Genomic DNA, 52,962 nt, shown 5'->3' with positions numbered 1-52,962 from the left:
CAGGCCTGTGATGGGGCTGCCGTCGTGGGAATACGTGATACCGACTTCGTCACGAGTGACACCGTGGCGGAGGTGCTGGACGCCGTCGAGGAGGAACCAGCCGCCGACGAGCGCCCCCGGGACGACAGCCCACGTCGGGCCGGCGGCCGCAACCATGTACACCACGAAGCCGAACACGAGGAGTCCGAACACCACGTGGTCGGCGTAGTCGCCGACAGCGGCCTGGGCGGCGTCGGCGACGAGCCAGACACAGAAGGCGAGCGTCGCCGCGACCGCGGCGTACCGTACCGAGCCATCGAGGACGTACAGCGTCGCGCCGACGGCAACAGCACTCGTGAATCGCTCTCGGAGGGCCGTCTCGTGCCGTATCCGGGTATGGAGGGACTCAGCCATCACTCGGACCTGACGACAGGAGAATAAATTAGCATTGCGTCGGGCGGCAAAACGCCGCGCTCTCTCGATGGTCGAGCGCAGACGCTGTCAGCGACTCTCGACTGTGTTACCGCTCGGTGTCGACGCCTTCCTCCTCGTCCTCGGGGAGCCGTCGGAACGCGTCCACGATGGCCTGCTTCGCAACAGCCCCTTGCGTGGTCCAGTGGTGGGCGTAGTCCATCATGTCGTCGTAGATATCGGGCTTACAGCCCGCGGCTTTCGGGTGGCCGCCGCCGTTGACCTGCTGGGCGACCTCGTGGGCGCGCTCGAAGCTGTCCGTCCCGCGAATGGAGGCCGAGCCGGCGGGTTTGACGATGACGGCGGCGTCTGCGCCCTGCTCGCGCAGCGCCTCGGCGACCTCGTTCTGCGAACAGCGGCCGTAGGTGACGCCGACAGTCCACTCGCCGACCTCGCGGAGTTCGGCCCGCTCGACGGCCTTCTCGATGAGCGCCTCCTTCTCGACGCGCTTCTCGTCGAGGAACTCGTGGAACTCTGGCGAGAGGTCGGGGCCGTGGTCGCGGACCGCTTCGATGTACTCCTCGGGTTCGCTCCAGTAGGACAGGTCCGCGAGGTCGTCGCTGCGGGGGTCGTCGCGGATCCAGAGGTCGTGGTCGCGGGTAACGGCGGCGAGGTCGGCCCACTGCTCGTCGAAGTCGTAGTCGAGTTCCGACAGCGCCACGTCGGCGGTACACACTTCCTCACTGTCCCCAACGGTGCGCTCGACGCCGGCCGCGTCCACGTCGGCGGCGAGGTCCTCGGGCCACTGGTGGTGGTCGAACCAGACGACGCGTTCGACGGCTTCGATCAGCGCGTCGAGGGGGGCGATGTCCGACTCACGGTCGGGACAGAGGTCACAGATGAAGACGGTCGCGTCGGGGTCGGCGTACTCGGCGGTCCATTCGAGCGCCTCCGTGAGTTCGTGCGGGCCGGCGGGCAACAGTGCGCCCTCGCCGCGGGCCTCCCGAATCAGTGCAGTACAGGCCAGGCCGTCGGCGTCGGGGTCGGCGATAACCACGACACCGGCGTCTGCAAGCGTTTCGGCGGCTTCGGCTTCGGCTTGCTCTTCCTCGTAAGAATCCGGAATAAAGAACCCCTCACCGGGGAGTACGGATTTGCGGCCGATAGAGAGGCGGTCATCGTCGATGAGCCAATCGTCCATGCGCCAGCAAGCAGGGCCGCGGACAAGAAGCCGTCGGGTTCCGTTACACGTCCTCGCGCTCGGGGTTGGGGTCGCCTTCGAGCTGGCGGACTGTCAGCACCGGCATCGAGGCCTGCCGGATGAGGTCCTCGGCGACGCTGCCCAGCAGGAAGCCGTGTTCGCCGTGGCGGCCGCGGGTCCCGCTGGCGATGACATCGGCGTCGTGTTCCTCGGCGTACTTGCAGATCTCGTCGGCTGGATCGCCCTCCCGGACGGCGGTAACGAGTTCCTCGTCGGCCTCGGCGTCGGCGGCCTCCCGGATGAACGAGAGGGCCCGGCCGCCAGTGGTTGCCAGCGCGCGCTCCAGCGCTTCGCGGACCTCTTCGGGGGTCGCCTCGACCTCACCGGTGTCGACGACGTACAGCCCGTGGACAGTGGCGTCGAAGCGCGCGGCCAGGTCCAGCGCTGCTTCGACGGCCCGCTCCGCGCTCCCGGAGCCGTCCGTGGCGATGACCACCGTATCGAACATACATCACGCATCGAAGCCGCGACTAAATACACTGTTGGTCATGGGCGAGGGCTCGGTGCATGGCACCGCCGACTCGGACCTCGGTGGATTTTTGCCGGACGGGATCACAGATGCGAGTGATGGATATCGATCTCGTACTCGTGCCGGTCGACGGTAGCGACCAGTCGGAACGAGCGGCCGAGTACGCAATCGCCGTTGCAGAGCGGTACGACGCCGATCTCCACCTGCTGTTCGTTATCGACGAACGGCTCCACCGTGACATCGACAGCGGCGAGGTGAGCGCAGACGCTATCGCTGACGAACACCAGGCCTTCACCGAGAGTATCCGAGAGCAGTTCGTGGCCGTCCACGACGGGACGTTCGAAACGTCGTCCGCGACCGCCTTCTCCGAAACGCGGTTGATGCAGACGCCGGGCAGCGTGGTCCTCGACGTGGCGGAAGATATCGATACGGATTTCATCGTCGTCCCGCGCGAGGAAGGCGAGGAGGCCGTCGGGCGTGCGGCGATTTACGTCATCGAATACGCCAGCCAGCCGGTACTCACCGTTTAGAGTCGAATCGCCATCTCGACCTCGAAGCTCTCGGCGCTGCTCGTCTCGAACCCGACTTTCTCGTACAGCGCTATCGCCGGCTCGTTCCAGCGCTCGACCGTGAGCCAGACGTGGTCGATGCCCTCAGCCTGGCCGTAGCCCAGCAGCGTCTCGACCAGCGCCGTCCCGATACCGGCGCCCTGGTAGGCCTGTAACACGAAGATAGCGAGTTCGTGCTCGCCCTCGTTGTCCGGGACCAGCGTCGCGTGGCCGGCGACGGTGTCGTCGTGCTTGGCGACGACGTTGACACAATCGTCGTCGAGTATCGTGTCGAGCCACTCGCGGATCGGCTCCTCTTTGACCGGGGGGATACCCTGCGCTCGGTCCGCGGGGTCGAAGTCGAGGTACATCTCGACGAGGCTCTCCGTGTCAGCGTCGTCGGCGGAGATCACGTCGATAGGACGGTCCTCGCGGTCAGTGATCGTCCGTGGCGGCCGCGGGAACTCTCCTGCCGGTTCGTCTGGATAGGTGCGCGTCATCGGATGAGGGTCACCGGGGTCTGTGCGTTCAGCAGGACGAACTCGACAATGGGGCCGAGCTGTATCTTCCCGAGCGGGGAGCGGCCGCCACCGCCGAGGACGATCCTATCGAACCCCTCGCTCTCGGCGATGTTCACCAGTTCGCTCCCCGGCGACGCATCCTCGATGAGCCTGGTCGGCGGCGCAAGCCCACTTTCGTCAATGTGGTCCTGCACCCGCTGTTGGACCGTGCCGAAGTCGGCGTCGATGTCCTCGTTTTCGAAGATAACGACGGTTAGCTCGTCGCCCGTTTCCGACACTCGTTCGAGTGTTTCGGTCAGTGCCAGATAGGACAGTTCGCTGCCCCCGACACCGAGCAGTAGTTTCATAGTCGGGCCATGCATGGCAGCAGTGAAAAAGCCACCTGGCGGACGTGTCAACAGTGCACAAGGACGGCAGGACAGCGGCGATACCCTTTTTCACCGCGAGCGCGCATGCTCCTCTATGACAGAGGGCGCACCGCCGGACGAGACAGATGTCGAGGCGACAGACGAGGAGTCGACCGGACACCAGCCGGACGAACCGGCGGCCGCGGAAAACGGGACCGACGACAATGACAGCGCTGCGGGGAGCGACCCCGGCGACTCGGCCACCGAAACAGCACAACCCGAGTCAGGTAGCAGCGAGGCGGCCGCCACCGCCAGCGACGAGGCAACCAGTCCAGTCAGCGACGTACCGGCCGACGTACAGAAGTACGACCGCTTCAAGAAAATCGAGGGTGGGACCTACGACCGCGCGAACGACTTCCTGCGGGACCGGACGTACATCACCGCCCGCGAGTGGGCCATCGCCCGCCTTTGTGCCGACTTCCGGACCGAAACGGGCGTCGAGATGACGAAAATCGGGGAGAACCTCCCCGAACTCGTCCCGTTCATGACGGACACGTACACGCCACAGGCCGTCAATCAGGCCCGCTCGGCCTTCGAAGACAAGGTCCGGAAGGCCGGCGCGACCTTCCTCTATGGCGCGATGTGTGACTTCTTCACCGCCGAGGACCTCGACGACGTGATGTACGAGGCCACGGAGGTCGCGAAGTTCCTCCTCGAAGTCGAGGGCGTCGACCTCGCCGTCGAGGACGAGATGGAGGCCGAAGACCGGATTTCCTCGGTGATGCGAGAAGTCCGCGAGCAGTCGGCGGCGCTGCGACACGACGAGGTGTGCTGTCCGGAGTGTGGCAATGAGTTCCAGGTCGACGAGTAAGCCGGGCGGGAGATGAGCGACATCGACCCGGACGCCGAGCCATCGATGTCGACTCGTGAGGCGACACAGAAGGTTCTGCGAACCGATCTCGCCGTCGGCATCGGCGGGGCGGTGTTGGGGTACGCAGAGGCCGGAAGCGCCCTGTTCGACGTGTTGCCGGTGGTCGTTGGGGTCACGCTGCTAACCGCCGTCGCGGTCGCCGTCATCGAACACGATGCGGTGCCGGGCGTGTACCCGGAAGTCGCGGCGCTGGCGTCGTTTCTCGTGCTGGCGGGCGCTGTCGCCGGTCTCGTGACGCTTTCGGCGGCTCCGATGACGGTCAATCTCGCGGGCGCACTCTCGGGGTTCGGGGTCGGTGTGCTCGGCAATCGGATTCTCTACGGCGTCGTCTTCGAAGTGCCGTCGTATCGGCTGACGCGAGTTCGCGGGCGGTCGTAGTCGGGCGGTTGGTGATCGCTCACGGATCAGGTGTCAGTCGGGGAAGAACGGCTCGGGGTCGTCGTGGGCGACGGTGACCACCTCGTCGTCAGAGAGGGGGCGAATATGTGAGTAGAGGCCGTGGTCCGCAGCGACCCGTTCCAGGGCCTCCCGGTCGCTGCGGTCGTAGTACAGCGGGACGAACGCGGCGAGGTCGTCGCCACATTCCAGCGCAACGAGCAGGAACACCATCCCGTCGCCGGTCGCCCGGAAGACCTCGTACCGGTCAACGGCGCGTTCTTCCAGCGCGTCGGCGAGCCGCCGGAACTCGTCGCCGGGGACCACCACGTCGAACCCGAGTCGTCGAGTGTCGGGTTCGTACTCGCCGGTCTGTTCGGCCAGCGTTTTCGGCTCGCCGGTCAGGACCGTCACGTCGCCGGGGTGGAGTTCGATGGTTTCGCGGCCGGCGTCGCGGTACTGCGCTGCCGTCGCCGTCATGTCGTCGATGACCTGCTCCCAGTGACCGACGACGCGGTCGAAGGGGTTCGATTCCGGGTCGGCGGGCTCGTCCATACGTCGAGTGAGGCGGCCCCAGGCATAAACTGTTGGCGAGGTTTCAGCACAACACTTTTGGAAGTATTTCGAGAACAACAGATAGATGCGTGACTTGTTGACACTATCCAGTCTCCGGACCCAGTTCGAGACGGACCGGGGAACGGTCAAAGCCGTCGACGGCATCGACCTCACCGTTCGAGAGGGCGAGACCGTCGGGCTGGTCGGCGAGTCGGGGTCAGGGAAGTCGGTGACCGCGCTGTCGGCGATGGGAATTGTCGACGATCCCGGACACATTGCCGGCGGAAAGGTCCGCTTTGGCTCGCTGGAGACGGTCACGCGGCTGGCACGGCAGTATCCGAAGGCGGTTGCGACCGATGCCGACGGCTCCGGGTTCATCCACCTGGACGCGGCGACCGTCGACCGGGGCGAACTCCCGGAGTCGCTGGACGGGACTGCCGACGACACCGCGCTGGCCCGGCAGTTCATTCGAAGCAATCCGAGGGACGCACTGCCGAAAGAGGGGGACGGTCCCGTAACCATCGCAGACGGCTACGTCGACCTGACGGCCGCGCCGGAGCGGGCGATGCGTGACATCCGCGGCGGCGACATGGGGATGATATTCCAGGACCCGATGACCTCGCTGAACCCCGCCATCACCGTCGGCGAGCAGGTCGCCGAAAGCCTGCGCCTCCACCGGTACGGCCGCAAGCGCAACGACTCGTGGTTCAACGCCCTCCGGGAGATAACCCCGTCGCTTGGCCGGGGCGGCAAGATGAGCGAGGAAGTCCGATCCGACGTGATAGCCCTGCTTGAGGAAGTCGGGATTCCGGAGCCGACCGACCGCGTCGACGAGTACCCCCACGAGTTCTCCGGCGGGATGCGCCAGCGCGTACTCATCGCCATCGCTCTGGCCTGCCGGCCGAAGCTGCTGGTCGCCGACGAGCCGACGACGGCGCTCGACGTGACCATCCAGGCCCAGATTCTGGACCTCATCGACGGCCTCCAAGACGAACTGGGGATGGCGGTCCTGTTCATCACGCACGACCTCGGCGTCGTCGCGGAGACCTGTGACCGCGTGGCCGTGATGTATGCCGGCGAAATCGTCGAGGAGGGGCCGGTCGAGGAAATCTTCGGGAACCCCTCGCATCCGTACACGTACACGCTGCTGGAATCGATACCCAGCGAGGAGACCGAGCGGCTGACCCCCATCGAGGGCAACGTGCCGAGCCTCATCGACATGCCCGAGGGATGCCACTTCGCCGACCGCTGTCCGTGGGCACAGCCGGAGTGCCGCGAGGGGGAGATACCGTTTCTCCAGCACGGTCCGGACGACGTGTCCCACCGCTCGAAATGTATCCTCGATTCCTTCGATACGAGCGAGTACGGCACCGGCGACGCCGGCGTGGCCGCCCACGAGACGACGCGAACGGACAGACAGCTCATGCAAGTCGACGGGCTGAAAAAGCACTTCTCGCGGGCCGACGACCTACTCGATAAGTACATCGGACGCGAGCCCGAGTCGGTCAAAGCCGTCGACGGCGTCTCGATGGACATCTACGAGGGCGAGACGCTCGGCCTCGTCGGGGAGTCGGGCTGTGGGAAGTCGACGACCGGCCGGACCATTCTCCGCCTGCTGGAGCCGACCGACGGGACTGTGGTCTTCGCCGGCCAGGACCTCGCGGACCTGGACAAGGACGACCTCCGGGCGGTCCGCCGGGACCTGCAGATGATATTCCAGGACCCGATGTCAAGCCTCGACCCACGGATGACCGTCGGCCAGACCATCATGGAGCCGCTGAAGATTCACGACCTGCCCGAGGACACCGGCGACGGTTCCCGCCGCGAGCAGCGGGTCGACCGGGTCGCGGAGCTGATGGAGGCGGTAGGGCTGGACCCCGACCAGTACGACCGGTATCCACATGAGCTGTCCGGCGGGCAGCGCCAGCGTGTCGGCATCGCCCGGGCGCTAGCCGTCGACCCCGACTTCATCGTCTGCGACGAGCCCGTCTCGGCACTTGACGTGAGCGTCCAGGCCCAGATAATCAACCTCCTTGAGGACCTCCAGGGGGAATTCGGCCTCACCTACCTGTTCATCGCGCATGACCTCTCCGTGGTGCGGCACATCTGTGACCGCGTCGCTGTGATGTATCTCGGTGAAGTCGTCGAAGTCGCCGACACCCCGGACCTGTTCGCCGACCCGAAACACCCCTACACGCGAGCGCTGCTGTCGGCGATTCCCGAACCGGACCCCACCGTCGAAGCCGACCGAATCCTGCTGAAGGGCGACGTGCCGTCACCAATTGATCCGCCGTCGGGCTGTCGGTTCCGGACCCGCTGTCCCGAGATAATCCCGCCGGACATCGACATCGAACAGGAGACCTACAGAGAGGTGATGGACTACCGACAGCGGGTGGAAGACGAGGCGATTTCTCTCGATGCGATTCAGGCGCAACTCCAGTCGGACGACGCTACAGCAGCGACCGACGGCGGGGCGGACCTCACCGAACCGAACGGGGAGTCGGTGGCGGTTTCGGCCTTCGTCGAGGCGATGTTCGACCGGTTCTTCGAGACCGAACCGACCGGCGAGAACAGACGTGTCATCGAGGAGTCGTTCGAACGCCTCGCAGCAGCCGATTGGGAGGGTGCAGCCGAACTCCTCCGTGACCGGTTCGAAAGCGTCTGTGAGCGACGCCATCCCGAACTGCAGTCGAGTCCGCATCCGGCGGCGTGTCACCTGTACGAGCAGCCACGCAGCGACCGCGAGTAGGGAGTATTACTCGGCCGCACACCGCCCTTATTTATTATAATGTATATTTATCTACCTGTCCAGTACTGTTATATTCGACCTGGTTGAATGGTACCGTATGTCATCCGACGGTCAGATCGACAGGCGGAGCTTCCTCACGGCGGCGGGCGGTGCCGCGGCGGCCGCAACACTCGCGGGTTGTTCCGGTGACGGTGGCGATGGCGATGGGACTGCAGGTGACGGCGAGAGCGGCGACGGGGACGGCACTGCTAGCGACGGCGACAGCGGCGGCGGTGACGGGGCAAGTGACCAGACGCTCGTGTACGCCCGCGGGGACCACCCCGAGAACTACGACCCGCAACAGACGACAAGCGGCGAGGTCGCCAAAGTCACGAACCAGATATTCGACACGCTCATCCAGTTCGCCCCGGGAAGCGGCGGCCAACTGGAGGACGCGCTGGCGACCGACTACTCGCTCGACGGGACGACGGCGACGCTGACGCTCCGAGAGAACGTGACCTTCCACAACGGGGAGGAGTTCACGTCCTCGGACTTCGAGGCGACCTGGCGGCGGTTCACCCAGAGCGACTATCAGTACTACCTCGGCGACGAGACGCGGTCGGGGTACGGCCCGTTCACGCTGGGCGACTGGATAGAGAGCGTCGACGCGAGCCAGGACTACGAACTGACCATCGAACTCACACAGCGGTACGCCCCGTTCCTGCGGAACCTCGCGATGTTCGCCGCGGCCGTCCTCTCGGAGGCCCAGATCGAGGCGATGGGCGACAACCAGGCGGACCTGGGGACCGAACCCGTGGGGACCGGTCCCTTCCAGTTCGACACGCTCGACAACCCGAACGAGCGCATCCGGCTGACGGCCAACACCGAGTTCTGGGGCGACGGTCCACAGGTCGGGACGGTCATCTTCAAGACAATCACCGAGAACAGCACCCGAGTACAGGACGTTATCAACGGGGCCTCACACATCACGGACAACCTCGACTCCTCCGGGTTCCAGCGCGCCGAGGAGAGCGGGACAGCGACGCTGCTGCGGAAGAACGGCATCAACCACGGCTACATGGCGATGAACATGGCCCGGTTCGAGCCGTTCCGGAACCGGACGGTCCGGCGGGCCATCGCCCACGCCGTCAACACCGAGGCCATCGTCAACCAGATCTACCAAGGTTTTGCCACGCAGGCCTCACAGCCGCTCCCACCGGACGTGCTCGGACACAACGACGACCTCGACCCGTATCCGACGGACAAGGAGCAGGCCCAGTCGATGCTCGAAGAGGCGGGCTACGGCGACGGCTTCGAGTTCGAACTCGCGACGTTCTCGAACCCCCGCGGATACAACCCCAGCCCGGTTCAGACCGCAAATCAGGTCAAATCTGACCTGGAGGACATCGGGCTGACGGTCAACATCAACCAGTTCTCCAACTTCGGCCCGTATCTGGACTACACGTCCGCCGGGCGACACGACGCCTGTTTCCTCGGCTGGTACACCGACAACGCCGACCCGGACAACTTCATGTACGTCCTGCTGGACCCGAAAGTGTCGATGGACGCCGTCCCCGACGGCCAGGACTGGGTGAGTTTCGACACGGAGGGGTATTCCACGCTGAACGTCTCCGGGTGGGCCAACACCGAGTACATGGAACTCGTCCGGGAAGCCCAGCGGACCTACACCGAGGGGGACCGCGAGACGATGTACCAGGAAGCCGCACAGCTGGCCTACGACGAGTCACCCTGGGTGTTCATCGACTACGCCGAGACACTCCGGGCGGTCAACGAGGCCGTCGTCGCGGACTCCTACACGGTGAGCTCCGTCGGCGGCCCCTACCTCAACACGGTCGAACTACAGTAGCTTCCCACCCGTCCCCGCATGAACTGGACACAGTCTCTCTTCCGGCTGGTCGAACCGGTGGTTCCGCCCCGGTTCGTCGTCAAGCGGCTGCTGTTGCTTGTGCCGGTGCTGTTCGGCGTGGCGTCGGTCGTGTTCGCGATTCTCCACCTGGCTCCGGGGGACCCCGCCATCGTCATCGCCGGCCAGCGGGCCTCGACCGAACAGCTCGAACAGATACGCCAGGAACTCGGCCTGCGACGGCCGCTGTGGGAGCAGTACCTGAGCTTCCTGTGGGACGCGGCACGGTTCGACTTCGGCCAGTCCTACAGCATCAGCCGCGGGAACAGCGTCCGGTCGGTCATCGCCGACCGGCTCCCTATCACGCTCGAACTCGCTATCTACGGCCAGGCGGCGGGCATCCTGCTCGGCATTCCGCTGGGTATCATCTCCGCGGTCAAACAGGACTCGCTGACCGACCACGTCACCAGAATCGGGGCGCTGACGGGTATCTCGGTCCCGATATTCTGGTCCGGGCCGTTGCTCATCCTGCTTTTCTCGACGTATCTCGACGTGTTCCCGACCAGCGGCCGCATCGACTCGACGCTGTTCCTGCCCGACACCTGGACGCTGTTCGGTCGGGAGCTTCCACTGACCGGGATGATAACCGTCGATACCGTCCTGCTCGGAAACACCGAAGCGTTCCTCTCGGCGGCCCATCACCTGTTTCTGCCGGCGCTGGTCATCGGCGTCTACTCGACGGCGCTCATCTCGCGGATGATGCGCTCCTCGATGCTTGAGGTCATCCGGCAGGACTACATCCGGACCGCGCGGGCGAAGGGCCAGGGCGCGAAGATAACGCTGATGAAACACGGGTTCAGGAACGCGTTGATTCCCGTCGTCACCGTCATCGGCATCCAGTTCGGTACGCTGCTCGGCGGGGCGGTCCTGACCGAGACCGTGTTCGGCATCAACGGGATGGGGCTGACCATCGTCACCGCCATCGGCGTCTCCGACTACCCGGTCGTCCAGGGGACGGTACTCACCTTCGCGCTGCTGTTTACCCTCGTCAACCTCGTCGTCGATGTCACCTACAGCTACCTCGACCCACGGATTCAACAATGAGTACGGACACCGAAACGCGGGGCGCGCTGGGACGCCTGCGGGCGTCCCCGTTCCTCGCCGACCTGCTGACGAACCGACTGGCCGTCGTCGGGCTGACGATAATCCTCGGCATGGCTGCTATCGCCGTCTACGCCCGCGTGACCTACGACCTCGGCGCGCTCGCCAGCTCACAGCTCGGGACCGAGGTCACCGACCGTGCGCCGCCCGGCTGGCTCGGCCCCGCGCCCGCGACCCAACAGCTGTTCGGCACGGATGCAGCGGCCCGGGACATCTACAAGCGGTGTCTGTACGGCGCGTGGTTGGCCCTGAAGTTCGGGACGATTACGGTCGGGACTTCCACCACCGTGGGCGTCGGGATGGGGATTATTGCGGCGTACTACGGCGACGTGACCGACAATGTCATTATGCGGACGATGGACGTGTTGCTGGCGTTCCCACCACTGTTGCTCGCGCTCGCGCTGGTCGCCATCTTCCCGCGGGACCTTGGCCTCTGGCGGGCCGTGGTGGCGCTCGTGCTCGTGTACACGCCGCGGTTCGCTCGGGTCGTCCGCGGGGCCGCACTCAAAGTGCTCGAAGACGAGTACGTCGACGCCACGGTCGCACTGGGCGCGACCGACCCTCGGATTCTGGTCCGGCACATCCTGCCGAATACGCTCGCGCCGATCACCGTCCAGTCGACGCTGAACTTCGGGCTGGCCATCATCGACCTCGCGGCGCTGTCGTTCCTCGGGTTCGGCGCGCAGGCCGGGACGCCGTCGTGGGGGCTGATGCTCTCTCGCGGCGTCGAGAACGGCCTCCTCACCGGTCAGTGGTGGCTCTCCTTCTTCCCGGGGCTGTTCCTCGCCATCACCGTGTTGGGGTTCAATCTGCTCGGCGACGGGATGCGCGACGCGCTGGACCCGCGGATGCGGGAAGCAGTCGACTGATGGCCGCTCCCGGCGACCCACCCCGGCTTCGAAGCTACGTGGCGTCTAGGGTCCGGTTGTTCGGGAGCGGGCTGCTCGTCGGCCTGTTGCTTGGCGGCCTCGGCATGGCGGGCTGGACACTCTACACCGGGGATGCCCGAGCCAGTGAGGCGACAGTGTTCGCGCTGGGTGCGCTGGTGTTCGGCTTCGGCCTGCTGGGCTGGTCCGGATCGATACTCGCCGGCAACGGCATCGAGGCCATGCAAGAGCACATGGGCACACGAAGCGACTGGACAGAGAAAGACTCCCGTCGGGCGATGGCCCGGCTCTGTGGCGGCGGCGGCGGAATAATGGTCGGCACGTCCGTCGTCGCGGCGCTACTCTAACCGTTCGCTGTCCGTGCCACGGACGTTCTCGCCCTGGTGGTCGTAGAACACGTCCTCCTGGGGCGTCGTGTCGTCGCTCTCCAGCGCGTCGCCGCGCTCGTAGACGACAGTCCCCCGGACCATCGTCCATTCGGGGAACACCGCTTCGCGGCCCTCGAACGGGGTCCAATCGCACTTGGAGTGCAGCCGCTCACCGTTGATCTCGCTCGTCTCAGTCGTGTCGACGAGCACGAGATCAGCGTCGTTGCCGGACTCAATTCCACCTTTCTGTGGCAGGCCGAACACGTCGGCGGGGTTGCGTGCGGTGAGGTCCCGAACACGCTCGTACGTGAGTCCGCTGTCCGAATCCCGAGCCTCCGCAAGCAGGAGCGGCAGGACGGTTTCGACGCCGGGAACGCCCGACGGCGCATCCCAGATACTGGCGTCTTTTTCCTCGCGGGTGTGTGGCGCGTGGTCGGTTGCGATCATGTCGACGGTGCCGTCCACCACACGCTCGTAGAGCTTCTGGCGGCGCTTCTCGCGGCGCAGCGGCGGGTTCATCCGGCCGTAGGTGCCCAGTTCGGAGAGGTCGCGTCGAGAGAGCAGCAGATGATGTGGCGTCACCTCGGTCGTCATTCCGGCCTCGCTCGCGATGTCGACGCCCTCCGGCGTCGAGGTGTGGGCGATGTGTATCGTGGTGTCGTGCTCCTGAGCGACGGCACAGGCCCGCTCGACGGCCTTCGCTTCCGCCTTGGCGGTCCGGAAGGCGCTCCAGGCGTCGGCGTCGTCGCGGGCCTTGGCGTCGTCGTTGAAGTAGTCCGCGTCCTCAGCGTGGACGGTGACTGGCACGTCATTGTCGTCGGCCGCCTCCAGCGCGTCGGCGAACAGGTCGGCCTCGATGCCCATATCGCCCGTCGAGTCAGCGAGGAACACCTCGCCGAGCGCGAACAGGCGACGGCGCAGAAGGACGTTCGGAATCCAGTCAGCCGTGACGCCGCCGTTGATGCCCCAGTCGACGACAGAGTCGGCGGCGAAGTCGGCCTTCTGGTCGAACGCCTCGCCGTCGATGGTCGGCGGGTCGGTGTTGGGCTGGTCGACGACAGTGGTGACGCCGCCGGCCGCCGCGGCCCGGGAGCCGGTCTCCCACGTCTCCTTGTGGGGGTAGCCGGGCTGGCGGAAGTGGACGTGCGCGTCAACCATCCCCGGAAAGAGTCGTTTGCCGGTCGCTTCGATGACGTGCTGGTCGGTCGCGTCGAGGTCGCGGCCGACCTCGGCGATGGACTCACCACGCACCCGGACATCGCGCTGGCGGCCGTCCGGGAGCGTCGCGTTACGGATGAGCATACGCCCAGTCGACCGGGCGCGCCCCTAAGTCCCTCGGATGGCCGTCACCGACACGTCGCGGTCGTCGGCCAGCGCCCGTTCCAGCGCCGCGATGACCTGGTCGGCATCGTCAGTCCCCCCGGCGTTGGCGACGCTGCCGACGCTCTGTGGGTCGAACGGGACATCGAGCGCCTCGTAGATGGGAGCCAGCACCTCGGCGATGGCCTCGTGGTCCCGAACGACGACGATACCACCGACCACGGCTACAGACTGGCGGACGCGCTGGGCAAGCCCCGCGATTTTTCCGCCGGCCTGAAGCGAGTGGCTCCCCGGACAGAAGGAGGCGTCCGGTTCGCCGGTTCGAACGGTGACGCCGCAGTCGTCGAGTGCGCGCTTCAGGGCGGCTTTCGCCCATTCGTAGCGGTCGTCGATGGTCTCCCGCGGGTCCTCGGTGGGCTCAGCTAGGGCAAACGAGACGGTCGACCCGGTGTAGGCAACGGCGCGACCCCCCACGGCGCGCTCGATGACGGTGTACCCCCGGTTGCGGGCGGTCCGGCGCGCTCGGTCGTAGCCGTCGCTGTTCGCGTCACGGCGGCCGAACGCCACCTGTCTGTGCGGTCGCCAGACACGCAGGGCCGGCTCGCGGTCCTCGGCGACGCGGTCCGCCATCCGGCGTGTCCGATCGAAGTCGGTTTCGGGGTCGGCGGCGCGGCCCCGTAGCAGACGCATAGCCGAACAGTAGGGACTCGCAGGGCTAAAACGGTCCGCCGGTCACGCGTCCGGCCGTCCCTCAGCGGCGGATAGCGAACAGGCGACACACGGCTGTCGCGACGGGACGTGTCGCGCTCCCGCTGCCCCCGCCGCGGTCGTCGTCAGCGCACACGAAGCGGTGGTCCCGGCATAGGTCTTGAACCTACTGTCGACAGAGCCATATCGACACACGCCTAATCGCCGCCGATGGCCGTCACGATACCGCGCGACGTGCTGTTCCAGTACTACCGGTTCTCCCTGTACAACTCGCCGTTCGACGCCCACGACGAGGGGTGTGCCATCGACCTCTACCCCGACGGCGAGCGCGCGCCGTCGCCGGTTGCTGGCGAGGTGCTAGACACGAAGACGGTCCAAGCGCCGCCGAAGCCCTACGCCGCCGAGCACGACCATCTCATCCTTGTCGACACCGGCGATGTCGTGGCACGACTGCTGCACGTCGACCCGGCCGTCGAACCGGGCGATACGGTCGCTGTCGGCGATGACCTCGGGAAACTGGTTCGGGCGGGCTTTTTCGCGCCGTGGGTCCCGAACCACATCCATCTCGGATTCCGCGCTCCCGGCGCGAACCACTACCGTGCGTCGGGGTCACTGCCGGTCGACGCGGCAGTGGATGTGACCCCGGTGACCTGGGACGGAACCGGAACGGTCGCCGAAGCCGGCGAGACTTGGGTTCGACTTGACGAGCCTGCACATCCAGCGCCGGGGGAATCCTTTGTCGGTATCGCCAACGATGTCGACGGCGACGGTTCGGGCGTTCTCGACGGCGGCCTGCCCCACTACTCCGGCGGTGGGTTACTGGGCGGTGACGGGGTCGAAGAAGCGGCTATTGCCGGACAGCGGGTCGGGACGACCGACCGCACGGTCGCATGGAACGACCTGACCGTATTGGCAAACGACGAGCCGATAACCGGTATCGCGCTGTTCTGTGGCCGCGAGCGTTTCGGCGCAAAGCTCGTTGGTGAGAGTATTGACTTTGCCGTCGGCGACGAGGTGCGCGTGACCATCGAACGGGGTGTGGCCGGCGACGAACCATCGGGATAGTACGGTTCTCACAGGGCTCGGGGTGCTTGCGGAAATTCAGATCGTATTCGGGGCCGTCTTCAACCACAGTTACGTCGCTGCGAACGGGGGCGGCACCTATCAGGCGAACGCGAGTTCCTCGCGCTCAGTCACCTCGCCGAACAGCCAGTCCGCGTGCTCCAGTGCGTACTCGCGGTGGTCGTCCTCGATATAGCCGACAGCATCTTCGATGAGAACCGGTCGGTAGTCCCGAAGACCGGCGCTAGAGGCGGTGTGGAGCACACAGACGTTCGCAAGCGTGCCACAGATGGCGAGGTCTTTGATTCCGTGGGCGTCGAGCCACCCCGCCAGTTCAGTCTGGTAGAAGGCGTCGTAGGTGTGCTTGACGACGACCAAGTCTGTCTCTTGGGGTTCCAGCCCATCGACGAGTTCGGCCTCCCAGGACCCCTCAAGGACGTGTTCGCCCCAGCGGTCGAACTCGTCGTAGTAGTGGTTCCCGTCGAACTGCTCGGGCGGGTGCACATCGCGGGTGAACACCACGCTGGCACCGGCCTCGCGGGCACGGTCGACCAGCTGGGCACAGGGCTCGACGGCCGCTTCACTGTCCGGTGCGTAGAGGCTCCCGTCGGGGTGACAGAAGCCGTTCTGCATGTCGATGACGACCAGGGCGGTCTGTGACGGGTCGAGTTCCATGCGCGGGCGTTGGGTCGGGTCGACTACGAAAGTTACCCCGTGTGACTTTTCACTGTGGTGCCCTTCCTTCTGGTAGATGCGCCGCCCGTTTGCTCTCACCGTTCTCTGTGTCGCCGTGCTGTTGCTGGCAGGCTGTCAAGCGCCCGGTTCGCCGACCGATCAGACGGATCCCAGCGGCGACGATCTGACGCCCGACAGTTCCGCGGTTGACTACGGGAACGACGGCTCCGCTCCGGCGGCACCCGACGAAGATCGACTGGGCTACGAGAACGGCTACTGGTACAACGAGTCGCTGTCCGTAACGACCGATGACGGACTGAACGAGACGGAGCGGGACGCCGTTGTCGCCCGGACGATGGCCCGCGTCGAGCGGATCCGCGGCCTGGAGTTCCAAGAGACGGTCCCCGTCTCCGTCATCTCCCGGGCGGAGTACCGCAACAACACGGCCGGCGGCGAAGCCGGCGAGTCGCTACGCCGGTTCGACAACGCGAAATTCGAGGCGCTGTTTTTTATTGGCGAGGACCGCGACTCCATCGCCGTCCAGAACAGCAATCGCGGCGAGAGCGTCTTGGGCTATTACAGCAGCCGACGCGGTGAAATCGTTATCGTCAGCGACTCCGAGACGCCGACGATAAGCCGGGGAACACTGGCCCACGAACTCGTCCACGCGCTACAGGACCAGCAGTTCGGATTGGCGAGCGACGCGCGAACGCGAGACGAAGTGCAGGGCCGGAACGGGCTCGTCGAGGGCGATGCCGTCGCGGTCACGCAGGCGTACACCGGCCGCTGCGGCGAGGAGTGGGACTGCATCGACAGGCCCGACACGTCGAGCGGTGGCGGCGGCGACCGCCACTTCGGCATCAACTTCATGCAGTATTTCCCCTACAGCGACGGTCCCGGGCTGATTTCGGATCTCCGGGAGCGTGAGGACTGGAGCGCCGTCAACGGTGCCTACGACGACTACCCCGACGGGGCCGTCGAGGTGACCTACCCCGAGCGCTACCCCGGGTGGGAACCCGAATCGGTTTCGCTTGCGGACCGGTCCAGCGACGACTGGGAGCGGGTCAGACCCTCGACCGACCGGAACCGACCCGACTACGCCGTCGTCGGTCCGTCGGCTATCGCCAGTTCGATGGCATACACCATCGCCGACGACTACAACGAGTCCGCCGTCGTTGGGACCCGCGATGTCATCAACTACGAGGACGGCTCGCTGGACAGCGACGACCCGTACAACTACGATCTGCCGGCGACCGACGGCTGGGAAGGCGGCCGGATGCACGTCTACGACAACGGTTCGGAGACGGCCTACGTCTGGAAGACGACCTGGACCAGCGAGGCCGACGCCCGCGAGTTCGCCGACGCCTGGGCGGCGGTGATCGCTCACTGGGGCGGCACCAGAACCGCAGCGGGCCAGTGGGTCATCGAGGAAGGCAGTCCCTACACCGACGCCATCGCCGTCAGGATTGACGGGGACACGGTCACCATCGTGAACGCGCCGACGACCGACGAACTCGACGAGGTCCACGATGCGTAAGGAACTGCTCGTCGCGCTGGCGGTCGTCTTCGCGGGCTGTACGGTCCCGTCTTTCGGCGGCAGCGACCACCCCGAGACGCCGGCCGGCGAGGACGCCATCGGCTACGAGAACGGCTACTGGTACGACGACTCGGTGTCTGTGACGACCGACGACGGACTGAACGAGACTGAGCGAGAGGCTGTCGTTGCCCGGACGATGGCCCGCGTCGAGCAGGTCCGCGGCCTGGAGTTCAAAGAGACAGTGCCGGTGTCAGTCATCTCTCGGGCCGAGTACCAGAACCGCTCGGGGGGCAGCAGCGGCGGCAGCGCCGGGCCGGAAAACCCCTGGAACGACCAGGTGTGGGAAGCGCTCCTCATCATTGGCGAAGATTCGGGCAGCAGCGAGTCGATTGACGACACGCTCTCGACGACGGTCCAGGGCTACTACTCGCCGAGCAACGACGAGATCGTCATCGTCAGCCCGACCGAGACGCCACAGATCGACCGGCGGACGCTGTCCCACGAACTGGTCCACGCCCTGCAGGACCAGCACTTCGGGCTGAACGGCTCCGCGAAGACCCAGGATACCCAGCTCTCCCGGCAGGGCGTCACCGAGGGGGAGGCCAACTACGTCCGCGTCCTCTACGAGCGACGCTGTGGTGACGGCTGGGGCTGTATCGCGCTCCCGGACCGGACCAGCGACGGCGAAAGTAGCGACGGCGGGGACACCAGCCAGGAGTCGAGCTACAACGAGGGGCTGTTCACCGTCCTCTATCAGCCCTACGTCACCGGCCCGCGGTTCGTCGACCAGATCCGCTCGGATGGCGGCTGGGACGCCGTCGACGCACTGCACGACGACTTCCCCGACAGCACCGAGCAGGTGCTCCACCCCGAGAAATATCCCGACGAGAAGCCCGTGAACGTCAGCGTCGCGGACCGCTCCAGTAGTGACTGGAGTCGCTTCGACCACGACCCGGTCGGCGACACGGTCGGTGAGACCTCGATTTACGCGATGATGTACCACAACGGCCAGACCGAGGGCGACCGCTACAGCTACGAGAGTGAGGTCTCGGCGGGCTGGGGCGGTGACCTCGTCGTGCCCTACCGCAACGGCTCCGGCGGCTACGGCTACGTCTGGGAGACCCGCTGGGACACCGAAGAAGACGCCAGAGAGTTCGAACGGGCGTATCGGGCGGCACTGACAGAGGAACACGACGCCGTCCAGCCGCGCAACAACATCTACGTCGTCCCCGACGAATCGCAGTTCAACGACGCCTTCCGGGTGGTCCGGTCGGGCAAGACCGTCCGCATTGTCAACGGGCCGAAAAGCGGCGACCTGGACGATATTCACCGAGTCGAGGAGTGAGCGGCTCTCAGATGACGCGGCGGTAGGTGAAGCGGCCGGCCCCGAGGACAATGACGATTGCCGTCACATACGCGATCAGGTCGTGAGGCGGCCGTGAGACGGCGAGGTAGGCGGCGACCGTCCCGAGCGCGGCGAGACCGCAGAGCGACCACAGGACGACGGCCCAGCGGCCACTGACCGGCGCAGCACCGTCTTCAGGACCGTCGTTCTCGGGTGACTCCTGGTCGAGAATCCGCGTCGGATCGTCCGGGACGCCGTCGTCGGCGTCGGATTGTTCGAGCGGACTCCGCTCGCTCCGATTCAGCGGAATTTTCGACAGGACAAAGCGGAGCCACCGCGTCCGCGGCGTGAGCGCGTCGCCGAGCAGCAGAAGACCGAACGCGACCAGAACGCCGGCAGGGAAGAAGTCGAAGCGCTTGACGAGGTAGGCGTCACCGGGGCTGTCCGGGTCGTAGTAGACCGTGACCGGCTCCGCTTCAGCGTAGTGCTGCAGCACCCGCGCGGCGCGGTCCCGCTGGTTCGTGTCCACGTCTGACCCGAACGCGATGTCGCTCCCCGTGTAGGTCCTACCGTCGACGCGGTAGGTGTAGGTGACGTTCGGCTGGTAGTACCGGTTCCCGCCGAGGGTCGGCCGTCCGATCTCGGCGTAACTATCCATCTCGACGGTCTCGACCGTGCCCGTCGTCGTCTCGTAGCCGGTCGCGGCCAGGTACTGTGAAACGGCGAGACCGGTCCCGGTGGTGAGTAATGCGAGCGCTAACAGGAGGGCGACGGAACGGCGGGGACTGAGCACACTCGGCCGTATCGACGGGCGCGTAGAAAGCGTTACCACTCCGGCGAAACGGCAGTGAGCGTCTCCACCTCGTGACCGCCGACCGGACCGCTTTTTCCCCCTCCCGGACGAACTACGGGGCATGACTGAGGAGTTCGATGTCGTTTCACCCGAAGCGATTCGGGACGGCCGGGCGACCGACGCCTACTTCGACCGGACGATGGAGGCGCTGGAACACGCAGGAAAGAACCCGGACGTGGTCGCCGAGGTGACAGCGAACCAGTTCGCGACGGGGCGCTGGAAACTGCTGGCGGGGCTGAAAGACGCCGCCCGGCTACTGGAGGGCCGAAGCGTCGACGCCGACGCGCTTCCGGAGGGTCAACTGTTCGACGGCGGTCCAGTGATGCGAATCGAAGGCCCCTACCGGGAGTTCTGCCGGCTCGAAACGGCGCTGCTTGGCTTTCTCTCGCATCCGACCGGGATTGCGACGCGGGCGCTGGAAGCCCGCTACGCCGCGCCGGAGTCGACGGTGCTCTCGTTTGGTTCGCGCCACGTCCACCCCTCAATCGGCGCGATGGTCGAGCGGTCGGCGCTGCTGGGCGGCCTCGACGGCATCTCGAACGTCGCCGCCGGTGAACTCATCGGCCACGAGGCCGGGGGAACGATGCCCCACGCGCTGATGATCTGCTTCGGCCGCGGCAACCAGGAGGCAGCGTGGCAGGCCTTCGACGCCGCCGTCCCCGAGGACACGCCCCGCATCGCCCTGACGGATACCTACAGCGACGAGACCGACGAAGCGCTCCGTGCAGCCGAGGCCATCGACGACCTCACGGGGGTCCGACTGGACACCACTGGGTCCCGCCGTGGGGACTTTCGCCACATCGTCCGAGAGGTGCGCTGGACGCTAGACGCCTACGGCCACGAGGACGTGGACCTGTTCCTCTCGGGCGGTCTGACCCCGACGACGCTCCGGGAACTGCGGGACGTGGCCGACGGCTTCGGCGTCGGGAGCTACGTCGCCAACGCCGACCCGCTGGATTTCGCGCTGGATATCGTCGAACTGGACGGCGAACCGGCGGCCAAGCGGGGGAAGCTCACCGGCACGAAGTCGGTGTACCGCACCGCCGACGGCGGCCACCACATCGGCCTGGCCGACCGCGACGGGCCAGAGAACGCCGAGTCGCTGCTGGAGCCACTGATTCGTGACGGGGAAATCGTCAGGGCGTTCGACCTCGACGCCGCCATCGACCGCGCGGCGGCGGACGCCGAGCGAGTCGGCTACGAGGGAGTCACCGCTGACGAGTAACCGGCGTTAAGTCGCCGGCCCACAAAACTGCGGTATGGTCGACCGCATCATGAAGGTCAACGCGTACACGACCTTCGACCTGCTCGACGGTGAGGTAGAGGGCCACGGCTTCGAGGAGGAGGCCCTGGCCGTGCTGAACGTGACCGCGCCGCGCAAGAACCCGGATCACGTCGAACTCCAACTGGAGATGGACAACACTGACCTCGACGCGGTAAAGCCACACGCGGACTCAGTCACCCTGTCGGCGGCCCAGGCCCGCGAATTAGCCGCCGAACTGGAGGAGTACGCCGGAAAAGTCGAGGACGCCCAGTCGGAGTAGTCCGTAACTTTTGTTGACATTAATTCGTCGCTAACATTCGATAATTCTATGGTGTGCAGATGCATACCACGAAGTATGTCGACCGAGACGCCCGGTAATCCAGCCGCACGGGAACTGGGTTATTGCCCGTGCTGTGGTTACCAGACGCTCCCGGAGGGCCGGCCGGGGTCATACGAGATGTGTCCGGTGTGTCACTGGCTCGACGACCCCGTCCAGTTCGGCGACGCGGAGTTCGTCAGCGATACCAACCACGTGTCGCTGACGGAGGCAAGAGAGAACTTCCGCGAGTACGGGGCCTGTGCCCCCGACGAAGTCGACGACTGCGAGGAGCCAACGGACATCAACCGTGACCCGAACTGGCCCTACGAGGAGTGACAGCCACGGCGAGGGGACTCACGCCGCGAGTGCGATATCCAGATACAGCATGACGATGACGCCGGCCATCAGCCCGAGCGTCGCGATGCGCTCGTAGCCGCGCTGGTGCGTCTCGGGGATTATCTCGTCAGAGATCACGAACAGCATCGCGCCCGCCGCAAAGCCCATCGCGTAGGGCAAGAGTGGTTCGACGGTCACGACGGCGACAGCGCCAAGCACCGCAAGGGGGATTTCCACGACACCGGAGCGAATCCCGGAGAAGACAGCATAGAGTCGCCGGTCCAGACCGGCGTTTATCGCCGCGACGGAGACGGCCAGCCCTTCGGGGATGTTCTGGATGCCGATAGCGAGCATCAGCGAGAGCGCGCCACCTATTTGGGCCGGGTCGCCGGCGGCCGCGCCGAAGCCGACGCCGACGGCAAGCCCCTCTGGGACGTTGTGTAGCGTAATCGCGAGGATGAACAGGATGACGCCCGCCAGTTTCGATTCGTCCACCGAGAGGTCCTGGCCGGGGTTGGCCGCGTCCGTCCGCCGACTCCCGGTCAGCAGGTAGTGGGCGTGGGGAACGAGGCCGTCCGCCCGGTCGAGAAAGAGCGCACCGAGGGCAACGCCGACGAGCGTCGGTATCGGGTTGCCGCCGGAGTACTCCTCGATGCCGGGGATGATGAGGCTCGTGAACGCGGCGGCCAGCATCACGCCCGCGGCGAACCCAAGCGCCGTGTCGAGCGCCCGCTCGGAGGGGTCGCGCCAGACCAGCACGAGCGACGCGCCAAAGAGGTTCATCGTCGCGATGATAACCCCGCCGACGAGGCCGTTGATGAGCGGATCAGTGCCGACCAGGTCGACGAACAGTTCGACGAGCCCGGATTGCATTGTCCTGTACTGTACGTCGCCCCCTCTTGGATGTACCGACAGTCAGGCGATGCCGTGTCTGGACTGGTGAACGTCTCCGAGCGGGTACCCGCTGTTTCAGAACGGTTCCGGCGACCCGACCAGCCGACGCATCTCCATCGCGCTGGCGAAGTCTTCCCGGGAGACCATGCGGGTCCCCTCGGGACCGTCGACGAACGCGGCGGTGGCTCTGGCGGTGTCCAGTTCGACGAGCGCATCGAAGGCGGCCATGTCTGAGACGAACCGCGGGAGATCGGTCTCCATCAGGTCGGCGACGGTGTCGGCCTCGCGTTCGGCTTTCGAGAGTTCCCTGAAATCGCCGACCGTGACGACGCCGACAACGTCACCGTGGCGCGTGACGGCGAACTCCGTCCGGCGGTCGGCGAACATCCGGTCAACCAGGTCTTCGACGCTGGCGTCGGCCTCGATAGTGGCTTCGAGGGGGCTGGCAACATCGTCGACGGTCAGCCCCTCAAGCAGGGCGGCCAGCGCGACCGAGCGGGACTCGCCCGACGCGGCCCCGTAGACGAACAGCGCCAGCAACAGCAGCATCGGACTGAACGAGAGGACGCCGACGACGGCGAACACCACGGCGAAGCCGGTGCCGATTCTGGCAGCGATACGTGTCGCCTGGGCGTAGGGCCGCTTTCGCGCCAGCAACGCCCGGAGGACGCGGCCGCCGTCCATCGGGAACGCCGGCAGCATGTTGAACACGGCGAGAAAGAGGTTCGTGACGGCCAGCCAGCCGACGACGAACAGCGTCACCTGCGCGCTCGCGGGCAAGGCAAACAGCGCGGCGTAGCAGACGACCCCGGTCAGTACGCTCACAGCGGGGCCGGCCAGCGCGATGACGAGCTCTCGGTTCCACTCCTTCGGCATGGATTCGAGGCTGGCGAGGCCGCCGAGAATCCAGAGCGTGATCGACTCGACGCCGAGCCCGTAGCGCATCGCCGCCCCAGCGTGGCCGAGCTCGTGGAGGGCGACGCTGACGAACAGACCGACGGCCGCGGCGGTACCGATGACCCACGGCGTCTGGCCCGCAGTCAGTATCGTGAGATTGAGCGACGTACCGGAGAGCGCGCTCACGATGCCCGCGTACAGCTCAATCTGGGTCCCGCTGCCGATAATCCAGGCCAGTACCGGCAGGAAAACGAGCAACGAGATGTTGACCCGTATCGGAATCCCCCAGACCGTCGTGATGTGGAAGTTTCGCACGGGCAGGCAAACGGACAGGGGTCGTGTATATCTTCTGACTGGGGACGACGCCGGCGAGTAGCGGCCTTATTCAGGGGGTAGCGCGTATGGGTGCGTAATGACCATTCGACACGACGGGCTGACCGTCGACTGGCTGGGGTACGCCACGCTCCGATTCGCCGGCGACGACACGGTGGTGTACGTCGATCCGGGCCGGTACGGCGTGCTCACCGGCGAGTGGGAGCCCCACACAGATGGTATCGGCCATCCACCAAGTAGCGACTACCGCGAAGAAGACGGGGACATCGTCTGTGTGACCCACGTCCACCACTACGACCCGGACGGTATCGAACGCGTCGCGAGCGAGGACGCGACAATCGTCGCCTACGAAGGCATCGACGAGCGCGTCGGCGACCGGGACCTCCCGCCGCTGTCCTCGCTGCCCTACGACGTGGTTGAGGTCGGTATGAAATCGCAAACGACGATCAAGGACGTTCCGATCTGGTCGACGCCGGCATACAACGAGCCGGACGGCCCGCACACGCTCGACGACGGCACGCCCTATCACCCGGAGGGCTTTGGCTGTGGCTTCATGGTCGCTGTCGAGGGAACCCGGGCGTTCTATCCGGGCGATTCAGATGTGCTACCGGGCCATCGGACGCTTGAGGTGTCGCTACTGTGTCCGCCCATCGGCCCGCGGGCGACGATGGACCGCCACGAGGCCGCCAGTCTCGCCGCGACTATCGACCCGGACCTCGTGTTGCCGGTCCACTACAACACCTTCTCGAATCTCGAAGCCGACTCCCGCGAGTTCGCCGCCGACGTGGCCGAAGCCGGCGTGCCGGTCGTGTTAGACGAGCAGTGAGCGCCTGAATATCGTCCATTAGCCACCGTCAGCCCACCCGGCCCGCTCCCGGTGTGCGTCAGCTATCTCCCTGATTTCGTCGGTCCCTAGCACACCGCGTTCGGTGACGACCGTCACCGCCGACGCGGGCGTCAGGTCGAAGGTGGGATTCTCGACGGCCAGGTCGGCGTCACCGTCGTACACCTCCCGAGAGTTCCGTTCCTCTCGGTCCCACTCGGCATGTGGCGCGATTTTGTCTGTGGCACACACCGCGTAGGAGTCCACGTCCGCGGCGGCCGCCGATAGCGCTGCCGAGCGGGTACCGACTTTGTTGACTACGCGACCGTCCGGCAGAACGCGGTCGGCCCCGACGACCAGCGTGTCGGCGCTCCATGCGTCCAGTTCGTGGCCGAAGGCTGTGTCGGTCGTCAGCGTCACCGCCGCGCTGTCGGCAACGGTCTCGGCGACGCTGACCCCTTCACCGCCGGGTCTCGACTCGGCGACGAGGACGGCCTCGGGCGCGGCGGCCTCAACCACCACACGGACCGTCCCAGAGCGCGATAGCGTTGCGAGTCGGTCGCCGACATGTTCGGCGGCGACGGCGGCAGCGACCCGGTCGGCGGTCACCGCGTGGTTCAGCGCCTCAGTCGCGGCCCGCTCGACGGCCGCCGGCGATTCGTCAGTGACGGCGGCCATCGCTCGGTTGATGCGGTTGGCGACGACGACCATCGAGGGACGTGCCTCGCGGAGTGTGGCGGCGAGGGCTGCGAGCGCGTCCCAGTCGTCGCCGTCCCGCTCGGCCGGCTCCAGTTCGTCGGTCCGTCCAGCCTCCGCGAGGGCGGCCTCGTCGCGCAACACCTCAAGTGCCCGCAGCGATAGCCACGCCGAGCCGTGGGTCCGGTCCTCGCGGACGGTCGCTACCCGCGGCCGGACGCGGTCCCAGGCGGTCCACAGCCGCGGGACTGTCTCACGAGTCAGTATCTCGGGCGGGTGGACCCACACAGCCTCGGTCGCCTCCTCGTTGGTCTCGACTGTGCGCGCCTCACTGTCGAACAGGAACGGATGGACGACCCACCTGACGCCCTGATCGGCGTCGTCGACCTGGAACGGGTCACCCTGCCGGACCAGCGTGACCGCGTCGGCCAGCCCGGTCTCCTCGTCGATTTCGGCCCGCGCGGCCGTCTCCGGGTCCCGGTCCCGTCCGGCGTCGTCGGCGACGTGTCCCGCGACCCCGCCCCACTGACCCTGATACGACCCGACCGCGTTGCTCCGGCGCAACAGCAACACTTCGCCCTCACTGCGCAGGAAGCACGTCACGATGGGGCGTGTCTCCATGCGAGGAGAGACGACCGGGCGGGGCAAGAAAGTCCGGGCGCGAAGGGTGGAAGCCGAGATGCAGTAGCGCCGCCAGGGCCTAGAGCGCGTCGAGCAGGCGGTCGATGTCGTCGGCGGTGTTGAACGCGTGGACCGATGCTCGGACCGCCTCGGGGTGGGGGAGGGACCTGATGACGATTCCCTCCGCCGCGAGTCGCTCGACGGTCGCCTCGGGGTCATCCGCGGTAAACGTCACCAGTCCCGACTCGTATTCACGGGGACTCAACAATCGGTCGCCGAGGCCGTCCTTGAGCCGGTCGGTGAGCCGTTCGACGCGGGCCTGAATCGTATCGAGCCCGACAGCTTCGACCGTCTCGATGGCCTCCGCAAGCGCGACGTAGGGAACCGGCGAGGTGGTGCCGACCTCGAAGCGGCGTGCGCCAGCGTAGTACTCGTACCCGTCTGCACTGGGGTCCTCGACGCTCCGGTAGCCAATCCGGGTCTGGCGCAGTCGGTCGTAGGCGTCCGGGTCGACGTAGAGGAACCCGCCGCCCCAGATACCCAGCAGCCACTTGTGGCCCGCCGCGGCCACGAAATCCGCGTCCCACTCGGTCACGTCGACGGGGTGTTGCCCGACAGACTGAACGGCATCGACAAGCACCTGCGCGCCGGCGTCGTGCGCTATGTCGACGACATCAGCGACCGGGAGTCTGGTCCCGTGGGTCCAGGTGAGTGAACTCAGCGCCACCAGTCTGGCGTCGGCCACGGCATCTTTCACGTCCGCCATGTCGAGCCGACCGCCGTCGGTCTCCAGCACGCGGACCTCGATATCGTGGGTGTCGGCCAACCGGTCCCACGGGAGCGTCCCGGCGGGGTGTTCGAGATCGGTCCGGACGACCACGTCGCCGGGCTGCCAGTCGATGGCTCCGGCGACCATGTTGACCCCGTCGGCGGTGCTACGGGTGAACGCGACGTTGCCAGCATCGGTCCCGAGGTGGCCGGCGACGACTTCTCGGGCTGCCGTGATGGCATCCCACGCGACCGCGTAAGGACCGTCGCCGGCCGGTGCGTCGAAGGCGTGGCGTTCGAGAAACGACGTTGCAGCGTCGACAACAGGGCGAGGTGTCGGCCCGCTCGCACCCGTGTTGAAATACGTACACCGTTCGAGCGCCGGAATCGACGCCCGCAGTTCGGCTGGGTTCATATCCCTGTCCACGAGCGCTGGACGCTTCAGCCCTGTGTGACGCTTCGAACGGGGAGGGTGGCGGTTTCGGGGGCGGCTGCGTATTCCTGCCATCGTACCGGTCTCGAATCGTTTAAGCTATATTTTGTTGCGTTTCACAACCGTATTCGATTGTTTCAACTCACGATATTGTTGCAGGCGCTTTCGTTACAGTCGAAGCCAAAGCAACCAGCTCATAGTGATTATTGTCGATTATTTTCGGATAGCGCCGTCTCTGGGGTCGGCGCGTCCCAGTAAATCGCTCCAATAATCACTATCAGTCCTGCTGGCACTCACAACCGCCCTGTTCGAAGAACTCCGCGACGGCGTACTGGCTGCCACAGGACTGGCACAGCACCTGCGCGTCAAGGAAGACTTCGAAGTCCTCGATGTCGATACGGCCCGTGTCACGCAGTTTCTCGATGCGCTGGTCGGTGACTGACAGCGTCCGCGTCAGTAGGCGCTGAATGCTTTCGAGGTCCTTCTCGATTTTCTCGTCGTCGGATAACCCCTGGTATTCCGCGCCGCGCCACTCCTTCAGATACGACCGGATCGCCTGGTACGTGACGAAATCGGTTTCGAGGCTATCCACGTCGATACCGTTGCGTTCGAGTCGGTTGACGGTGTCCGTCCGAACACCGGTACTGATGTCGTCGCCGGTGAGGTTCTCGTAGGTCGATTCCACGTCGCTTTCGAGCGCGCTCAGGCCGGCATCGACCAGCGCGCGTTCCAGCAAGCGTTTGTTGAAAAACTCCGCGAGGTCCCGGAGGCTCATGCGCTCTTCGCCGTCACCGGTCCAGCGAGCCTCCATCTCCGCACCGAGTCCATCGAGTTCGTACTCGTCGATGAGTCGAGCGACCTTGCTCGACGGCCGACCGTCTGTCGTATTCGCCATCTGTTGTCCCCACGTACGGTAACCGGGAGTAAAAGACTACTGGGGTTAGATCGAGGTGATGCGGTTGAAGTCCTCGTCGAGGGCCTGGGCGTCCTCCGGCAGAAGGGCGACGACCAGATGCTCGGCGTAGTCGGCGAAGTACTCGACGAGTTCGGCGATCCGCGCCGAGTCGATGGCCTCCAGGGAGTCAAGCAGCATGAACGGAACGCTCTCGTGGAGGTCATGCACCAGATAGCCCGCAAGCGCGAAGATGAGCCCCGTCACTTCGCGTTCGCTTTCGCTCAAGTGCTCGATGGTGTCCTCGTAGGCCGCGCCGTTCTCGGTGGTCCGGACGATGTGGAGTTCGAACACCGTTCGGTCAACCTTCTGGCGGCCCTCCCGGACGGTCTGTTCGACGCGCTCGATCCAGATGCGTTCGAGGTTCTCGTACTCCAAGATACCGAGGATGGCGTCCATGTGTTCGTTGAACTGGTCGACGGCATTGGCCTCGATCTGGTCGATCTTCGTCCGCTTGTCGGTGAGTTCATCGACCAGTGCGTCGCGCTCCTCGCGGAGGTCGTCGGCCTGCTCGACCAGCTCCTCGATCTCCTCGATTTCCTCGCTCACATCGTCGAGGTCCGACTCCAGGCTGTCGATCTCGAACTCCAGCTGGTTGGCCTCCCGGTGCAGCGAGAGGATCTCGTCGAAGTCCTCGGATTCGAGGTTGTCGACCTCGTCTTCCAGTGACTCGACATCCTCGGTCAGCTCCTCACGTCGCTCCTTCAGGGAGGTGATCTGCTCCTCGCGGCGATCGATCTCCGTTTCGGTCTCCTGGATCTTCCGTTCGACGTTTTCGCGGCGGCGCTGCTTTTTCTCGGCCTCGCGCTGGTCGGCTTTGAGATCGTCGAGTTCCGATTTGATGTCGTTGAGGTCCTCGACCTTCTGCCGGCGGAGGTCCTGCAAGCGGTCGACGGTGTCTTCGATCTGCTCGCGGTTGACTGTCGAGCCACACGTCCAGCAGACGACGGATTCGCCGTCCTCGCCTTCGAGGAGTTGCTCCGTGACATCGCCATCGGAGCCCTCCGGCGCGTCTTCGAGCGACTGGATGACATCGTAGTCCTCCTCTTCGAGGCGCTCCTCGTTGTACTGGATGAGGCTCTGCAGGTCGGATATCTCGCTGTTCAGTTGCTGACGCTGGTCGCGCAGGGTGGCGATCTCGTCTTCGAGGTGCTGCTGGTCGCCCATCGGCGTCTCCGGCAGTTCGTCCAGTTCGTCCTTGAGATCGGATCGCTCGCGTTTCAGCGAGGAGATGCTCTCCTCCTGGGCCTCGATGTCCCGACGGACGGATTCGAGGTCCGACCGCGTCGAGCGGAGTTCGTCGAGTTTCTCTTCGAGAACGTCCTGTTCCTGGCGGCTTTCCTCGATATCCCGGCTGCTGTTGTCGATCTCCTCTTCGCGCTCGGCCAGTTCATCGCGTTTCTCCTCGATTTGCTCGCGGAGTTCGGTCCGGCGCTGTTCGAGGTCGGGGAGGTCGCGCTGGCGGGACTCGATAGTGGCGAGTTCATCGTTGATGTCGCCTTTCTCGGCTTCTAGCTGTTCTACCTCCGAGCGGATGGCGTCGATGTCGACCGGGCGCATGATGATCTCACGGAGGTCGTCGCCCCGTGCCACGGAGCGGCGCGCCTCGTTGGTTTCGAGCAGGAACGCGAACAGGTCGGCGACTTCAGGGTCGTCGAGATAGCCCTCACCGTTGAACTGGACGGCATCCCCCGCTCGCGTGAGCGTCCGTTCGTATATTTCATCCCCGTACGTGAGGGTAACGCTCCCCTCGTCGGCATCACCTTTCAGCGTCGCCTGCGTGCTCCCCATCGCCGCCATAATAGACTGCAGAAACGATGTCCGGTTCGTCGCGTTCTTGCCTGTCAGGACCGTCACGCCCGGCGGAATATCGACGGATGTCTCGTCGATCCCACCGATATTGGTCACTTCGAAGTGGGCGACACTAGATTCTTGCTTTGATTCTGCCATTGCGCTGTTGTTGTTGGAGACGATATAAAAATAATTTCATTGCCGAAAGAACCACTCATCGCATCGAACGGCGGTCGAAACCGGACTCACCAGCAGTATCGGCCGACGGCCAGCGGATAAACCGTCAGTCGGCAAAGAAATAACACCTGTACCAATATTATTCCGCCACAGGGACGCCGACAATCGGATCAGCTGTACTTCGTGCTGATATTGTTATTTTGTTGTGTTTCGTAATATCTATCGCTTGTTAGCTATTTCAAAATACCAATCTATAAGTCACAGTGCTCGGAACCACACGATATGACCAGGTACGAAACGCTGCTGGAGGTCGAACTGGACGAGTGGGACAGTGGGTACGGCGTCTTGCAGATCGTCGATCCGGACGACAGCGACACTGCCGAGCTACGGTTCTGTTACTTCAATGAGAACGGGAAATTCACGAACCGGCCGCTGACGCTGCGCCCCGACGAGGAGACGCTGGACCGCACGACGCGGATGGTCGAGAACCTCGGCTACGTGGCCCGGACGTTCGACCCGGCAGAAATCCGTGAACTGGTCGAGACGCTTGGCGAAGAGCGGGTCATCGAACTCGCACAACTCGTCGACACGCTCGGCGAGGCGCGGCTTGCGGAGATACTCGGAGAGTGACCGATGAAAGAGACGCACCCGCTCGCATCGGTCGAAACTATTGTCCTCGTGGGTCTCGGGGGCTTCGCCGGCTCGAACCTCCGGTACTTTGTCGGTCTCTTTTTCCCAGGGCTACAGGGGACGCTGCTGGTCAACGTCCTCGGCAGTTTCGCGCTCGGCGTGTTGGTGTACGAGGGGCTGCAGGTCGGCACGTTGGCGAGCGAGACGAAACTGGCCGCCTCGACCGGCTTTATCTCATCGTTTACCACCTACAGCACGTTCGCGGTGGAGACGGTGCTGACACCCAAGTGGGCCGTCGCAAATATCGTCGGCAGTTACGCCTTGGGCTTTGCCGGCGTCCTTGCGGGACGGACGGTCGTTCGTCTGTTGACGGGGGGTGAGGGCTAATGGTCGCCATCGAGCCGGCGCATCTGGTCGGAACCGGCGGCGCTATCGGCGCACTCTGTCGGCACTATCTGGCACAGGCAGTTCAGCGGGAGACGTTCCCGTTCGGGACACTCACGGTGAACGCGGTCGGGAGTTTCGTCCTCGGACTGGTGACGTTCGCTGGCGTCGCCGGGAACGCGGCGCTGCTGGTCGGCGTGGGTGCATGCGGGTCGTTCACGACGTTTTCCTCGTTTTCCGTCGAAACGGTTCGGCTGTGGGAAGACGGCTACGTGGCACTGGCCACTCTCAACGCCGTCGCCAACCTCGTCTGTGCGCTAGCTGCAATCGGGCTGGCCTGGGGCGTCGTACAGGTCATTTAGTTCCTGTCGCGTCACCAGATTGCAGCGCTCCCGAACGTGCTTCGTGGTTGCTGTCTGCCACGAGGTCGCTGGCTCGCGGCGTCTCGCCGCCATGGGGCGTCTGCCGCTCGCGGACCGTCACGTGATGGACGGATTCGGTCCCGTCGTCGACGACGAGTGCGTCACCGGTCGCCTCGGGCAGCCGGGCCGCGAAATCGCCGTCGAGATACGTCGGCTGGGCCGCCTGCAGCGCGTCGATATCAGCGGTGCTCGTCAGTCGGTGGGCGACGAGCAGGTCCGTCTGGGAGACGGTCGTTGCCGGAACGGCGCTGGGTCGCTGTGTCGCCAGCACGCAACTCACGCCAGGCTGGCGGCCCCGAGTGACGAGCCGGCGGAGCGGACGCTGGGCGACCCCGTCAGTGAACGCGTGGGCTTCGTCGACCAGCAGCCACGGCAGCCGAGTCGTCTGTTCGGCGACCCGAGCGTCGTACAGCGCGGTTGCGACAGCGGCGAGAACCGCCCCGGCCGGCCGCGAAGCGAGTTCCGACATATCGAGGACGGTCAGGCCACCGTTGCACAGCGTTCCCGCCTCGATACCCGCAGGATCGAAGATGTCCCAAGACGCGGCGAGCGAGAGATGGTTCGCCGCCGCTCGGACGGAACTCGCTGCCGCATCCGAATCAGCCATCCACGAGCGCATCCCATCGAGGGTCGGACACTCGCTTGCCGCTCGCCACACAAGCGCGCCAGCGCCCTGTTCCGGGTCGAGTCCGAGGACTGTACACCACTGGCGCGGGTCGAGCGCGTCTGCGCGAACGCTGGGGTCGACCACCGTCGCCGACACGTCCGCAGTATCCAGCGGTGTGAACGCCCCCATCGGGTCGACGACGACCGGTGCGACCCCTTCGGCGGACAGTAGTCCCTCGACGAGGACGCCGAGCGTGTACGTCTTCCCCGAGCCGCGTTTACCAACGATTAGGCCCACGTGTGGCCGGTCGACATCGAGGTCGATCACAGCGCCGCGGCTCCCGTCACGGGCCCGGTAGTGACCCAGTCGGGCTGTCTCCCCCGTCGGTTCCTCGCGTCCGATAACGACCATGCCGGCGGTTGGCCCGTTCCAGTACTTGAACGCTCGCCCGAGGATTCAAATACGAACCCGGGACCACCCCTGTCTATGTCAGATTCGCTGTGGCGTGACGAACGTGCTATCGAGGGACTCCCGATTCGACTGGTCATCGCGCTGGTGGTCGGTGTCGCCTGCCTCTCCGTGATGATGAGCACAATCTCCGGAATCGAGACGCTACAAGTGACGGAAGTCGATATCGAGCCACATCCCGAAGTGACCGACCCGGGGACACAGGACGTGGTCGTCACCGTCGTCGATTCGAAGGGGTCGCCCGTCTCCGGAGCGACAGTCGTCGCGAAAAGCGGCACGGCAACGCTCTCGTCAGTCACGACGGGCGAGACAGACGGCGCAGGGAACGTAACCCTCTCGCTATCGCCGTCGCTCGGACCGAATCAACAGGACGGCACCGTCACGTTCGAGGTGAAGCCACCAGCGGGTAGTAACTACGAGGACGCCCGCTCGAACACCGACCTGCTCGTCGTTGAGTCGCCCTAGTCCCAGTCGATCCAGTCCTGCTCCCAGCCAGCGCGGGACTGGGCTGCCCGCCGGGCGCGCTCGCGGTCCTCGCGGTGGGTCCGGTTGCGTTCGACGGTGTCGGCCTGCTCGCCTTCAACGAGCATCGGCTGGAACGCGACAGTGCCGTGTCGCTGGACCGAGCCGTCGGGCTCGACGACGGCCAGCGACTGCTCGCCGGTGCCGAGCGGCATCACCAGCCGCCCCTCCTCGGTCAGTTGCTGGAGGAGCGCCCGGGGCGGATCGATTGCGGCGGCTTCCAAGAGGATTCGGTCGTAGGGCGCGTACTCGGGGAGTCCGTCAGCGCCGTCGCGGCGATCCACGAGCACAGCGTCGTAGCCCGCTTTCGCAAGGTTCTGGCGGGCTTCGATGACCAGCCGTCGCGTGATGTCGATCGCCTGCACGTTGGCCGCGCCGACGTGTTCCGCCAGCACCGCGGCCGTGTATCCGACGCCGGCACCGACCACGAGCACGTCGTCGTCCTCGTCAGGAGCCAGTGCTTCGAGCACACGGCCGGCGGTGCTGGGAGAGAGAACACGCGTACCGAGACGTTCGAACGGGCGGTCGGAGTAGGCCTGTTGCTCGCCGACGAAGGCCTCCCGGGGGACGGCACGCATCGCTGTCGACAGCCACGCACTCCGGACGACACCCTTGCTCTCGTGTTGCAGGCTGTCGACCATGTCGTCCCGCAGTACCGCCGGGTCCATATCGAATTATTCGGCCGGAGCTATATCAATGGCGCGACAACGGCCACGTCTGTCGAAAGCCGCTACTGCAGCGGGACGAACCGGACGCCGCCGTGGTCGGTTCTGTCGAGGGTCCCGTCGGTCCGTTTCTCCGCCCGGATGAGTCGCTGCTGTCCGTCTCCAATTGGAGCCAGAAGAATGCCGCCGTCGCGGGTCTGGTCGACGAGCGGGGCGGGGAAATCCGGCGCGGCACAGGTCAGATACGTTCGGTCGTATGGCGCGTGTTCGGGCCACCCTTCCTTCCCGTCGCCGGTCCGGACAGAAACGTCGCCGTAGCCGGTCGCGTCCAGCGTCTTCCGCGCTTCGTCGGCCAACGATGCGTGATACTCCACGCTGTAGACGTTCTCGGGGCCGACCAGTTCGGCGGTCACCGCCGCGTGATAGCCACAGCCAGTGCCGATTTCCAGCACCCGGTCGCCCGCCGAGAGGTCCAGCAGCTCGGCCATGATTGCGACCATGTGCGGCGCAGAAATCGTCTGGCCCGCACCGATAGGAAGGGGGCGGTCGGCGTAGGCGTCGCGTCGCTTGTCGTCCGGGACGAACCGATGTCGGGGAACCGACGCTATCGCCGCCAGAACGGCCTCGTCGGAGACGCGTTTGCGCAGGTGGTCGGTCAGTCGCGACCGCTGTCGGTCCCAGTCGACCATCCTACCACGCCGACCACGCCGTGGTCGACTCGTCTCTGACGTACAGTCGGTTGATGTCCTTCGCGATGCCCATGTCGCCGTCGTGGTCCATGTTCTGGTGGTCGTAGCCGTGGGCGTCGTCGCGGACGTGAATCCCCTCGACGGTGAACTCCTCCTCGCCGAACTCCTCGGTCTCGCCGACGACGAACTCGTAGTCGCCGGGGACGTGGAGCTTGAAGCTCTCGGTCTCGTCGTGGGTCCCGTCTTTGGGATGCATCGTGACGTTGACCGCGACGTTCCCAACCGCACGCGACCAGATGGTCTCGACATCCTCGGCGGCCGCGTCGTCCTCGCGGCCGTCCGCGGTCTCCAGACTGGTGATTCGCGCAGTCACGACGGCCTCCTCGGTCTCCAGCAGGAACTCCTCGCCGACGGACAGTTCTTCCTCGGCGGGCACGTCGACCTGTGCGGTAAATGAGTCCCCGTCCTGTGAGACGACGACATTGCGCTCCAGCGTCTCGTCCTCGGGCAATTGCTCCTTGTGGACGTGGTCACAGTCCGTACAGCGAACCGTCACGTGGCCGCCCGGCTTCAGCACCTCGTGAACCGTTTCCAGGTCCGGCGAACAGGCCGGACACGGGAGGGCGATGCGGTCGCCCGGTGTAGCGTCTGTCATATACCCGATTTGACCGTGCTCCCCTAAATGGTCGTCGCCACGGCGCTGCTCGTGGTTCTGTCTCGCACGGCGGCCGAGAACTTATTCACTCGCCGAAACGAAACGCCGACAATGCCCCTCCACCGGAGCCATGCTGATATGGTGAGCGCGCTCATCATCGTCCTGACGGCGCTGGCCGGCGCGGCGGTCTGGTCACACCTTCCCGCCGAAATCGCGATTCACTTTTCCGCGTCGGGGACGCCCGATAACCACGTCTCGAAGCCGGTCGGTGTCGCTCTACTGCCGGCGCTAATGGTCGGGACACTCCTCATTCTTAAAGGTGCGTTCCGCTACGACCCCCCGGACACGCCCCGGGTTGCGGCCACCATCACCGTCGCGACGATAGCGTTCATGGGTGCGATACACGGACTCGTGCTCGCGTGGAATCTCGGCTATCCCGTTCCGTTCGACCTCGCCCTCGTCGGGTCGCTCGTCTGGGCGGTGTTCGTCATCGGATACGCTGTGCGGGCAGAGTACGTGCACGGATAGCAGTGACTGTCCAGCGGTCGGGGTGCGCTACTCACACCTCCAGTCCTGTTTTTCTCGACTCCGTTCTGGCTTCGATTCGGTCACTCAACACGAGGAAGTTTCACTTCCTCGCCTGCCTCGCGGTTCATTTCATTCACCGCTCGGCTTCGGGAGGTCTACGACCTCCCCGTCCGCATACACGGTCGGTTCCGTCAAAATCCCGTCCAGATGAATCGGCGCGTGGACATCCCCACCCATCGCATGATCGTCGCCGATAGCGATATGGACCGTGCCGCCGGCTTTCTCGTCCAGTAGGACGGAGCCGACGAGTTCTGTCACGGCGACGTTCGTGCCGATGCCGAGTTCGGCGAGGTTGTAGGCGTCCCGTCCGACTTCCTCGGCGGCCTCCTCGACCTCCACGCGAATGTCCGGATCGTCGATGTCCGTGACGTAGCCATCCTCAACCTCGAATGTGAGATGTTTGCCGTCGAGTTTGCCGTGGGGGCGCATCGTCCCGTCGACGACGAACGTGCCGTCGGCCGTCTCGGGGGCGAGGAACACCTCGCCGGCGGGGAGGTTCGACATCTCGCCGGCTTCGTGGACGATGCCGGTATCCATATGCCACTCGCGCGCGCCGATGCCGAACGTGATATCGGTCCCCTGGGGTGAGGTGACCCGGATTTCCTCAGCATCCTCGACCTGGGCCAGCACGTCCTCGCAGTGCTGTTTGATGAGTTGGTAGTCGGCGTCTAACCCCATCAGGAACACGCCCTCGCTGATGCCGGGCAGCGTCGCGACGCGAGCGCCAGCGTCGTTAGCGTCGGTCCGGGCTTCTGTGTGACTCAGGCTCTTGGTCGTCGGTGCAAGTACGACATCGGCGGTTTCCATCGCGCCGGCGACCGGTGCAGGCGGCTCCGCGCCGTGTTGTTCACCTGGAGGGTAGCGAACGAACACCGAGTCGTCGGTTATCTCAGCGGCGACGCGGTACAGCGCCTCGCCGATGGCTTTCCGCTGGTCGTCAGTGATTATCGCACACGACTCGTCGGACTGGAGATTCAGGCACTGTTTGACGGCGGTCTCTGCAGGCGCGCGAAGCGACGAGTTATCCATACGGACGGCTCCGTCCTCTGGCTGAATAACTCTTGATGGAACGTCGGCGTACGCCGTCGAAACACGGCATATCTCAGTGTTTTCAGCAAATTCGTGCTAAAAGTTCACATTCTCTTGAGGTACAACTATCTGAGTTAATTTCTCCAAATTTTAATCACAAAGAATATACTCTCCCCGAAGGTACAGTCGTGCATGCTCCACGTGGGCATCAACGGCTTCGGCACCATCGGGAAACGCGTCGCTGACGCGGTGCGTGTCCAGCCAGATATGACAGTTGCGGGCGTCGCAAAGCGCTCGCCGAATTTCGAGGCAACTATCGCAGACGACCGCGGCTACGACCTCTATGCCGCGGACGGCCGCGAACCGTTCGATGAAGCCGATCTCGCGACAGCCGGCACAGTCCATGACCTCATTGAAACGAGTGATGTTGTCATTGACACGACGCCCAGCGGCGTCGGTGCAGCCAACGCATCGCTGTACGCCGACCACGACACGCCGGCCATCTTCCAGGGTGGGGAGGACGCGGACTTAGCTGATGTGAGTTTCAACGCTCGCGCGAACTACGAGAAGGCGGTCGGCGCTGACACGGCCCGTGTCGTCTCCTGTAACACGACCGGTCTGTCACGCCTGCTCGCCCCGCTCAAGGAATCCTACGGCGTCGAGAAATCCCGCGTCACGCTGGTCCGGCGCGGTGCCGACCCCGGCCAGACCGGCCGTGGCCCCATCAACGACACGCTCCCTGACCCCGTCGAAATCCCCTCTCATCACGGTCCCGACGTGCAGACGATTTTCCCCGACCTCGACATCGACACGATGGGAATGAAGGTCCCAACGACGCAGATGCACACCCACAGCGTCAATGTCACGCTGGAGAGCGAGCCAACGACGGAGGAAGTCACATCCCTGCTCGCCGACGAGTCGCGCCTGTTCCTCATCCCGGAGACGCTCGGTATCGACGGTGCTGGAAAGCTCAAAGAGTACACCCGCGACGCCGGCCGTCCCCGCGGCGACGTGTGGGAGAACTGCATCTGGGCCGAATCAATCACGGTCGAAGGCCGGGACCTCTACCTGTTCCAGGCCATCCACCAGGAAGCCGATGTCGTGCCGGAGAACATCGACGCCGTTCGCGCGCTCTCGGAGCGGACCGCAAGCGCCGAAAAGAGCATCCGACGCACCGACGAAGCGCTCGGCGTCGGTCGCGGACTCGTCGAACACGACGGCAGCCCACAGCGCGTCGATAGTCACGCCGACGACTGATTTTCACTCCAGTTCGTGGAATTCGACTTCGCCGGAGTCCGTCGACAGCGTCGCGACCGAGAACGGCTCAGGGGCCGGCGGAATCGAGATGCCGCCGGGATTGATTCGTTCCGTGTCCCCACGTTCCTCGTGGCCGCGTTCGTGCGTGTGCCCGTGGAGGACGTAATCGTAGGTCCCACAGTCGACAAGCGCGTCGACGATCTCCTCGCTGGTCCCGTGATACACCGCGATGGTGTGGCCGTCGATGGTCAACTCGCCCATCTCGCCGAAGTACGTACCGAACTCCGCGACGGTGGACTGGACCGCCCACTCGCCGTCGTTGTTGCCCCGAACTGCGTAAAACGACCAGTCGCCGTCGAACGGCGTCACGGAGAACGGGGCCACGAAGTCGCCGCAGTGGAAGACCGTCTCACAGCCCGCGTCTTCGAACGTCTCGACTGCTGCCTCGACAAGCGACCCGTTATCGTGCGTGTCCGAGACGATGCCGACGTGCATACTGACGGCGTTCATCCGGCAGCGACTTGAACGTGTGCACCTTGACGCTGGTGGGAACGCCGTCGTCATGCAGGCGCGACGTTTTTCATTAGTCACCGCCTACGACGACCGATGGCACGGGGACTCATCGGGACGATTGAACTGATGGTCGCGGTTGTACTCGCCGCGCGGGTCACCCTCCTTGGCGTCGACAACCTCGCTCGCGGTCAGACGGCCATCGGCGCGGTTTTTCTCGGGTTAGCCGCTGCATTACTCATCATCGAATGGGTCGCTCCCTCCCCGACAGACATTCCGGGCGCAATCGCTGGGCGAGCACGCAGTGCGCTCCCCGGCGGGAAACCGCCGGACAACGACGACGATTAACTCTCGTCGCGCCAGCGGTCCGGGTCGTCGGCGGCGAGATACTCCCTGAGCAGCGGCGGGAAGTTCCGGCCCTTGAGATACCGCAGTCCGAAGTCCTCCGCCCAGTTGATGATGCCCTGGTCCTCCGTGACCACGCCGGCGTCTAGCTCCTGTGCGAGTATCAGGAGATCGAAGTCCTCGCGGGAGTCGAGGACGCCCTGTCGGAGCGTGTCCCGGTACTCGTCGCGCAGGTCCGAGATGACCTTATCCACTTCAGTCATGTGGTCGTGTTCCTCGACCGTCTCGGCCCGCGACTCCTCGGCCTTCCGGACGGCCTTCTCCGAAACGCGCAGACCGCGGTCGACCCGCTCGGACATCTCGTCGATGAACTCGTAGACGAGGTCTGCCGGAATCCGCACCTCGTGGTGAGCCGGTGACTTCGTAATGACCCACGTATCCAGTTTCGTCAGTACGTCGTCGCTGATAGCCCGGTCCTCCAGCATCGTCGTCAGTTCCGCCTGGATCGACGGTGGCATGTAACAGGAGATGTTGTGGACCAGTTTCGCCTCCGAGATGAGGTCGAGCAGGTCCAGACAGGCCGCCTCCAGGTCCTCGTCGCTGCCTCTGATTTCCGGGGTGAGAAACAGCGACGTGTCGAGGACGAACCGTTGCTTGAGCGGGCGGTCGACCATACTGGCACTACGGTAGCCTGCCACTAATGCTCTCTGACAGTTGTGGGATTGTCACACGCCAGTAGAATTTTAGTCGCATGTCAACAAGAGTCATACATGTCGAGAGACTGGGGGTCGCTGTTCGACATCGACACCGACCCCGAGGACTTGCTCGAACACTTCGATACCGAGTGGTTCCGCGGCCAGCGGTACCGACACCTCAACGACGAACGCCACGGTATCGAGCGGGGAACGGCAGTCGTCAGCGACGTGGTCGTCCGTGGCTATCCGTCGATGCCACGCGCGCTCGTCCTCGAACCGGCGATTCTGGAAACCTTCGACGGCCCCGTCGCCATCGAGGAGAAACTCAACGGCTACAACGTCAGGGTCACGCGGATCGACGGCGACCTCCTGGCGTTTACCCGAAGCGGGTTCGTCTGTCCCTACACCACGCGGAAGGTCGAGGCGTTGCTGGAGGCGGACGCGTTCTTCGACGACCACCCCGAGCACATGCTGTGTGGCGAACTCGTCGGGCCGGAGAACCCTTATACCGACCACGATTACAGCGAGGTCGAGGAGGTCGGGTTCTACGTGTTCGGCATCCGCCACCGCGAGAGCGGGACACCGATGGGCGTCGAGCGCCGACTCGACCAGTGTGCGACCTACGGCCTCGACAGCGTCGACCACTACGGGACGTACACCCCGGCCGCGGCCATCGACGCCGCCCGTGAGCGGATTGACGATCTGAACGCCCGTGGCCGAGAGGGTATCGTCCTGAAATCGACGGACGGTGAGACAGCGCTGAAATACACGACGAGCGCCATCCACCGGGCGGACCTCGAACACGCGTTCGAGCTGCCCTTCGACTACGGCCGTGACTTCGTTTTCACGCGGGTCATCCGGGAGGCGTTTCAGGCCGTCGAACGCGACGAACCGCCGGCAGCCGTCCGCGAGCGAGCACAGGCGTTGGGCGAGGCCATCCTCGAACCTGCAGTCGAAACGATACGGGCAGTGGATGCGGGCGAGCCGGTCGGCGAAACGCACACGGTTCGCGGCGACCCGAAGATTATCGACGATTTGCTGTCGTATTTCCGGGAGCAGGGCCTGAAACTCCACATCGAGCGCGACGAGACCGACGGTGACCAGCGGGTCGTCACGTTCACGAAGGTCGCACAATCGACACGTGACAAGACCCGGTACTACCTAGAGGGCGGGACACTCGACGAATAAAGAGAACTGGTGCCTGTTGTCAGTCCGCGGCGATAGTCTCGCTGGCTTCGTCGAGCAGTTGTTCGATGGACCGGTCGCTCGGGGCGTTTTCCAGCAACACGTCGATTGGTAGCGTCGGCGCGCCGTCGACGAGGTTCTCCAGCAGGACAAGCCGTTCGCGGGCACGGGACATCCCGACGTAGAACACGCGCCGTTCGTTGTCGGTCAGCGTCGGTACGGGACTGGTGTGTTTAGTGAACTCCTCGACGCCGGGCACCTCGATGCCTTTCTGGTCGACAGTCGCGGCCATCTGCTCGACGACCTTCTCCGTGAGGTCGGTCGCGACGAACACGTGGTCGGCCTCACGGCCCTTGGCGGAGTGGATAGTGCCCACGCGGACGCGGTCGGCGTCCATTCCGGTGTACTCGCCATTGAAGTACGCGTCGACGGTCCGCTCCTGGAAGTTGGTCACCTTCCGGAGCATGTCGCCCGCCGAGGCCGCGTCCGGGAGGAAGGGGACGTGGTCGCGGACGACATCGGGGTCGATCTCGATGTCGGCGATGTCTTTGTCCTCGTGGGATTCGTCGATCTCTTCGAGCGCGTCGAAGAGGTCGTCGCGCTCGCCCGTGCCGAAGGCGGAGTCGACGAGCATATCGGCGAGGCGGCGCGCTTCGAGTACCGTGAGCGGTTCGTCGGCCTCGACGGCTTCGAGCCCGTTGACGTACTGGGTGAGCCGGTCGGTCCACATCCGTTGGTCGGTGAGACAGGAGAAGGGAATCCCGTTATCGATGAACTCATCGATGAACTGGAACATCTGGTAGCGGGCCCGGAACAGTACCATCACCGTCTCGTCGGACTGTTCGATGGTCCGTGTGACGTTCCGTGAGAGGTCGAACATCGATGGGTTCTGGACCGCCTCGACGCGGCCGCCCTCCTTACGCGGATTCAGGTCTTTCTCCTGGCGCTTCTCGATGTGGCGCACCTCGCGGTTGACGACGTTGAGGATGCGCGAGGGAAGCCGGTAGGAGTTGGGCAACACCTCGTCCTGCGTGACGACTTCCTCAAGCAAGAGGTCGGGGTCCGCGCCCTGCCAGGCGTAGACGACCTGGTCGTCGTCGCCGGCGATGAGAACTCTGTCCATGTGGGGTTTCCACTCGTCGTACACGTCGTACTGCAGCGTTGTGATGTCCTGAAACTCGTCGATGATGAGGTAGTCAACGTTCGGCAACAGCGAGCGCTGGGCGACCCGTTCAAGCATGTCGGCGAAGCCGGTCAGGTCGTGCTCGCCCTTGTAGGTGCGCCAGCCGCGGATGACGCTTGGCACGTCGACGCGGTCGTCGTCGGTCGGCCAGGTCGGCGTGTACTTGTTGCCGGTCTGGGCGTTGTCGTCGATCTCCGGCGGCAGTCGGACCTCCTCCTCGTCCCATTTGAACGGCACGTCGTACCAGTCGGCCACGTCGCGGCGGGTCCGCTGAAGCCACTGACTGGTCGCGATGATCTTGTTCCCGAGGGTGGTCGAGCGGGCCGACCGGCGGCGCGAGCCCTCGTACTCGTCCTCGTATTCGATGCCGAACTCCTCGCAGAAGGCCTCCTTGTCGTCCTCGCCGACGACATCGCCCCGAGAGAGGTTCAGCAGTTCGTACGCCTTCGCGTGCATCGTACAGACGTTCCCGCGGAGTGCACGGGGGGACAGATCGAGTCGGTCCGCGAGTCGTTCGCGGATCTCGGCGGCCGCCGCGCGCGTGTACGAGACAACCAGTACGTCACGGAAGTCGACATCGTCGTCTTCCAGCAGTTCGTCAACGCGGTCGAGCAGCGCCGTCGTCTTCCCGCTACCGGGCCCACCGAACAGGCGGACAACCTCGGTGGTCGAATCAGTCATTGAACATGTAGTGGGGCCGCGGCCAAATAAACAACGTGCTTTACAGGGACGACAACTGACAGGCGAACCGGATCGAGTTTCTCACCGGTACAGCGATACGTACAGCATCGCGAACCCGATGATGAACGGGATCGTCTCGGCCATCTGGAAGAAGATGCGAACGATGGCACCGGTCTCGCCGGCGCTCAATTGCGTAATGACACTGGAGATAGCGACGCCCATGCTGATAAAGGCAAAGCCGACAAACGCGGACTGTAACCGTTCAGAAGGCCGTTTGCGATAGGCCTGGAAGCTAATGAGCGTAATCCCGAGCGTCAATCCGAACACGACCATCCGCATCAGGATGAGCGCGCCACGTGCGATGGCTACACCGGTCGTCATACTATCGCCTCACCGGGAGACAGCGGACTCATTCGGGGTTCAGCTCGTCCCAGAGCTGGCTGAACCGGTCCGGGAGGTTCTCCTCCCGGTAGATGCGTACCTTGTACTCCTCGTCTTCGAGCGAGATGACCGTCGACTCGAAGTTGGACTCGTACACCTTGTAGTGGTTCCCGTCCTCGGCGACGAGCGTCCGGTCGGTGACGAGGTCGTACTCGTCGAGCAGTTCGACACGGCGATACACGGTCGGCAGCGAGAGGTCACATTCTTCGGCGAGTTCCTTCGCCGACTGCGGTTCCCGACTGATCGCAGCGAGTACGCGACGCGCGTGCTTATCACCGATAGTATCGAGAATCTCCTCGATGCTCTGTTCCTCAGCCACTACACCATGATTTTCGTCATCTTATATAAGTGTTTTTGAGTATTGTAGTGATTTCACGTTCAGAAAACACTGCCCCGTTTATATGATGATAGCCCCTGTAGTATCCACTGCGGATCGCGTTCAGGTGAGACGATGTCCGGAGACAACCTCCGTCGCGTGACGACGGGCAAGATGCAGGGCAAGACAGCCGACGAGCGAGTGACTAACCTCGGCGGTACAGAGCGCCCGGAATCGCATGACCCACCCAGTCGTGACGCCATCACGGAGTCGCTGTTGGAACCGGTCATTGACGATGTCGTCAACGGCGAGATGGCGGTTGACGACGGTCTTGTCACACAGAGTCTGGAAGAGATCCTCTTGGCGATGATCGCAGTCGCCGATGGTGGTACCCACGGCACCGGACTGATGGAGGCACTGGAAGAACAGTTCGGAGCCGAGTTGAGTCCGGGGACAGTGTATCCCCGGCTGCACGATTTAGAAGCGGATGGCACGCTCCAGATGCACGAACTCGTCCAGACGAAGCAGTACGGGATTGCGGACTCGGCGGCTGCAAAGGAGCAGATCGCGGAGTCGGCGTCCCAACATCTCGCGCTCGGGCTGTTTCTCCAAGCGTCGCTCGATGCGCTGTAACCACCACGAACCGTTCGGCCCGCCGGCACACTCCCCCCAACCGTCGGCTGGCCACGCAAGGACTCCCCACTTCCTTTCGACACACGTGATGGAGTCGCAACTGGCTGTACCGTTGCTGTCTCGACACGAGACGTAGTGCGGCACGCCTCGGTAGAGAGCGGACTGTCGGTCCTTCGGGTCGATGCTGCCGCTACCGGGTGAAAAGCGAAAAGGGGTTACCGTACCGGTGTCCAGCCACACACCGAGCACTGTGCCGCTGTCGACTCGTGAAGGCCGCCACAATCAGGGCACTGCTTCTTGTTATAGCTCTCTTCCCAACCACTCTGGTCCACGTCGTGACCACGCTGGGAGAGGAACTCGTCGAACATATCGTCACTACTCGGTGCGGACGCCATACATGCTATGGTATATCACACCAGTATATAGGTTTAATGGTATTGTGAAACATTGCCATAAGTAACGCCCCAGACGACTATTTTGACGAAATCACGCATTCACGGCAGTACACCGTGTTCTTCGAGGGTTTATGTGTATAAGACACGCAGTTTCGGACGGAAATGGGGCCGTCGTGCTGTCCGCACTCGAACGCTGAGTCTCCCGGGGTCAGCCATCTGTCGTTGCCGGATGGGTGTAGTCGACGGTGACCCGGGTGCTTGCGATGAGCGCGTTCGCGATGGCTTCCGACGCCGACTCCTGGCCCGTGCCACCGTTGAGGGACAGTTCCTCGCCGAGTGCGAACACCTGAAACCGGTGTTCGTACGGCTGTCCGGCCGGCGGACACGGCGGTTCGTACCCCGGTTCGCTGCCGGCCTGTTTGCCCTGCCGTGCGCCGCCCAGCGTATCAAGGGTCGGTTCGCGCGGAAGTCCGGCCGGAATCCGGTCCGTCTCCGGCGGGACGTTCCACAGCGTCCAGAACACCGGCTGGCTGAACACGCCGCCGTCGTACTCGGCGGTGACGGCGAGCGCTGCCGTCGGCTCGGGGACACTCTCGATGACGAACGGTGGCGAAACGCCGTCGCCGTCGCAGGTGAACCGCGCCGGAAGCTCGTCGCCGGATTCGAACGCGGGACTCGATGCGGCGAGCGTCGGTGCTGTTCGACTCGACTGTCCGAGACAACCCCCGCTACCCGCCAGAACAGCCGTCCCAAGCAACTGGACGAAGCGGCGACGGCGCATACCGAATTTGGGAGAGCGGCCGGTATCTGCCTTGTGATACTCCTACTACAGTCGTCCCAAATCGGATCGGCAACAATCGCTTCGCAATCAGGGCGAACATGTTCCCCCCGTCGCCAGCGACTGGGAACGGCGTCGCCCCTTCTTACCGGGGGGAATTAAATGTCGAACTACATGGAGCTCAAACGCAAAACGATCGCGAAGGTGATCGCCGCCGCATTCGTCTTCAACCTCGTTGTCATGGGGGCCGGCGCGTGGATCGCGTATCAGGAAGCGCCGCCCATCCCGGAGCAGGTCGTCGGACCCGACGGCGAGACGGTCGTCGCGGGTGAGGACATCCGCGACGGCAAGAAGGCGTTCCAGAGGAACGGGCTGATGAACCACGGCTCGATTCTCGGTAACGGCGCGTACTACGGCGCGGACTACACCGCCGATTCGCTGGAGTTGAAAACCCAGCACATGCGGACGTACTACGCCGAGGAGCGCTACGGGACCGAGTACGAGTCGCTGTCGACGGCCGAACAGGCCGCCGTCAATGACGACGTGAAACAGGACCTCAGTGGGGAGTACACCGGCGGGAACATCGAGTACTCCGCCGCGGAGCTGTACGCCCACGAGCAGGTCCGCCAGGAGTACGTCGAGCGGTACCACGAGGGGAGCCACGAACGGGGCGTCCCCGAGGGGATGATCGACTCCGAGGCCGACGCCCGGCAGTTCGCTGACTTCGCCATGTGGACGGCGTGGTTCTCCCACACCGACCGTCCGGGCGGCGAGCACTCTTACACGAACGACTGGCCATACGAGCCAGCCGCCGGGAACGACGCGACCGGCGCGGCGATGACCTGGAGCGTCATCGCGATGGTGCTGCTCGTCGCCGCCGCCGGTGGCGGCATCTGGCTGTACCAGTCCGTCAGGCTCCCGGAACCCTCCGCCGACGACCTCTCAGTTCCCGAACCCGGCGACGTGAGCATCTTCCCCAGCCAGCGGGCCGCCCTGCGGTTCATCCCGGTCGCCGCCGGGCTGTTCCTCGCGCAAGTGTTACTCGGTGGATTGCTCGCCCACTTCTACATCGAGCGGGCCGGCTTCTTCGGCATCGAGGAAATCTTCGGCGTCCACATCCTCCAGCTACTGCCCTTTGCCATGGCGAAGACCTGGCACATCGACCTTGGCATCCTCTGGATCGCCGCGACCTGGCTCGGAGCCGGACTGTTCCTCCCGCCGCTGCTGACCGGCCACGAGCCAAAGCGGCAGTCGACGTACATCGACGTGTTGCTGGGGGCCATCGTCGTCGTCACCGTCGGCGGCCTCGGCGGCATCTGGCTCGGTTCACACGGCTACTTCGGCGACCTCTGGTGGCTGTTCGGCAACGAAGGGCTGGAGTACCTCGAAGTCGGGAAGGTCTGGCAGTTCGGACTACTCGTTGGCTTTGGCCTGTGGGCCGTCCTCTCCATCCGGGGCCTGAAGCCACTGCTTGACCGCGAGCCGGTGTTCGGTCTCGCGCACATGATCCTCTACGCCGGCGGTTCCATCGCCCTGCTGTTTACCGCCGGGTTCTTCTTCACCCCCGAGACCAACATCGCCGTCACGGAGTTCTGGCGCTGGTGGGTCGTCCACATGTGGGTCGAAGGGGCCTTCGAGTTCTTCATCGTCGCCATCGTCGGGCTGACGCTGGTGTCGATGAACCTGCTCAGCCGCCGCAGCGCCGAGAAGGCAGTCATGCTCCAGGCCTTGCTGGTGATGAGCACGGGCGTCATCGGCGTCTCCCACCACTACTGGTGGGTCGGCATGCCGGACATGTGGGTCCCAATCGGAAGCGTGTTCTCGACGCTTGAGCTGCTCCCGCTGGTGTTCATCCTCTACGAGGCGCTGGGCCAGTACCGGGCGATGTCCGAGACCGGCGGGTTCCCCTACAAGCTCCCGTTCATGTTCATCATCGCCAGCGGGATCTGGAACTTCGTCGGGGCCGGCGTGCTCGGCTTCTTCATCAACCTCCCGCTGATCAACTACTACGAGCACGGCACCTACCTCACGGTCGGCCACGCCCACGCCGCGATGTTCGGGGCCTTTGGCTTCCTCGCGCTGGGGATGGTCACGTACATGCTCCAGCTCGCCATCAAGCCCGAGCGCTGGGACGAGTCCTGGCTCCGGGCGGCGTTCTGGTGCTGGAACGTCGGCCTGGTGCTGATGGTGTTCGTCTCCGTGCTGCCCGTGGGCTTCCTCCAGCTGGAGGCAGTGTTCACCGGTAGTTACGCCGCCGGCCGAAGCCTCGCGTTCTACAACCAGCCGATCGTCCAGACCCTGTTCTGGGCGCGCCTGCCCGGCGACACGCTCATCATCCTCGGGACGGCCATCTACGCCGCCGACCTGATCCGCAAGCGGTTCGTCCTCCGGGCGTCCGAGGACGACCCCACGGTCGAGGACATGGCCGTCGCGGAGGGTGTGATGAGCGACGACTGAGGGAGGCGTCAGCCAGAAGACAGTCGGGGCGCTATGCGCTCCCGAGTTCGTTCGTCCAGATATGTTCGATGTCGTCTTCGAGGTCGGCCGTGTCGAGCGTCTCGACGCCGGACAGGTACTCCCGGGCGTCCGTGAGGTGCTGCTGGACGGCGGCCACGTCATCGACTGATTTCGCGGCGGACAGCGAAATTCGCGCCCGATTGATTTCCAGTCGCTCCGCGAGCGCCTCCGTCACCGGAATATCGTATTCGTCACTCAGCTGTGCCATGCGGTCCAGCACGTCCGTCGGGACTTCCAGTTGGGCCGCGAGGTCCCGGGACGGCAGGTCAACTGTGACCACAGTCGTCTCACAGTCGCCCTCTCCCCACGGCGCGATAACGTACTCCTGCCCCTCGGTAGACATGTGCCACAGGACAGCCTGGGCACTCATATTTACTCACAGGCTAACAGGAAGAATGAAGCATATACCGAATCGCTTGTCGGCGTTAGTCGTCGGCTTCGGCCGGCTCCGCTCGGGGAATCGTCACGTCCGTAAGGCCCGCTTCGATCTCCTCGCGCCGGTCCTCGAACTTTCCGGGCAGCACCAGTCGGCCGCCGAGGTCGTCAAGCGGTTCGTCGCTGTCGTAGCCGGGGTCGCTCGTGGCGAGTTCGAACAGGACGCCGCCGAACTCCCGGAAGTAGACCGACCGGAACCAGTGGCGGTCGATCTGTGAGGTGGGACGCAGGCCCGCGCCGCGGACGGCCTCACGCATCGCCTGCTGGTCCTCGTCGGTCGGCGTCTGGAAGGCGACGTGGTGGACCGTGCCGTGGCCCTGACGACCGCCCTCGATTGTCGGCAACACGTCGACGTACTTCCCGACGGAGCCGGGCGCGGCAAAGCGGGTTCGCTCGTCGCCGGGGGTGTCGCCTTGTGCCTGTTCGGTGCCGACTTCCTCCAGTCCCATCTTCTGAAGCAGGTCCTCCGTCGGTTCGGGGTCAGCGAGCCAGAGCGTCACGGAGTGGAAACCACGGATGGCAGCGTCTTCGGGGACGAACTCCGTCCACGGCTCGGTCGGGTCGTCGTCGGGAATCTCGACCTCGACCAGCTCGACCGGCAGCCCGTCGGGGTCGCGGAACGGGAGGACGGTTTCGCCGAACCGTTCGACGCGGTCGTCGTAGTCGACACCGTACTCGTCGAAGCGGTCCTCCCAGTAGTCGAAGCTTCCCTCAGGCACACGGAACGCGGTGCGTGAGACCTGTCCGGAGCCGACCTTCCCCTGTGAGTGGTCTTCCCAGGGGAAGAACGTCATGCTCGTGCCCGGATTCCCCTCGGCATCGGCGAAGAAGAAGTGGTACGTACTCGGGTCGTCCTGGTTGATCGAGCGCTTGACGAGCCTGAGCCCGAGCGTCTCGACCCAGAAGTCCATGTTCTGCTGTGGATCGCTCGCGATACACGTGACGTGGTGAATGCCCGGTGTGGGAGTAACGTCTGTCATTACTACAGATACGTACCGGAGGTACTTGAGTTACTGCTGACGCGAGTGTTACCGGAGCATGCTCAGTGCGTGCCGTTGTCACTGACGGTGCCATCTCGTGGACAGTACCTATATATGACACTGGCAGCACATTCGCGTATGGCTGACGCGGACCGAACCGCAATTCTCGGCGGGACCTTCACACCAATCCACAACGGCCACCGTGCGCTCCTCCACAAAGCGTTCCAGACCGCGAGCCACGACGGCTCCGGCGATGGCCACGTCATCGTCGGCCTCACGAGTTCCGATTTGGCAACGGAAACGCGTAGCGATTCCTCACACGCCGAACAGTTGGGTGCCTACGACGACCGCCGAAACGCGCTCGATACCGAACTGCGCGATCTAAGCGAAGCCTACACTGCCACCTACGAAATTGTCCGGCTGCTGGATACGCAGGGACCGGCCGCGACGCGGGCGGACGTTGACGCGCTCGTCGCCTCGCCGGAGTCGAAGGCACAGCGCCGTGCTCACCAACTCAATCAGCGGCGGCGGGAGGCTGGGCTCGGGCCGCTGGAAATACATACGCCGCCGTTCGTCGTTGCCGAAGACGGGACGCGAATCAGCAGCACCCGGATTCGGAACGGCGAGATCGACGTACACGGCCGCCTGCTCGACGGGTCGAAGTGACAGCGGCCGGTGGTCTACTTTCCCAATCCGAACTACTCCACAGACTCCGGCTCGCCCGTATCCAGCCGCTCGGCAGCATCGTCGACGGTCAGTGGTACGTCCGCCGTGCGCCCCTCGAACAGCCTGACGACCTGTGGCGGCCGCAGGTCACAGTCCCGCAGCAGGTCGGTGTCAGTCAGGATGTTTCGGGTGGGCCCCCTCGCGGTAATCATCCCGGTGTCGTCGAGCAACAGCACCCGGTCCGCGACGTGTGGGACGAGTTCGGTGTCAGGCGTCGAGACGACGAGCGTGACGCCGTCGGCCGCGAGTTCGTCCAGCAGGTCGAGAATCGTTTCTCGGTTCGCGGCGTCGACGTTGCTCACCGGCTCATCGAGGAGGAGTACGTCCGGCCCGACGGTGAGGGCGCTAGCGAGGGCCGCCCGGCGCTGTTCGCCGCCACTGAGCCGGAACGGCGGTTTCGACAGGAGACCGTCGAGGTCCAGCCGGTCCGCGACCCGCTCGACACGACGGCCGACTTCTTCGCGGTCGCAGTCGAGCTGGGCCGGCCCGTAGGCGAGGTCCTCCCGGACGGTCGGATTGAACAGGTAGTCGGCAGGGTTCTGCGTGAGGACGCTCAGACGACTGCGGACAGTGTCAGCGTCGGTCGTCTCCCCGAAATATCGGACCTGGCCGCTGTCGGGGTCGACCAGGCCGCCAAGCAACTCTAGCAGCGTCGACTTGCCGGCCCCGTTCGGGCCCAGTAGCGCCACCCGCTCACCGCGGTCGACGGACACGTCGACGCCGTCGACAGCCAGCGTCCCGTCGGGGTAAGCATACCGGAGGTCGGTGGCTTCGATTGCAGTCACGCGACCACCACCACGACGGCGAGCGTGACGACCAGTCCGAACGCGAGGTCAGCACGACCGAGCGGTTGCCGGGGCTGTGCCGGCGTCGGGCCGGTCCCGCCGCGGGCGCGAGCGGCCCGCTGGACCCGCTCGCCGCGTTCCAGGCTCCGAACGAGAAACGAGCCGACGAAGTGCCCCGAGTCGCGCCAGTTCCGGCGGAGGCTCGGCTCGGCGATGGTCCGACTCCGGCGGGCACGGACCATCCGTTCGAGTTCGGCGAAAAACAGGAGGAGATACCGATAGGTTATCGCCAGGAGCGAGACGGCGATGGCAGGGGCTCGGAGACGACGGAACGCCCCGAGCAGATCCGCAAACCGCGTCGTCACCAGTAACACCGACAGGAAACCGACACATGCTGTCACGCGGACGACGAACGTGAGTACGTAGTCGACGCCGGCGGCCGAGAGCGGGAGCGAACCCAGCGAGGGACCGCCCATCAGGAATGCTTGAGGGGCAACGACGACCAGCGCGAACGCCGGCGGCCCGGTCAGGCGGCCCAGGAAAGTACGAGCAGGGACCCGCGACAGCACCGCGAGTGCCGCGGCGAGAAGCGCGAGCGCGACGACTGTCGACAGCGTCCGCTGTGTCACGGTCAGGGCGACGAGCGCGGCGATGCCGACGAGCTTGACCGTCGGCGTAACAGCCTGGAGAAACCCGTCGCGGTCCGGTAGCTCCTCTGCGAGCAGGAACCACTGTGCGCTGGCCGCGATGGCTGCGACGGTCCGGTCGAGCAGGTCGCTGCCGGCCATGCGCTACTGCCGCCTGTCGGTATCCGCCCCGAGTACGCGACCGATGGCGGCACCGACGAGGAGCGTTAGCGCGGTCCCGACGACAGCCGACACAAACGTTCCGGGTGCGCCACCGAGTCCGGGAACGCCGTAGTCGGGAAACAGTGCGGTGCCGACCGCAGTAGCATGTTCCGTCGCACCCGTTGCCTCGGCGGCGTTCTCAAGCGGTTCGGCGTAGCCGACCTGACCGGCCGCCCAGCCAAACACCGGCGCGAGCAGCGTCAGGACCAGCAGTGCGGCCAGCGCACGGGGCAGCCAGTCGGGGTAGTCCCAGGTCATCACGCGCTCACCTCCGGAGCGGTGTTCGGCCGGAGGTCGGGGCGAGCGCGGGCCAGATAGCGATAGACCGCGGCGGTGATCGCTCCCTCGATCAGTCCGAGCGCGAGATGCCCGACGCCCATGATCGACAGCGTCGTCAGCAACTGGTACTGGAACGCCGAGGAGAGCCCGAGTTGGAGCGCGGCGGTCAACGCTCCCGCGGTGATTCCCAGCCATCCGGCGGCGAAGGCAGCCTGGAACTCGCCGTAGGGGACGAGCAGGCGATAGATGGCGTAGCCGACGTACACCTCAACGATAGCCATGTTGAACACGTTCGCGCCAAGCACCACGAGCCCGCCGTCGCCGAAAATAAGCGCCTGAATCGTGACGACGGTCGCGACACAGAGTGCGCCCAAATGCGGACCGAGGAGAATCGCCGCGAATGCACCCCCGACGAAGTGAGCGCTGGTGCCGCCCGGAATCGGCCAGTCGAGCATCTGTGCGGCGAAGATGCTCGCCGCGACGACGCCAAGTAGCGGCGCGCGCGCGTCGGATATCTCGCCATTGACTCGCCTCGCGGCGACGCTCAAAATCACGACCGCAAGCGCGCCAAACAGCAGCGCAAGCGGCAGATCGATATATCCGTCCGGAATGTGCATACTACTCGGGTCTGGCCCCGCCGCCGTAATAATACTTTTTCATCGAACAGTATTATCGCTAGCGGGTGAGTATTACCGAAGCCCGGGTATCCATATGCCGGCCAGTTCCTATCGACACACATGAGTGAGGATCTCGACCGGATCAGCCTGACACTCCCGTCGTCGATGGTCGACCGACTCGACAGTATCGTCGACGACTGGGAGTACGCGAGCCGGTCGGAGGCGATACGCGACTCGCTGCGTGACTTCTTTGCGACCTATGAGTGGGAGTCCGGCGGCGAGCAACACCACCACGGAACCATCGTCATCGTCCATGACCACCACGTCTCCGGCATCGCCGATGACCTCCAGACCGTCCAACACGAGATGGCCGACATCATCACGTCCGTCCAGCATATCCACCTCTCCCACGACACCTGTATGGAGACCCTGGTCGTCGAGGGCGCAGGCGGCAAGATCACGGAACTGGCCAATCGGCTTCGCGCAAT

Annotated in this window: 61 protein-coding genes (2 of these 61 cut by a window edge); 27 read left to right on the top strand and 34 right to left on the bottom strand. The window is 64.9% G+C overall.

All coding sequences use genetic code 11. The features are described from left to right. The 3 genes from Harman_RS10300 to Harman_RS10290 all read right to left on the bottom strand — a co-directional run. Positions 1 to 393, bottom strand: partial view of a hypothetical protein gene (locus tag Harman_RS10300; RefSeq protein WP_137683689.1) — the 5' portion only. It extends 45 nt beyond the left edge of the window; 393 of the gene's 438 nt are visible here — the first part of the coding sequence; its start codon is at positions 391 to 393; the stop codon falls past the left edge of the window. Positions 394 to 499: 106 nt separating this feature from the next. After that, the gene (locus Harman_RS10295) at positions 500 to 1,591 is read right to left on the bottom strand and encodes a DHH family phosphoesterase (protein WP_137683688.1); all 1,092 of its coding nucleotides are present in this window, start codon (positions 1,589 to 1,591) and stop codon (positions 500 to 502) included. Between the two features lie 43 nt (positions 1,592 to 1,634). Then, positions 1,635 to 2,099: a universal stress protein gene (locus Harman_RS10290; protein ID WP_137683687.1), complete on the bottom strand. Its 465-nt coding sequence runs from the start codon at positions 2,097 to 2,099 to the stop codon at positions 1,635 to 1,637. Positions 2,100 to 2,218: 119 nt separating this feature from the next. Here Harman_RS10290 and Harman_RS10285 point away from each other — a divergent pair, with 119 nt between their 5' ends. Continuing rightward, positions 2,219 to 2,650, top strand: coding sequence for a universal stress protein (locus Harman_RS10285; RefSeq protein WP_137683686.1), 432 nt, complete (start codon positions 2,219 to 2,221; stop codon positions 2,648 to 2,650). Here the strand turns inward: Harman_RS10285 and Harman_RS10280 are convergent. Continuing rightward, the gene (locus Harman_RS10280) at positions 2,647 to 3,168 is read right to left on the bottom strand and encodes a GNAT family N-acetyltransferase (protein WP_137683685.1); all 522 of its coding nucleotides are present in this window, start codon (positions 3,166 to 3,168) and stop codon (positions 2,647 to 2,649) included. The genes Harman_RS10285 and Harman_RS10280 overlap by 4 nt on opposite strands. Then, the gene (locus tag Harman_RS10275) at positions 3,165 to 3,536 is read right to left on the bottom strand and encodes a universal stress protein (RefSeq protein WP_137683684.1); all 372 of its coding nucleotides are present in this window, start codon (positions 3,534 to 3,536) and stop codon (positions 3,165 to 3,167) included. The genes Harman_RS10280 and Harman_RS10275 overlap by 4 nt, the downstream gene beginning before the upstream one ends. A gap of 115 nt (positions 3,537 to 3,651) precedes the next feature. Here Harman_RS10275 and Harman_RS10270 point away from each other — a divergent pair, with 115 nt between their 5' ends. After that, positions 3,652 to 4,407 (top strand): DUF5806 family protein, encoded by a 756-nt coding sequence (locus tag Harman_RS10270; RefSeq protein ID WP_137683683.1) that lies wholly within the window; start codon positions 3,652 to 3,654, stop codon positions 4,405 to 4,407. 12 nt (positions 4,408 to 4,419) lie between these two features. Next, complete coding sequence (locus tag Harman_RS10265; protein WP_137683682.1) at positions 4,420 to 4,845, top strand: hypothetical protein; 426 nt, start codon at positions 4,420 to 4,422, stop codon at positions 4,843 to 4,845. A 33-nt stretch (positions 4,846 to 4,878) separates the two neighbouring features. Here the strand turns inward: Harman_RS10265 and Harman_RS10260 are convergent, their stop codons facing one another. After that, on the bottom strand, positions 4,879 to 5,397 hold the full coding sequence (locus tag Harman_RS10260; protein WP_137683681.1) for a DUF7529 family protein: 519 nt from the start codon (positions 5,395 to 5,397) through the stop codon (positions 4,879 to 4,881). Between the two features lie 85 nt (positions 5,398 to 5,482). Between Harman_RS10260 and Harman_RS10255 the strand changes: the two genes are divergently transcribed. The 5 genes from Harman_RS10255 to Harman_RS10235 all read left to right on the top strand — a co-directional run bounded on the left by Harman_RS10255 (position 5,483) and on the right by Harman_RS10235 (position 12,384). Beyond that, positions 5,483 to 8,146, top strand: coding sequence for a dipeptide ABC transporter ATP-binding protein (locus Harman_RS10255; RefSeq protein WP_137683680.1), 2,664 nt, complete (start codon positions 5,483 to 5,485; stop codon positions 8,144 to 8,146). Positions 8,147 to 8,243: 97 nt separating this feature from the next. Continuing rightward, the gene (locus Harman_RS10250; protein ID WP_137683679.1) at positions 8,244 to 9,992 is read left to right on the top strand and encodes an ABC transporter substrate-binding protein; all 1,749 of its coding nucleotides are present in this window, start codon (positions 8,244 to 8,246) and stop codon (positions 9,990 to 9,992) included. Between the two features lie 18 nt (positions 9,993 to 10,010). Continuing rightward, positions 10,011 to 11,093: an ABC transporter permease gene (locus Harman_RS10245; RefSeq protein ID WP_137683678.1), complete on the top strand. Its 1,083-nt coding sequence runs from the start codon at positions 10,011 to 10,013 to the stop codon at positions 11,091 to 11,093. Beyond that, a complete protein-coding gene (locus Harman_RS10240) occupies positions 11,090 to 12,019 on the top strand; it encodes an ABC transporter permease (protein ID WP_137683677.1) in 930 nt (309 codons plus the stop codon). Before Harman_RS10245 ends, Harman_RS10240 begins: the two co-directional genes overlap by 4 nt. After that, the gene (locus Harman_RS10235) at positions 12,019 to 12,384 is read left to right on the top strand and encodes a DUF7268 family protein (protein ID WP_137683676.1); all 366 of its coding nucleotides are present in this window, start codon (positions 12,019 to 12,021) and stop codon (positions 12,382 to 12,384) included. Before Harman_RS10240 ends, Harman_RS10235 begins: the two co-directional genes overlap by 1 nt. On the opposite strand, the gene Harman_RS10230 is transcribed toward Harman_RS10235, so the two are convergent. Beyond that, positions 12,376 to 13,707: a dihydroorotase gene (locus Harman_RS10230; protein ID WP_137683675.1), complete on the bottom strand. Its 1,332-nt coding sequence runs from the start codon at positions 13,705 to 13,707 to the stop codon at positions 12,376 to 12,378. The genes Harman_RS10235 and Harman_RS10230 overlap by 9 nt on opposite strands. A 24-nt stretch (positions 13,708 to 13,731) precedes the next feature. Then, entirely contained in the window at positions 13,732 to 14,415 is a 684-nt protein-coding gene (locus tag Harman_RS10225; RefSeq protein ID WP_137683674.1) for a lipoate--protein ligase family protein, read from the bottom strand. Positions 14,416 to 14,643: 228 nt separating this feature from the next. On the opposite strand from Harman_RS10225, the gene Harman_RS10220 reads away from it, so the two are divergent. Further along, the gene (locus Harman_RS10220) at positions 14,644 to 15,498 is read left to right on the top strand and encodes a hypothetical protein (protein ID WP_137683673.1); all 855 of its coding nucleotides are present in this window, start codon (positions 14,644 to 14,646) and stop codon (positions 15,496 to 15,498) included. 99 nt (positions 15,499 to 15,597) lie between these two features. Here the strand turns inward: Harman_RS10220 and Harman_RS10215 are convergent, their stop codons facing one another. Continuing rightward, positions 15,598 to 16,170, bottom strand: coding sequence for a cysteine hydrolase family protein (locus tag Harman_RS10215; protein ID WP_137683672.1), 573 nt, complete (start codon positions 16,168 to 16,170; stop codon positions 15,598 to 15,600). A 76-nt stretch (positions 16,171 to 16,246) separates the two neighbouring features. Between Harman_RS10215 and Harman_RS10210 the strand changes: the two genes are divergently transcribed. Both Harman_RS10210 and Harman_RS10205 read left to right on the top strand, forming a co-directional pair. Next, positions 16,247 to 17,707, top strand: coding sequence for an Hvo_1808 family surface protein (locus tag Harman_RS10210; RefSeq protein ID WP_137683671.1), 1,461 nt, complete (start codon positions 16,247 to 16,249; stop codon positions 17,705 to 17,707). Further along, positions 17,700 to 19,052 (top strand): Hvo_1808 family surface protein, encoded by a 1,353-nt coding sequence (locus Harman_RS10205; protein WP_137683670.1) that lies wholly within the window; start codon positions 17,700 to 17,702, stop codon positions 19,050 to 19,052. The genes Harman_RS10210 and Harman_RS10205 overlap by 8 nt, the downstream gene beginning before the upstream one ends. A 7-nt stretch (positions 19,053 to 19,059) precedes the next feature. On the opposite strand, the gene Harman_RS10200 is transcribed toward Harman_RS10205, so the two are convergent. Beyond that, the gene (locus tag Harman_RS10200) at positions 19,060 to 19,845 is read right to left on the bottom strand and encodes a DUF3592 domain-containing protein (protein ID WP_137683669.1); all 786 of its coding nucleotides are present in this window, start codon (positions 19,843 to 19,845) and stop codon (positions 19,060 to 19,062) included. Positions 19,846 to 19,966: 121 nt separating this feature from the next. Between Harman_RS10200 and Harman_RS10195 the strand changes: the two genes are divergently transcribed. The 3 genes from Harman_RS10195 to Harman_RS10185 all read left to right on the top strand — a co-directional run bounded on the left by Harman_RS10195 (position 19,967) and on the right by Harman_RS10185 (position 21,824). Continuing rightward, entirely contained in the window at positions 19,967 to 21,130 is a 1,164-nt protein-coding gene (locus Harman_RS10195) for a nicotinate phosphoribosyltransferase (RefSeq protein WP_137683668.1), read from the top strand. A 34-nt stretch (positions 21,131 to 21,164) separates the two neighbouring features. Then, positions 21,165 to 21,449 carry a DUF6360 family protein gene (locus Harman_RS10190; RefSeq protein ID WP_004590818.1) on the top strand — a complete coding sequence of 95 codons (285 nt, stop codon included), beginning with the start codon at positions 21,165 to 21,167 and terminating at the stop codon, positions 21,447 to 21,449. A gap of 75 nt (positions 21,450 to 21,524) precedes the next feature. Next, complete coding sequence (locus Harman_RS10185) at positions 21,525 to 21,824, top strand: CPCC family cysteine-rich protein (RefSeq protein ID WP_137683667.1); 300 nt, start codon at positions 21,525 to 21,527, stop codon at positions 21,822 to 21,824. 18 nt (positions 21,825 to 21,842) lie between these two features. On the opposite strand, the gene Harman_RS10180 is transcribed toward Harman_RS10185, so the two are convergent. Both Harman_RS10180 and Harman_RS10175 read right to left on the bottom strand, forming a co-directional pair. Further along, positions 21,843 to 22,697, bottom strand: coding sequence for a ZIP family metal transporter (locus Harman_RS10180; protein WP_137683666.1), 855 nt, complete (start codon positions 22,695 to 22,697; stop codon positions 21,843 to 21,845). A gap of 96 nt (positions 22,698 to 22,793) precedes the next feature. Beyond that, a complete protein-coding gene (locus Harman_RS10175; protein ID WP_137683665.1) occupies positions 22,794 to 23,930 on the bottom strand; it encodes a site-2 protease family protein in 1,137 nt (378 codons plus the stop codon). A gap of 97 nt (positions 23,931 to 24,027) precedes the next feature. On the opposite strand from Harman_RS10175, the gene Harman_RS10170 reads away from it, so the two are divergent. Further along, positions 24,028 to 24,774 carry an MBL fold metallo-hydrolase gene (locus Harman_RS10170; RefSeq protein WP_137683664.1) on the top strand — a complete coding sequence of 249 codons (747 nt, stop codon included), beginning with the start codon at positions 24,028 to 24,030 and terminating at the stop codon, positions 24,772 to 24,774. An 18-nt stretch (positions 24,775 to 24,792) separates the two neighbouring features. On the opposite strand, the gene Harman_RS10165 is transcribed toward Harman_RS10170, so the two are convergent. From Harman_RS10165 to Harman_RS10150, 4 genes are all read right to left on the bottom strand, one after another. Then, the gene (locus Harman_RS10165) at positions 24,793 to 26,088 is read right to left on the bottom strand and encodes an NUDIX domain-containing protein (protein WP_137683663.1); all 1,296 of its coding nucleotides are present in this window, start codon (positions 26,086 to 26,088) and stop codon (positions 24,793 to 24,795) included. 79 nt (positions 26,089 to 26,167) lie between these two features. Next, positions 26,168 to 27,271, bottom strand: coding sequence for an aminotransferase class V-fold PLP-dependent enzyme (locus tag Harman_RS10160; RefSeq protein ID WP_137683662.1), 1,104 nt, complete (start codon positions 27,269 to 27,271; stop codon positions 26,168 to 26,170). Positions 27,272 to 27,566: 295 nt separating this feature from the next. After that, positions 27,567 to 28,184 carry a rod-determining factor RdfA gene (gene rdfA / locus Harman_RS10155; RefSeq protein ID WP_137683661.1) on the bottom strand — a complete coding sequence of 206 codons (618 nt, stop codon included), beginning with the start codon at positions 28,182 to 28,184 and terminating at the stop codon, positions 27,567 to 27,569. A gap of 45 nt (positions 28,185 to 28,229) precedes the next feature. Further along, positions 28,230 to 30,191, bottom strand: coding sequence for an archaea-specific SMC-related protein (locus Harman_RS10150; protein WP_137683660.1), 1,962 nt, complete (start codon positions 30,189 to 30,191; stop codon positions 28,230 to 28,232). 300 nt (positions 30,192 to 30,491) lie between these two features. Between Harman_RS10150 and Harman_RS10145 the strand changes: the two genes are divergently transcribed. Genes Harman_RS10145 through crcB form a run of 3 tightly spaced genes read left to right on the top strand, consistent with a single transcriptional unit; the run spans position 30,492 to position 31,585 of the window. Beyond that, positions 30,492 to 30,839, top strand: a complete 348-nt coding sequence (locus Harman_RS10145; protein WP_005537319.1) for a hypothetical protein — start codon at positions 30,492 to 30,494, stop codon at positions 30,837 to 30,839. Positions 30,840 to 30,842: 3 nt separating this feature from the next. Continuing rightward, positions 30,843 to 31,226 carry a fluoride efflux transporter FluC gene (locus Harman_RS10140; protein ID WP_137683659.1) on the top strand — a complete coding sequence of 128 codons (384 nt, stop codon included), beginning with the start codon at positions 30,843 to 30,845 and terminating at the stop codon, positions 31,224 to 31,226. Continuing rightward, positions 31,226 to 31,585, top strand: coding sequence for a fluoride efflux transporter CrcB (crcB, locus tag Harman_RS10135; protein ID WP_137683658.1), 360 nt, complete (start codon positions 31,226 to 31,228; stop codon positions 31,583 to 31,585). Before Harman_RS10140 ends, crcB begins: the two co-directional genes overlap by 1 nt. Here crcB and Harman_RS10130 read toward each other — a convergent pair. Continuing rightward, positions 31,578 to 32,663: an ATP-binding protein gene (locus tag Harman_RS10130; protein ID WP_137683657.1), complete on the bottom strand. Its 1,086-nt coding sequence runs from the start codon at positions 32,661 to 32,663 to the stop codon at positions 31,578 to 31,580. The genes crcB and Harman_RS10130 overlap by 8 nt on opposite strands. 75 nt (positions 32,664 to 32,738) lie before the next feature. Here Harman_RS10130 and Harman_RS10125 point away from each other — a divergent pair, with 75 nt between their 5' ends. After that, a complete protein-coding gene (locus Harman_RS10125) occupies positions 32,739 to 33,185 on the top strand; it encodes a DUF7382 domain-containing protein (RefSeq protein ID WP_137683656.1) in 447 nt (148 codons plus the stop codon). Here Harman_RS10125 and Harman_RS10120 read toward each other — a convergent pair. The 3 genes from Harman_RS10120 to Harman_RS10110 form a co-directional block, all read right to left on the bottom strand. After that, on the bottom strand, positions 33,182 to 33,910 hold the full coding sequence (locus Harman_RS10120; RefSeq protein WP_137683655.1) for a protein-L-isoaspartate O-methyltransferase family protein: 729 nt from the start codon (positions 33,908 to 33,910) through the stop codon (positions 33,182 to 33,184). The two genes, Harman_RS10125 and Harman_RS10120, sit on opposite strands and share 4 nt — an antisense overlap. A gap of 62 nt (positions 33,911 to 33,972) precedes the next feature. Next, positions 33,973 to 34,596, bottom strand: coding sequence for a protein-L-isoaspartate(D-aspartate) O-methyltransferase (locus tag Harman_RS10115; protein ID WP_137683654.1), 624 nt, complete (start codon positions 34,594 to 34,596; stop codon positions 33,973 to 33,975). A 1-nt stretch (position 34,597) separates the two neighbouring features. After that, positions 34,598 to 35,251 carry an HVO_0476 family zinc finger protein gene (locus Harman_RS10110; RefSeq protein ID WP_137683653.1) on the bottom strand — a complete coding sequence of 218 codons (654 nt, stop codon included), beginning with the start codon at positions 35,249 to 35,251 and terminating at the stop codon, positions 34,598 to 34,600. A 111-nt stretch (positions 35,252 to 35,362) separates the two neighbouring features. Here Harman_RS10110 and Harman_RS10105 point away from each other — a divergent pair, with 111 nt between their 5' ends. After that, positions 35,363 to 35,779, top strand: a complete 417-nt coding sequence (locus tag Harman_RS10105; protein ID WP_137683771.1) for a DUF1648 domain-containing protein — start codon at positions 35,363 to 35,365, stop codon at positions 35,777 to 35,779. A 129-nt stretch (positions 35,780 to 35,908) separates the two neighbouring features. Here the strand turns inward: Harman_RS10105 and Harman_RS10100 are convergent, their stop codons facing one another. Beyond that, a complete protein-coding gene (locus Harman_RS10100; RefSeq protein ID WP_137683652.1) occupies positions 35,909 to 36,868 on the bottom strand; it encodes an aminopeptidase in 960 nt (319 codons plus the stop codon). Positions 36,869 to 37,060: 192 nt separating this feature from the next. Here Harman_RS10100 and Harman_RS10095 point away from each other — a divergent pair, with 192 nt between their 5' ends. Next, entirely contained in the window at positions 37,061 to 38,125 is a 1,065-nt protein-coding gene (locus Harman_RS10095; RefSeq protein WP_137683651.1) for a type II glyceraldehyde-3-phosphate dehydrogenase, read from the top strand. 3 nt (positions 38,126 to 38,128) lie between these two features. On the opposite strand, the gene Harman_RS10090 is transcribed toward Harman_RS10095, so the two are convergent. Further along, positions 38,129 to 38,620, bottom strand: coding sequence for a metallophosphoesterase (locus Harman_RS10090; RefSeq protein WP_137683650.1), 492 nt, complete (start codon positions 38,618 to 38,620; stop codon positions 38,129 to 38,131). Between the two features lie 111 nt (positions 38,621 to 38,731). Between Harman_RS10090 and Harman_RS10085 the strand changes: the two genes are divergently transcribed. Next, positions 38,732 to 38,983, top strand: coding sequence for a DUF7533 family protein (locus Harman_RS10085; RefSeq protein ID WP_137683649.1), 252 nt, complete (start codon positions 38,732 to 38,734; stop codon positions 38,981 to 38,983). On the opposite strand, the gene Harman_RS10080 is transcribed toward Harman_RS10085, so the two are convergent. Beyond that, positions 38,980 to 39,654: an RNA ligase partner protein gene (locus tag Harman_RS10080; RefSeq protein WP_137683648.1), complete on the bottom strand. Its 675-nt coding sequence runs from the start codon at positions 39,652 to 39,654 to the stop codon at positions 38,980 to 38,982. The genes Harman_RS10085 and Harman_RS10080 overlap by 4 nt on opposite strands. A 96-nt stretch (positions 39,655 to 39,750) precedes the next feature. Between Harman_RS10080 and Harman_RS10075 the strand changes: the two genes are divergently transcribed. Continuing rightward, entirely contained in the window at positions 39,751 to 40,863 is a 1,113-nt protein-coding gene (locus Harman_RS10075) for an RNA ligase (RefSeq protein ID WP_137683647.1), read from the top strand. A 19-nt stretch (positions 40,864 to 40,882) separates the two neighbouring features. On the opposite strand, the gene Harman_RS10070 is transcribed toward Harman_RS10075, so the two are convergent. The 3 genes from Harman_RS10070 to Harman_RS10060 form a co-directional block, all read right to left on the bottom strand. Next, entirely contained in the window at positions 40,883 to 42,724 is a 1,842-nt protein-coding gene (locus tag Harman_RS10070) for a UvrD-helicase domain-containing protein (protein WP_137683646.1), read from the bottom strand. An 81-nt stretch (positions 42,725 to 42,805) separates the two neighbouring features. Next, positions 42,806 to 43,105, bottom strand: coding sequence for a DUF7521 family protein (locus Harman_RS10065; RefSeq protein WP_137683645.1), 300 nt, complete (start codon positions 43,103 to 43,105; stop codon positions 42,806 to 42,808). A 28-nt stretch (positions 43,106 to 43,133) separates the two neighbouring features. Beyond that, a complete protein-coding gene (locus Harman_RS10060; protein ID WP_137683644.1) occupies positions 43,134 to 43,484 on the bottom strand; it encodes an ArsR/SmtB family transcription factor in 351 nt (116 codons plus the stop codon). Between the two features lie 132 nt (positions 43,485 to 43,616). Between Harman_RS10060 and Harman_RS10055 the strand changes: the two genes are divergently transcribed. Further along, positions 43,617 to 44,114, top strand: coding sequence for a PadR family transcriptional regulator (locus Harman_RS10055; protein WP_137683643.1), 498 nt, complete (start codon positions 43,617 to 43,619; stop codon positions 44,112 to 44,114). A gap of 215 nt (positions 44,115 to 44,329) precedes the next feature. Here Harman_RS10055 and Harman_RS10050 read toward each other — a convergent pair whose 3' ends face one another. Continuing rightward, complete coding sequence (locus Harman_RS10050; RefSeq protein ID WP_004515335.1) at positions 44,330 to 44,509, bottom strand: HVO_0416 family zinc finger protein; 180 nt, start codon at positions 44,507 to 44,509, stop codon at positions 44,330 to 44,332. A 208-nt stretch (positions 44,510 to 44,717) separates the two neighbouring features. Then, positions 44,718 to 45,290, bottom strand: a complete 573-nt coding sequence (locus Harman_RS10045) for a YbhB/YbcL family Raf kinase inhibitor-like protein (protein ID WP_137683642.1) — start codon at positions 45,288 to 45,290, stop codon at positions 44,718 to 44,720. Between the two features lie 171 nt (positions 45,291 to 45,461). Here Harman_RS10045 and Harman_RS10040 point away from each other — a divergent pair, with 171 nt between their 5' ends. Next, entirely contained in the window at positions 45,462 to 47,744 is a 2,283-nt protein-coding gene (locus Harman_RS10040; protein WP_137683641.1) for a nitric-oxide reductase large subunit, read from the top strand. A gap of 31 nt (positions 47,745 to 47,775) precedes the next feature. Here the strand turns inward: Harman_RS10040 and Harman_RS10035 are convergent, their stop codons facing one another. Together Harman_RS10035 and Harman_RS10030 are read right to left on the bottom strand one after the other, a co-directional pair. Further along, positions 47,776 to 48,147 (bottom strand): hypothetical protein, encoded by a 372-nt coding sequence (locus Harman_RS10035; RefSeq protein WP_137683640.1) that lies wholly within the window; start codon positions 48,145 to 48,147, stop codon positions 47,776 to 47,778. An 82-nt stretch (positions 48,148 to 48,229) separates the two neighbouring features. Continuing rightward, complete coding sequence (locus Harman_RS10030) at positions 48,230 to 49,219, bottom strand: VOC family protein (RefSeq protein ID WP_137683639.1); 990 nt, start codon at positions 49,217 to 49,219, stop codon at positions 48,230 to 48,232. 138 nt (positions 49,220 to 49,357) lie between these two features. Between Harman_RS10030 and Harman_RS10025 the strand changes: the two genes are divergently transcribed. Continuing rightward, entirely contained in the window at positions 49,358 to 49,885 is a 528-nt protein-coding gene (locus tag Harman_RS10025) for a phosphopantetheine adenylyltransferase (protein ID WP_137683638.1), read from the top strand. A 32-nt stretch (positions 49,886 to 49,917) separates the two neighbouring features. Here Harman_RS10025 and Harman_RS10020 read toward each other — a convergent pair whose 3' ends face one another. The 4 genes from Harman_RS10020 to Harman_RS10005 are packed head-to-tail and all read right to left on the bottom strand — an operon-like array spanning position 49,918 to position 52,474. Then, positions 49,918 to 50,730 carry an energy-coupling factor ABC transporter ATP-binding protein gene (locus tag Harman_RS10020; protein WP_137683637.1) on the bottom strand — a complete coding sequence of 271 codons (813 nt, stop codon included), beginning with the start codon at positions 50,728 to 50,730 and terminating at the stop codon, positions 49,918 to 49,920. Beyond that, positions 50,727 to 51,518, bottom strand: a complete 792-nt coding sequence (gene cbiQ / locus Harman_RS10015; protein WP_137683636.1) for a cobalt ECF transporter T component CbiQ — start codon at positions 51,516 to 51,518, stop codon at positions 50,727 to 50,729. The genes Harman_RS10020 and cbiQ overlap by 4 nt, the downstream gene beginning before the upstream one ends. Positions 51,519 to 51,521: 3 nt before the next feature. Then, positions 51,522 to 51,836 carry a PDGLE domain-containing protein gene (locus tag Harman_RS10010; protein WP_137683635.1) on the bottom strand — a complete coding sequence of 105 codons (315 nt, stop codon included), beginning with the start codon at positions 51,834 to 51,836 and terminating at the stop codon, positions 51,522 to 51,524. Then, positions 51,836 to 52,474, bottom strand: coding sequence for an energy-coupling factor ABC transporter permease (locus Harman_RS10005; protein ID WP_137683634.1), 639 nt, complete (start codon positions 52,472 to 52,474; stop codon positions 51,836 to 51,838). Before Harman_RS10005 ends, Harman_RS10010 begins: the two co-directional genes overlap by 1 nt. Before the next feature lie 120 nt (positions 52,475 to 52,594). Here Harman_RS10005 and nikR point away from each other — a divergent pair, with 120 nt between their 5' ends. Then, positions 52,595 to 52,962: the 5' portion of a nickel-responsive transcriptional regulator NikR gene (gene nikR / locus Harman_RS10000; RefSeq protein WP_137683633.1), read on the top strand. It continues 43 nt past the right edge of the window; 368 of the gene's 411 nt are visible here — the first part of the coding sequence; the start codon lies at positions 52,595 to 52,597; its stop codon lies beyond the right edge, outside the window.

Origin of the sequence: Haloarcula mannanilytica, assembly GCF_005406125.1 — an archaeon.
GTDB lineage: Archaea > Halobacteriota > Halobacteria > Halobacteriales > Haloarculaceae > Haloarcula > Haloarcula mannanilytica.
The sequence above is the reverse complement of the archived record's forward strand: the minus strand, read 5'-3'. Positions and strand labels throughout refer to the sequence as shown.

What these genes read in the sequence shown, in the direction of transcription:
- Harman_RS10065 (WP_137683645.1), bottom strand. Translation starts at nt 43,105, where the DNA reads ATGACGACCGGTGTAGCCATCGCACGTGGCGCGCTCATCCTGATGCGG.
- Harman_RS10055 (WP_137683643.1), top strand. Translation starts at nt 43,617, where the DNA reads ATGTCCGGAGACAACCTCCGTCGCGTGACGACGGGCAAGATGCAGGGC.
- Harman_RS10205 (WP_137683670.1), top strand. Translation starts at nt 17,700, where the DNA reads ATGCGTAAGGAACTGCTCGTCGCGCTGGCGGTCGTCTTCGCGGGCTGT.
- Harman_RS10005 (WP_137683634.1), bottom strand. Translation starts at nt 52,474, where the DNA reads ATGCACATTCCGGACGGATATATCGATCTGCCGCTTGCGCTGCTGTTT.
- Harman_RS10140 (WP_137683659.1), top strand. Translation starts at nt 30,843, where the DNA reads ATGAAAGAGACGCACCCGCTCGCATCGGTCGAAACTATTGTCCTCGTG.
- Harman_RS10275 (WP_137683684.1), bottom strand. Translation starts at nt 3,536, where the DNA reads ATGAAACTACTGCTCGGTGTCGGGGGCAGCGAACTGTCCTATCTGGCA.
- Harman_RS10220 (WP_137683673.1), top strand. Translation starts at nt 14,644, where the DNA reads ATGGCCGTCACGATACCGCGCGACGTGCTGTTCCAGTACTACCGGTTC.
- Harman_RS10180 (WP_137683666.1), bottom strand. Translation starts at nt 22,697, where the DNA reads ATGCAATCCGGGCTCGTCGAACTGTTCGTCGACCTGGTCGGCACTGAT.
- Harman_RS10230 (WP_137683675.1), bottom strand. Translation starts at nt 13,707, where the DNA reads ATGCTCATCCGTAACGCGACGCTCCCGGACGGCCGCCAGCGCGATGTC.
- Harman_RS10075 (WP_137683647.1), top strand. Translation starts at nt 39,751, where the DNA reads ATGTCGAGAGACTGGGGGTCGCTGTTCGACATCGACACCGACCCCGAG.
- Harman_RS10215 (WP_137683672.1), bottom strand. Translation starts at nt 16,170, where the DNA reads ATGGAACTCGACCCGTCACAGACCGCCCTGGTCGTCATCGACATGCAG.
- Harman_RS10260 (WP_137683681.1), bottom strand. Translation starts at nt 5,397, where the DNA reads ATGGACGAGCCCGCCGACCCGGAATCGAACCCCTTCGACCGCGTCGTC.
- cbiQ (WP_137683636.1), bottom strand. Translation starts at nt 51,518, where the DNA reads ATGGCCGGCAGCGACCTGCTCGACCGGACCGTCGCAGCCATCGCGGCC.
- Harman_RS10240 (WP_137683677.1), top strand. Translation starts at nt 11,090, where the DNA reads ATGAGTACGGACACCGAAACGCGGGGCGCGCTGGGACGCCTGCGGGCG.
- Harman_RS10245 (WP_137683678.1), top strand. Translation starts at nt 10,011, where the DNA reads ATGAACTGGACACAGTCTCTCTTCCGGCTGGTCGAACCGGTGGTTCCG.
- Harman_RS10100 (WP_137683652.1), bottom strand. Translation starts at nt 36,868, where the DNA reads ATGGATAACTCGTCGCTTCGCGCGCCTGCAGAGACCGCCGTCAAACAG.
- Harman_RS10035 (WP_137683640.1), bottom strand. Translation starts at nt 48,147, where the DNA reads ATGTCTACCGAGGGGCAGGAGTACGTTATCGCGCCGTGGGGAGAGGGC.
- Harman_RS10190 (WP_004590818.1), top strand. Translation starts at nt 21,165, where the DNA reads ATGGTCGACCGCATCATGAAGGTCAACGCGTACACGACCTTCGACCTG.
- Harman_RS10150 (WP_137683660.1), bottom strand. Translation starts at nt 30,191, where the DNA reads ATGGCAGAATCAAAGCAAGAATCTAGTGTCGCCCACTTCGAAGTGACC.
- crcB (WP_137683658.1), top strand. Translation starts at nt 31,226, where the DNA reads ATGGTCGCCATCGAGCCGGCGCATCTGGTCGGAACCGGCGGCGCTATC.
- Harman_RS10130 (WP_137683657.1), bottom strand. Translation starts at nt 32,663, where the DNA reads ATGGTCGTTATCGGACGCGAGGAACCGACGGGGGAGACAGCCCGACTG.
- Harman_RS10120 (WP_137683655.1), bottom strand. Translation starts at nt 33,910, where the DNA reads ATGGACCCGGCGGTACTGCGGGACGACATGGTCGACAGCCTGCAACAC.
- Harman_RS10185 (WP_137683667.1), top strand. Translation starts at nt 21,525, where the DNA reads ATGTCGACCGAGACGCCCGGTAATCCAGCCGCACGGGAACTGGGTTAT.
- Harman_RS10270 (WP_137683683.1), top strand. Translation starts at nt 3,652, where the DNA reads ATGACAGAGGGCGCACCGCCGGACGAGACAGATGTCGAGGCGACAGAC.
- Harman_RS10210 (WP_137683671.1), top strand. Translation starts at nt 16,247, where the DNA reads ATGCGCCGCCCGTTTGCTCTCACCGTTCTCTGTGTCGCCGTGCTGTTG.
- Harman_RS10170 (WP_137683664.1), top strand. Translation starts at nt 24,028, where the DNA reads ATGACCATTCGACACGACGGGCTGACCGTCGACTGGCTGGGGTACGCC.
- Harman_RS10110 (WP_137683653.1), bottom strand. Translation starts at nt 35,251, where the DNA reads ATGACAGACGCTACACCGGGCGACCGCATCGCCCTCCCGTGTCCGGCC.
- Harman_RS10285 (WP_137683686.1), top strand. Translation starts at nt 2,219, where the DNA reads ATGGATATCGATCTCGTACTCGTGCCGGTCGACGGTAGCGACCAGTCG.
- Harman_RS10030 (WP_137683639.1), bottom strand. Translation starts at nt 49,219, where the DNA reads ATGACAGACGTTACTCCCACACCGGGCATTCACCACGTCACGTGTATC.
- Harman_RS10250 (WP_137683679.1), top strand. Translation starts at nt 8,244, where the DNA reads ATGTCATCCGACGGTCAGATCGACAGGCGGAGCTTCCTCACGGCGGCG.
- Harman_RS10090 (WP_137683650.1), bottom strand. Translation starts at nt 38,620, where the DNA reads ATGCACGTCGGCATCGTCTCGGACACGCACGATAACGGGTCGCTTGTC.
- Harman_RS10115 (WP_137683654.1), bottom strand. Translation starts at nt 34,596, where the DNA reads ATGGTCGACTGGGACCGACAGCGGTCGCGACTGACCGACCACCTGCGC.
- Harman_RS10225 (WP_137683674.1), bottom strand. Translation starts at nt 14,415, where the DNA reads ATGCGTCTGCTACGGGGCCGCGCCGCCGACCCCGAAACCGACTTCGAT.
- Harman_RS10165 (WP_137683663.1), bottom strand. Translation starts at nt 26,088, where the DNA reads ATGGAGACACGCCCCATCGTGACGTGCTTCCTGCGCAGTGAGGGCGAA.
- Harman_RS10010 (WP_137683635.1), bottom strand. Translation starts at nt 51,836, where the DNA reads ATGACCTGGGACTACCCCGACTGGCTGCCCCGTGCGCTGGCCGCACTG.
- Harman_RS10045 (WP_137683642.1), bottom strand. Translation starts at nt 45,290, where the DNA reads ATGCGCCGTCGCCGCTTCGTCCAGTTGCTTGGGACGGCTGTTCTGGCG.
- Harman_RS10040 (WP_137683641.1), top strand. Translation starts at nt 45,462, where the DNA reads ATGGAGCTCAAACGCAAAACGATCGCGAAGGTGATCGCCGCCGCATTC.
- Harman_RS10195 (WP_137683668.1), top strand. Translation starts at nt 19,967, where the DNA reads ATGACTGAGGAGTTCGATGTCGTTTCACCCGAAGCGATTCGGGACGGC.
- Harman_RS10255 (WP_137683680.1), top strand. Translation starts at nt 5,483, where the DNA reads ATGCGTGACTTGTTGACACTATCCAGTCTCCGGACCCAGTTCGAGACG.
- Harman_RS10070 (WP_137683646.1), bottom strand. Translation starts at nt 42,724, where the DNA reads ATGACTGATTCGACCACCGAGGTTGTCCGCCTGTTCGGTGGGCCCGGT.
- Harman_RS10290 (WP_137683687.1), bottom strand. Translation starts at nt 2,099, where the DNA reads ATGTTCGATACGGTGGTCATCGCCACGGACGGCTCCGGGAGCGCGGAG.
- Harman_RS10085 (WP_137683649.1), top strand. Translation starts at nt 38,732, where the DNA reads ATGGCACGGGGACTCATCGGGACGATTGAACTGATGGTCGCGGTTGTA.
- Harman_RS10095 (WP_137683651.1), top strand. Translation starts at nt 37,061, where the DNA reads ATGCTCCACGTGGGCATCAACGGCTTCGGCACCATCGGGAAACGCGTC.
- Harman_RS10025 (WP_137683638.1), top strand. Translation starts at nt 49,358, where the DNA reads ATGGCTGACGCGGACCGAACCGCAATTCTCGGCGGGACCTTCACACCA.
- Harman_RS10280 (WP_137683685.1), bottom strand. Translation starts at nt 3,168, where the DNA reads ATGACGCGCACCTATCCAGACGAACCGGCAGGAGAGTTCCCGCGGCCG.
- Harman_RS10265 (WP_137683682.1), top strand. Translation starts at nt 4,420, where the DNA reads ATGAGCGACATCGACCCGGACGCCGAGCCATCGATGTCGACTCGTGAG.
- Harman_RS10145 (WP_005537319.1), top strand. Translation starts at nt 30,492, where the DNA reads ATGACCAGGTACGAAACGCTGCTGGAGGTCGAACTGGACGAGTGGGAC.
- Harman_RS10235 (WP_137683676.1), top strand. Translation starts at nt 12,019, where the DNA reads ATGGCCGCTCCCGGCGACCCACCCCGGCTTCGAAGCTACGTGGCGTCT.
- rdfA (WP_137683661.1), bottom strand. Translation starts at nt 28,184, where the DNA reads ATGGCGAATACGACAGACGGTCGGCCGTCGAGCAAGGTCGCTCGACTC.
- Harman_RS10295 (WP_137683688.1), bottom strand. Translation starts at nt 1,591, where the DNA reads ATGGACGATTGGCTCATCGACGATGACCGCCTCTCTATCGGCCGCAAA.
- Harman_RS10050 (WP_004515335.1), bottom strand. Translation starts at nt 44,509, where the DNA reads ATGGCGTCCGCACCGAGTAGTGACGATATGTTCGACGAGTTCCTCTCC.
- Harman_RS10160 (WP_137683662.1), bottom strand. Translation starts at nt 27,271, where the DNA reads ATGAACCCAGCCGAACTGCGGGCGTCGATTCCGGCGCTCGAACGGTGT.
- Harman_RS10080 (WP_137683648.1), bottom strand. Translation starts at nt 39,654, where the DNA reads ATGGTCGACCGCCCGCTCAAGCAACGGTTCGTCCTCGACACGTCGCTG.
- Harman_RS10125 (WP_137683656.1), top strand. Translation starts at nt 32,739, where the DNA reads ATGTCAGATTCGCTGTGGCGTGACGAACGTGCTATCGAGGGACTCCCG.
- Harman_RS10105 (WP_137683771.1), top strand. Translation starts at nt 35,363, where the DNA reads ATGCCCCTCCACCGGAGCCATGCTGATATGGTGAGCGCGCTCATCATC.